Annotated in this window: 31 protein-coding genes (1 of these 31 running past the window's edge); 7 read left to right on the top strand and 24 right to left on the bottom strand. The window is 73.4% G+C overall.

Annotated elements, in window-relative coordinates; genetic code table 11:
• The 11 genes from Cco03nite_RS29725 to Cco03nite_RS29675 form a co-directional block, all read right to left on the bottom strand.
• Positions 1–199, bottom strand: partial view of a DUF742 domain-containing protein gene (locus tag Cco03nite_RS29725; RefSeq protein WP_203696056.1) — the start only. The gene continues 242 nt to the left of window position 1, outside the view; only the first 199 of its 441 coding nucleotides appear in the window; its start codon is at positions 197–199; its stop codon lies off the left edge, out of view.
• Positions 200–203: 4 nt separating this feature from the next.
• The gene (locus tag Cco03nite_RS29720) at positions 204–638 is read right to left on the bottom strand and encodes a roadblock/LC7 domain-containing protein (protein WP_203696054.1); all 435 of its coding nucleotides are present in this window, start codon (positions 636–638) and stop codon (positions 204–206) included.
• Complete coding sequence (locus Cco03nite_RS29715; protein WP_203696045.1) at positions 635–3,076, bottom strand: nitrate- and nitrite sensing domain-containing protein; 2,442 nt, start codon at positions 3,074–3,076, stop codon at positions 635–637. Before Cco03nite_RS29715 ends, Cco03nite_RS29720 begins: the two co-directional genes overlap by 4 nt.
• A complete protein-coding gene (locus Cco03nite_RS29710) occupies positions 3,066–4,238 on the bottom strand; it encodes a hypothetical protein (RefSeq protein WP_203696043.1) in 1,173 nt (390 codons plus the stop codon). Before Cco03nite_RS29710 ends, Cco03nite_RS29715 begins: the two co-directional genes overlap by 11 nt.
• On the bottom strand, positions 4,235–5,533 hold the full coding sequence (locus tag Cco03nite_RS29705) for an ammonium transporter (RefSeq protein ID WP_203696041.1): 1,299 nt from the start codon (positions 5,531–5,533) through the stop codon (positions 4,235–4,237). Before Cco03nite_RS29705 ends, Cco03nite_RS29710 begins: the two co-directional genes overlap by 4 nt.
• The gene (locus Cco03nite_RS29700) at positions 5,530–6,291 is read right to left on the bottom strand and encodes a sigma-70 family RNA polymerase sigma factor (protein ID WP_239167766.1); all 762 of its coding nucleotides are present in this window, start codon (positions 6,289–6,291) and stop codon (positions 5,530–5,532) included. The genes Cco03nite_RS29705 and Cco03nite_RS29700 overlap by 4 nt, the downstream gene beginning before the upstream one ends.
• Before the next feature lie 185 nt (positions 6,292–6,476).
• Positions 6,477–6,959, bottom strand: a complete 483-nt coding sequence (locus tag Cco03nite_RS29695) for a sigma-70 family RNA polymerase sigma factor (protein ID WP_239167765.1) — start codon at positions 6,957–6,959, stop codon at positions 6,477–6,479.
• Positions 6,960–7,199: 240 nt separating this feature from the next.
• Positions 7,200–8,111 (bottom strand): carbohydrate ABC transporter permease, encoded by a 912-nt coding sequence (locus tag Cco03nite_RS29690; protein WP_239167764.1) that lies wholly within the window; start codon positions 8,109–8,111, stop codon positions 7,200–7,202.
• On the bottom strand, positions 8,108–9,526 hold the full coding sequence (locus tag Cco03nite_RS29685) for an ABC transporter permease subunit (RefSeq protein WP_203696036.1): 1,419 nt from the start codon (positions 9,524–9,526) through the stop codon (positions 8,108–8,110). Before Cco03nite_RS29685 ends, Cco03nite_RS29690 begins: the two co-directional genes overlap by 4 nt.
• The gene (locus Cco03nite_RS29680) at positions 9,526–10,833 is read right to left on the bottom strand and encodes an ABC transporter substrate-binding protein (RefSeq protein WP_203696035.1); all 1,308 of its coding nucleotides are present in this window, start codon (positions 10,831–10,833) and stop codon (positions 9,526–9,528) included. The genes Cco03nite_RS29685 and Cco03nite_RS29680 overlap by 1 nt, the downstream gene beginning before the upstream one ends.
• 82 nt (positions 10,834–10,915) lie before the next feature.
• A complete protein-coding gene (locus Cco03nite_RS29675) occupies positions 10,916–12,103 on the bottom strand; it encodes an ABC transporter ATP-binding protein (RefSeq protein ID WP_203696032.1) in 1,188 nt (395 codons plus the stop codon).
• 371 nt (positions 12,104–12,474) lie between these two features.
• Here Cco03nite_RS29675 and Cco03nite_RS29670 point away from each other — a divergent pair, with 371 nt between their 5' ends.
• The 3 genes from Cco03nite_RS29670 (at position 12,475) to Cco03nite_RS29660 (ending at position 16,950) form a co-directional block, all read left to right on the top strand.
• Positions 12,475–13,665 carry a uroporphyrinogen-III synthase gene (locus Cco03nite_RS29670; protein WP_203696030.1) on the top strand — a complete coding sequence of 397 codons (1,191 nt, stop codon included), beginning with the start codon at positions 12,475–12,477 and terminating at the stop codon, positions 13,663–13,665.
• 98 nt (positions 13,666–13,763) lie between these two features.
• Positions 13,764–16,037, top strand: a complete 2,274-nt coding sequence (locus Cco03nite_RS29665) for a hypothetical protein (protein WP_203696028.1) — start codon at positions 13,764–13,766, stop codon at positions 16,035–16,037.
• A gap of 46 nt (positions 16,038–16,083) precedes the next feature.
• A complete protein-coding gene (locus tag Cco03nite_RS29660; RefSeq protein WP_203696026.1) occupies positions 16,084–16,950 on the top strand; it encodes a ricin-type beta-trefoil lectin domain protein in 867 nt (288 codons plus the stop codon).
• Between the two features lie 13 nt (positions 16,951–16,963).
• On the opposite strand, the gene Cco03nite_RS29655 is transcribed toward Cco03nite_RS29660, so the two are convergent.
• On the bottom strand, positions 16,964–19,756 hold the full coding sequence (locus Cco03nite_RS29655) for a helix-turn-helix transcriptional regulator (RefSeq protein ID WP_203696024.1): 2,793 nt from the start codon (positions 19,754–19,756) through the stop codon (positions 16,964–16,966).
• 151 nt (positions 19,757–19,907) lie between these two features.
• Here Cco03nite_RS29655 and Cco03nite_RS29650 point away from each other — a divergent pair, with 151 nt between their 5' ends.
• Complete coding sequence (locus Cco03nite_RS29650; RefSeq protein WP_203696022.1) at positions 19,908–20,627, top strand: response regulator transcription factor; 720 nt, start codon at positions 19,908–19,910, stop codon at positions 20,625–20,627.
• A gap of 66 nt (positions 20,628–20,693) precedes the next feature.
• Here the strand turns inward: Cco03nite_RS29650 and Cco03nite_RS29645 are convergent, their stop codons facing one another.
• The 9 genes from Cco03nite_RS29645 to eccD form a co-directional block, all read right to left on the bottom strand.
• Positions 20,694–31,226 carry a WXG100-like domain-containing protein gene (locus Cco03nite_RS29645; RefSeq protein ID WP_203696020.1) on the bottom strand — a complete coding sequence of 3,511 codons (10,533 nt, stop codon included), beginning with the start codon at positions 31,224–31,226 and terminating at the stop codon, positions 20,694–20,696.
• Positions 31,227–31,264: 38 nt separating this feature from the next.
• Complete coding sequence (locus tag Cco03nite_RS29640) at positions 31,265–31,555, bottom strand: hypothetical protein (RefSeq protein WP_203696018.1); 291 nt, start codon at positions 31,553–31,555, stop codon at positions 31,265–31,267.
• Positions 31,556–31,581: 26 nt separating this feature from the next.
• Positions 31,582–31,983 carry a YbaB/EbfC family nucleoid-associated protein gene (locus Cco03nite_RS29635; protein WP_203696016.1) on the bottom strand — a complete coding sequence of 134 codons (402 nt, stop codon included), beginning with the start codon at positions 31,981–31,983 and terminating at the stop codon, positions 31,582–31,584.
• Between the two features lie 18 nt (positions 31,984–32,001).
• Positions 32,002–33,522, bottom strand: coding sequence for a hypothetical protein (locus tag Cco03nite_RS29630; protein ID WP_203696014.1), 1,521 nt, complete (start codon positions 33,520–33,522; stop codon positions 32,002–32,004).
• A gap of 7 nt (positions 33,523–33,529) precedes the next feature.
• On the bottom strand, positions 33,530–33,850 hold the full coding sequence (locus Cco03nite_RS29625; RefSeq protein WP_203696012.1) for a WXG100 family type VII secretion target: 321 nt from the start codon (positions 33,848–33,850) through the stop codon (positions 33,530–33,532).
• A 518-nt stretch (positions 33,851–34,368) separates the two neighbouring features.
• A complete protein-coding gene (locus Cco03nite_RS29620; protein WP_203696010.1) occupies positions 34,369–34,653 on the bottom strand; it encodes a WXG100 family type VII secretion target in 285 nt (94 codons plus the stop codon).
• A 27-nt stretch (positions 34,654–34,680) separates the two neighbouring features.
• Entirely contained in the window at positions 34,681–34,962 is a 282-nt protein-coding gene (locus Cco03nite_RS29615; RefSeq protein ID WP_203696008.1) for a hypothetical protein, read from the bottom strand.
• Positions 34,963–35,065: 103 nt separating this feature from the next.
• A complete protein-coding gene (gene eccB, locus Cco03nite_RS29610; protein WP_203696006.1) occupies positions 35,066–36,475 on the bottom strand; it encodes a type VII secretion protein EccB in 1,410 nt (469 codons plus the stop codon).
• Between the two features lies 1 nt (position 36,476).
• A complete protein-coding gene (gene eccD / locus Cco03nite_RS29605; RefSeq protein WP_203696004.1) occupies positions 36,477–37,865 on the bottom strand; it encodes a type VII secretion integral membrane protein EccD in 1,389 nt (462 codons plus the stop codon).
• 147 nt (positions 37,866–38,012) lie between these two features.
• On the opposite strand from eccD, the gene eccCa reads away from it, so the two are divergent.
• Positions 38,013–42,050 (top strand): type VII secretion protein EccCa, encoded by a 4,038-nt coding sequence (eccCa, locus tag Cco03nite_RS29600; RefSeq protein WP_203696002.1) that lies wholly within the window; start codon positions 38,013–38,015, stop codon positions 42,048–42,050.
• 26 nt (positions 42,051–42,076) lie between these two features.
• Here eccCa and Cco03nite_RS29595 read toward each other — a convergent pair whose 3' ends face one another.
• Entirely contained in the window at positions 42,077–43,231 is a 1,155-nt protein-coding gene (locus tag Cco03nite_RS29595) for a S8 family serine peptidase (RefSeq protein WP_203696000.1), read from the bottom strand.
• A gap of 143 nt (positions 43,232–43,374) precedes the next feature.
• Between Cco03nite_RS29595 and Cco03nite_RS29590 the strand changes: the two genes are divergently transcribed.
• Together Cco03nite_RS29590 and Cco03nite_RS29585 are read left to right on the top strand one after the other, a co-directional pair.
• Positions 43,375–46,593, top strand: a complete 3,219-nt coding sequence (locus Cco03nite_RS29590; protein WP_203695999.1) for a right-handed parallel beta-helix repeat-containing protein — start codon at positions 43,375–43,377, stop codon at positions 46,591–46,593.
• Between the two features lie 205 nt (positions 46,594–46,798).
• Positions 46,799–47,485: a LuxR C-terminal-related transcriptional regulator gene (locus Cco03nite_RS29585; protein WP_203695997.1), complete on the top strand. Its 687-nt coding sequence runs from the start codon at positions 46,799–46,801 to the stop codon at positions 47,483–47,485.
• Here Cco03nite_RS29585 and Cco03nite_RS29580 read toward each other — a convergent pair.
• Both Cco03nite_RS29580 and Cco03nite_RS29575 read right to left on the bottom strand, forming a co-directional pair.
• Complete coding sequence (locus tag Cco03nite_RS29580) at positions 47,470–48,522, bottom strand: hypothetical protein (protein WP_203695995.1); 1,053 nt, start codon at positions 48,520–48,522, stop codon at positions 47,470–47,472. The two genes, Cco03nite_RS29585 and Cco03nite_RS29580, sit on opposite strands and share 16 nt — an antisense overlap.
• 14 nt (positions 48,523–48,536) lie before the next feature.
• A complete protein-coding gene (locus tag Cco03nite_RS29575; protein ID WP_203695993.1) occupies positions 48,537–57,620 on the bottom strand; it encodes a DUF8616 domain-containing protein in 9,084 nt (3,027 codons plus the stop codon).
• Between the last annotated feature and the right edge of the window lie 51 nt (positions 57,621–57,671).

Here is a 57,671-nt window from a genome sequence, read left to right as displayed (position 1 = left end):
CGGTGGTGGACACCTGCGCTTCCAGGCGCAGGCTGGTGTCGTTCGGCCGGGCTCGGCCCTGGGTGATCAGGTAAGGCCGTACGCCGGAGGTGGCCGAGGAGGCTGCGACGGGGTCGCGGTCGCCTGCGGGTCCGCCGATGTCGACGTACGGCCGTGGGCCGGCGCCTCCTTGCGCCGGCTCCCACCAGCTCGTGGTCACGCCGTCACTCCCCCACGACGGACTTGAGCTCGTTGATCAGGCCGGGCGTGAGCACTCCCGCGGTGCGGTTGGCGAAGACCGCCATCTCGTAGGCCAGGTCGCCCAGGTTGGCCTCCGACCGGGCGAGCACGCCCAGCGTGGAGCTGCCGCTGATCGCGCTGATCAGCAGGTAGCCGCGCTCCAGGTCGATGATCACCTTGCGGGACGCGCCGAGGTCGTACAGCCGGGAGGTGCCGTTGGCCAGGCTGTTGACCGCCGAGACGATCGCGGCGAGCCGGTCGGCCTCGCTGCGGGTCTGCTCGGCCGACATGGCCATCAGCAGGCCGTCGGCGGATACGGCGATCACCGCCGAGACGCCTGCCGTGTCGGCCGCGAAACGGGTCAGCAGCCAGTTGAACTGCTGCGCCTCGTTGCTGATCTGGTGCACGGGCGAGATCATGGGGTCCTCCGGTGGTGGGTGGTGTCGTGGCCGGTCGCCCTGGTTTCGCCGGCCAGGAAGGCGGTGAGCGCGTCCCGTTCGGCCTCGGGATCACGTGTCGGACGGGTCGGCACCGTGGCGCGCCCGCGGCTCGGGCCGGGCACCCGCACGGTGCCGAGTTCGGCCGCCAGGTGCGCGCCGGGCACTCTGCGCACCAGGCCGTGCCGTGATTCGGCGGCCGCCTGTGGGGGTGGTGATGATGGGAGCTCCTCGGCACGCTGCACGCCCTGCACGAACGCGGCCAGGCCGGCTCGTTCGTCCTCGGGCTCACGTGCGGCATGCCGCGGCGTGGACACGACGACCGGCGCCTCTTCGGCGCCGCGCCGGCGGCGCCGCAGCCCGCCGCGGACCTCGGGCTGCGCCTCCGGCACGATGGCCGGCGCGACGGGCGCACCGGTCGTGGCGACCGCCACGCGGCGGTCCTGTGGCGCGACCGCCGCCCTGGCCACGACGGTCGCCGCTGGGAAATCCCGTGGTGCGGTGAGCACCGGCGGCTCGAACCAGCCGCGTGCGGCGGCCTCGCTTTCCGCCTGGTGCCCGTCCCGCGGACGGGCCGCCGCGCGGGTCCGGTCCTCCGGCGCGGACGCCGGCTCGGCCAGGCTCACCAGGCGCGACGGCACGACGACCTCGGCCACCAGTCCGCGCGCGGAACCCTGGCGCAGCACCACTGACATGCCGTGGCGGCGCGCCAGCCGCCCCACCACGAACAGGCCCAGCATCGTGGTGGGCGCGACGTCCAGGCGCTCGGTGTCGACCAGCCGCCGGTTCTCCTCGGCGAGCCGCTGCTCGGACATGCCGATGCCCTCATCGGTGATCCTGATGCGGCAGGAGTCCCAGAAGTCGACCGACACCGTCACCGGGGCGTTGTCCGGGGAGAACGAGGTGGCGTTGTCGAGCAGTTCGGCCAGCAGCAGGGTGAGGTCGGGCACCAGGGCCGCGGCGACGGTCAGCGGGACGACCGCGGCCACCTTGACCTTCTGGTAGCCCTCGATCTCGGCCGTCGCCGATCTGATCACGTCCGACAGCGGCGCGGCCTCGCCCAGCCTGGCCTCGTCGCGGCTGCCGGAGATGACCAGCAGGCTGTCCGCGCTGCGGCGCAGGCGGGTCGCGATGTGGTCGAGCCGGTAGAGGGCGGCCAGCCGCGTCTCGTCGCGCTCGTCGCGCTCCAGCGCGTCGATCTGGGACAGCTGGCGTGCGGCCAGGCCGCGCGTGCGCCGGGCGATGTTGGCGAACATGATCGACACGTTCCGGCGCGAGTTGACCTGCTGCTGCATCATCAGCGCCGCGGTCGCCTGCACCCGGTTGAAAGCCGAGGCCAGTTCACCGAGCTCGTCGCGGGTACGCACGTTGACGGCTGCGAGCTCCGGCGGCGCGTCGTCGTTCGCGTCGGCGTCCGCGGCCCGCCGGAGTTCGCTGGTGGCGATGTCGGCCACGGCCGTGGCCGCCGCGGTCAGGCGGCCCAGCGGCCGCGACACGGACCGGCCCACCACGGTGCCCAGCCAGATCAGGGTCGCCAGCAGCGCCACGGTGAAACCGCCGCCGACGCCCGCGGCGACACCAGCCGCCCGGGCCTCCTGGTCGGCGCGATCCTGCAGGGCACGAGCGACGCGGTCCTGGAAGACCTGCCGCAGGGTCACATCGGTCTGGGTCGCGGCCAGCGCCGCCGCCGGGGCGACGCGGTCCGGGCCGGACCCGGTCAGCTGCTGCGCCAGCGCGGCGAAACCGAGCGACGACGGTCCCGACGAGATCACGTCGAGCAGCGCCACGTGATCCGGCTCGGCCCGGTTCCGGAAGGCCTCGATGTAGAAGGTCTGCATCGCCTGGGCGTCACGGGCCTGCCGCTGCGCGCTCAGCGGAGCCGCCGGCGCGGCGACCATCGCCGCGCCGAAGCGTGCGGCCTGCTCGTTGCCGCGCAGGAGCGCGTCCAGCGCGTCCAGCAGCCGCTGGCCGGCGGCGCCGGTCTCGGTCCGCCCGCCCAGTTGCAGCGCGTCGATCAGAGCGTCGATGAGGCCGCGGTGGAACGCCTGCACCCGGTCCACATCGGCCCGGCGCTCGAGCACGTCCACCCGCAACGTGCGCAGCAGCTCGAACTTGCTGCTCACCGTTTTGGCGACCGGCAGGTCGTCCAGGTCGTCGACGGCGGCGCCCGCCGCGATCAGGGTGGCCGGGTCGACGTTCGGCGTGGCGAGGTGGGCCAGCTGCAGCAGGCGTTCCTGCTGCAGCCGCTGGACGAGCGTGCCGACCGCGATCGCCTCCTGCGTCGCCGAGGCGACCTCCGCGGCGTCTCGAGCCTGGTCGACCCGCTCCACCACGAACGGGACACCGGTCAGCAGCACCGCCGCCACCGGAAGCGTCACCAGCAGACCGATCCGCTGGGTGATCGGAAGATCACCGAGCATCGTCGACCTGGCCCCGGTCGTAGGCGCGCACGGCCCGGCCGACGTGCTGCAGTTCTTCCACGGCCAGCAGGCGCTGCGGGTCGATCTGCGGCAGATCGCCGGCGACGCGGGCGATGTCCGGCAGGTCCCGGCCTTGCCTGGCGTCGTCGCGGGCACCGCCGCGCCGGCTGGCAGCCGGCACCGCCCACCACAGCAGCACCGCGCCGACCAGGACGCCGGACGCTGTCGCAAAGACCGCGGTCCGGCGGTCGTCGGCGTACCCCTCGATCCGGTTGACCAGCAGTGTGTCCAGTGCCACCAGGACCGCGTCGGACAGCGGGCGGAAGGCGGCGTTGACCAGGCCGGTGGCGTTTCGCAGCTCGGGAGCGTCGAGGTCGACGGCGCTCGGGCGCAGTGACGCGGGCGGGGTGACGGCGTCGATCGCGGCCCGGAACGGGTCGAGCGCGACCAGCACGCCGTCGCTCACCTCGGGGCCGGCTCCGCTGTTGGTGACCTTGTCGAGGTTCGCGCCCACCGCGTCGGCGGCGGTGGCGATCACGTAGCGGGCGGTGCTGATCCGGATGACGGCCAGTTCCCTGGCGCTGTCGCTCCTGGCGGCGCGCGCCTGCACGGCCTCGTCGGTGACGCGGGCGCTCTCCAGCAGCACGGCAGGCAGCTTGGTCAGCGCTACGTCGACCAGGTAGTAGCTGCCCAGCTCGGGGTCGAGGATCAGCTTGGAGCCGTCGCCGACGAAGTCCATCAGGTCCACGGTCAGGGTGACGAGCTCGGTGTAGCGCTGGTACGCGGCGCGGCCGCCGCCCGCCGCCGCGAGCACCGCGTCGGAGCGTTCGCGCAGGCGCTGCCAGCGTTCGGCGGAACCGAGGTCGGCGCCCCACCGGTCCTCGGCGGCGGCCATCTCGTCGAGGGCGGCCCGCACCCCGGCGCCCTCGGGGCCCGCCCCCAGGGTCGCGGTCCGGGCCTCGACGAGGGCGGCCAGCAGCCGGTTGAGTGGCCGGAGGTAGCCGACGCCGGCACGTTCGGCCGTCGCGAACCGGTTGCCCTCGTCGGTCAGGTCCCACAGCCGCGACAGCACGAACCCGAAACTGCCGATCGTCGCCGCGAGCAGGCCGACGGCGAGCAGCATCGCTCCGCCGCGTCGGCTCCTGGTGTGTCGCGGGCTCATCTGGTGATGCCTCCAGTGGTGGTGCGGGCGGGTTCGGCGTCGGCGGGAACGGCGTGCCGGGCGGTGGGCCCGTCGAAGACGTACGCGGTCTCGCCGTGCTGGGAGAGGTCGAGGCCGATCGTCTCGTCGCGTGCGGTCAGGCGGTTGCCGAACAGCCGGTCGGTGAAGCGGCAGATGACGAAGGTGGCCAGCAGCGACCAGGCGATCACCGCGAACGTCGCGGCGCTCTGCGCGCCGAGCAGGCCGTACCCGCCGCCGAGGAACAGCCCGTCGCCGATCGCCGGGTTGACGGCGTGGCTGGCGAACAGGCCCACCGACAGCGCGCCGACCACGCCGCCGACCAGGTGCACGGCGGCGACGTCCAGGGAGTCGTCCAGCCGGAGCAGGTTCTTGAGGCCGACGGCGAGCTGGCACGCCAGGCCGCCGAGCAGTCCGATGACGAGCGCGCTGAGCGGTGAGACGTAACCGGCCGCCGGGGTGATGGCGACCAGGCCGGACACGGCCCCGGAGGCGATGCCCAGGGTGGTCGGCTTGCCTACCCGGAGCCGCTCCATGCCGCCCCAGCCGAGCACACCGGCGGCGGCGGCCAGCTGCGTGTTGAGCACCGCGGTGGCGGCGACGGCGTCGGAGTGCAGCGCGGAACCGCCGTTGAAGCCGAACCAGCCGAACCACAGCAGCATGCCGCCGAGCAGCATCAGCGGCAGGTTGTGCGGTTTGGACTGGGCGCGGCGGCCGCCGAGCACCCAGGCACAGGCCAGCGCGGCCGCCCCGGCGTTGGCGTGCACGACCGCGCCGCCGGCATAGTCGAATGCGCCCAGTTCGGCCGCCCACCCGTGCGGCGAGAAGATCCAGTGCGCGACCGGGGCGTACACCAGCACGGACCACAGCAGGGTGAACCCGACGAAGGCGGAGAAGCGCCAGCGCTCCGCGGTGGCTCCGGTGATCAGCACCGGGGTGACCACCGCGAACATCATCTGGAAGAACACGAACGCGGGCAGCGGCACACCGGCCAGCTCGATGCCGGGCACCCGGGTGGCCGGGTCGGACCAGCCGGCGAGGCTGAGATCGCCGAACAGCGGGTTGCCCTCGCTGAACACCACGGAGAACCCCAGCAGGACCCACGTCACCGAGCCGACCGCCAGCGCGGCGACGCTCTGCGCGATGGTGCCGAGCACGTTTCCGGCGCGCACCATGCCGCCGTAGAAGAACGCGACGCCAGGGACCATGAGCATGGTCAGCGCTCCCGCCACCAGCAGCCATCCTGTGTTGGCCCCGTTCCATACCGTGTCGTTCACGGGATCCGGTTCTCCCCTCGTCGTCCGCGCGATCTGCTCGGACTGTCTCGTAGCGTGTCGGAGCCCGACGGGGCCTCCACGAGGCGCGCGCCGTCGCCGGGCGAGCGCCTGGCCACCGGCGGCGCCGGCCGGCAGGGCCGCGTCGGCGCGGGTTCGCCGGGCTGGTCGGCCTGCTCCAGCGAGCCGACGGCGGCGCTCAGTGCTCGCAGCGCGTAGTAGGTGCGGGACTTCACGGTTCCTTCCGGGATACCGAGGCGTTCGGCGGTCTCCTGGACGGTGTAGTCGCCGAAGTACAGCGCGCGCAGCACGGCACGGTGATCCGGGCTGAGCTTGTCCAGGGCCTGGTGCACCGTGTGCGCGACGAGCACGCTCTCGGCGGTGTCGGCCGCGGCGGGCAGCCACGAGTCGTCGCCCAGGGCCACCTCGCCGGGGCGGGACTGCCGGGCGCGGAGCGCGTCGATGGACAGCCGCCGGGCGACGGTGTAGAGCCACGGCCGCGCCTGTTCGGGATCGGCGGGCAGGGCGTCGATGTTGCGCCAGGCGCGGACCATGGTCTCCTGTAGCAGGTCCTCGGCCGCCTGGCGCTGGCCGTACGTCAGCCGCAGCAGGAACCGCAGCAGCGGTCCGGCGTGGGTGTCGTGGATGTCGCGCATGCGCGCGGAGCGGACCAGGGCATCGCCGGGCCCGACCCGGGTGTCGGCCAGTGGCGGATCATGGGCAACCATGTTGCCGTCGACGGCGTCATAGACCGCGTCCACCTGCACCCTCCTCGCTCGCTCATCGATACATCGGGCAAAAGCTATCAATACGTCCCGAAGCTATGATGCGAACGCTATTGGGCAGTACAGCGGGCGTCCATGCCCAAAGATCCCGGCGCGAGGTCCCACGGGAATCCGGTGCGGACTGGGTCCCCGATCCGGACTGCCCTGGGTCCCCCGCCAGGTCAGTCGGCGCGGCCGACCACCGCGCCCAGGGCCCGCAGCGCGTAGTAGGCGCGGGACTTCACGGTGCCGGTCGCGATGCCCAGCCGGGCCGCCGCCTCGGCGGCCGACCGCTGGCGGAAGTACAGTTCCACGAGGACTTCGCGGTGTTCGGGCGTGAGCTGCGCGAGACCGTCGCGGATGACGTGGGCCGACACCACCTGGTCGGACAGGTCGCCGGCCACCGGCTCGACGTCGGTGTCGCTGAGCGCGATCTCGGCCGGCCGGATCTGGCGGGCCCGTGCCGCGTCGATCGCGACCCGCCGGGCGACGGTGTACAGCCAGGGACCCAGCGTCTCGACCTCGCCCGGGAGCTGGTCGATGTGGCGCCAGGCGCGCAGCAGCGTCTCCTGCAGCAGGTCCTCGGCAGTGTGCGGGCGGCCCTGGCTCAGCCGCATCAGGAACTTCAACAGCGGCTCCGCATAGGTCTGGCAGATCAGCTGCATCCGCGCCTCCGCCGGACTCGGGGCGGTTCTCCCGGCCCCTGCGCCGCTGTCATTCGTGCTCGCCGGGCCCGCCGCGGCACGGAACATGCTTACCCCTCCTGAACATCGGTGCGGCCGCCGCGGTCCCCCTCGCGCCTTCCGGCCGGTCGTCCTGACGGTGCGTCGCGGCGGCGGTGTGCCGCCGCGACGCCCACTGCCGCGGCACCGCCGGCGCGTGGGCCGGCGGGTGCGGCGTCCGGTCTACTTGACCGAACCGGCGAGCACCCCCTGGACGAAGTAGCGCTGGAAGGCGAAGAAGACCACCAGCGGCACGAGCATGGACAGGAAGGCGCCGGGGCCGATCACGTCCACGTTGGAGGAGAAGGCGCGCATCTGCTCCCGCAGCGTGTAGGTGATCGGCGCGTTGTCGGAGGTCGCGAAGACCAGCGCCACCAGCAGGTCGTTCCAGACCCACAGGAACTGGAAGATCGTCAGCGAGGCGATGGCGGGCCACCCGATGGGCAGCACGACCCGGCGGAAGATGGTGAAGTCCCGCCCGCCGTCCATCCGGGCCGCCTCCAGCAGGTCACGCGGGATGGCCAGGAAGAAGTTGCGCAGCAGGAAGATGGCGAACGGCAGCCCGAACGCCACGTGGAACGCGACCACGGCGGCGATGCTGCCGTAGATCCCCAGCGAGCCGAACAGCTTCGCGTCGGGGATGATCGCGACCTGCACGGGCACCACGATCAGCGCGACGATCAGGACGAACAGCCAGTCCCGGCCCGGGAACTCGATCCAGGCCAGGGCGTAGGCGGCCAGCGAGCCGAGCACCACCACCAGCACCGTGGACGGCACGGTGATGAGCACGGTGTTCCACAGCGAGTTGAGCACTCCCTCGTTGCGCAGCAGCGCGCCGTAGTTGTCCAGCGTCAGCCGGCCCGGGTCGGTCAGCGCCGTCCACCAGCCGGTGGCGCTGTTGTCCGCGGTCGAGCGCAGGCTCGCCACCGCCAGGCCGACCACCGGCGTCAGCCAGAACACGCCCAGCAGGACGATCGCGCCGGTGGCCAGGAATCCGCCGAGCCGTCCGACGACCCGCGAGACGAGGCTGCGCCGGGGCGGCCCGGTCACGGTCATTCCGGCCGGTACGAGGTCGGGAACCTCCGTCGTGCTCACCGCTGCTCCTTCCGCATACGCCGAACGTTGAACAACATCGCCGGCAGGACCAGCAGGAACAGCAGCACGCCGAGGGCGCTGCCGAGGCCGAAGTCCAGCCCGCCGCCGAACGAGACGCGGTACATCTGCAGCGCGATCACGTTGGCGTCGTCCTGTGAGGACTCAGGCGCCAGCACCAGGACCAGGTCGAAGATCTTGAGGACGTTGATGGTGAGGGTGACGATCACGACCACCAGCACCGGCCGCACCAGCGGCACGGTCACCCGCCGGAACACCTGCCACTCCGTCGCGCCGTCGACCCGGGCCGCCTCCAGGGCGTCCCGCGGGATGGCCGACAGCCCCGCCGTGATCAGGACCATGGCGAACCCGGCCCAGATCCAGATGTACGCCAGGATGATCGACGGTGTGACCAGCGACGGCCCCAGCCAGGTGACCCCGTTGAACGGCGGGGTGAAGTTCTCCTCGGCCAGCCGCACCGTGTACGCCCCGGACGCGAGCTCGCCGAACGAGAAGCTTCCGTCCGCGCCGGTGCGGGTCTCGGCCACCACCGTGCCGTCGCGCACGGCCTGCACCAGCACGGACGGCAGGCCGCGTTCGGCGGCGTCCACCGCGCCGGTGGTCCCGCCTCCACCGGGGGTGAAGTCGAGCCAGACCACCCCGGACAGGCCGGTCGCGGTCGGCGTCTGCGCGGCCGTCGCCTCGGCCGGGATCCGGTCCTGCGGCAGGCCGACCAGCGGCAGCAGCACCGGGGCGCCCGTGTTCGCGGCGATCTCGACCGCGCCCGCGACCTCGGTGGGCGCGGTGCCCTCGCGCGGCCGGGCGCCGTAGTACGCCGACGGCGGGCTGAAGGCGTCGTGCACGGCCACCACCGCGGCGTTGAGCACGCCCCGGTCGGGGCTCTCGTCGTACACCATGCGGAAGGTGACGCCGGCGGCCAGGAACGAGATCGCCATCGGCATGAAGACCACCGCCTTGAAGACCGTGGACAGCCGCACCCGTTCGATCAGCACGGCGAGGACCAGGCCGATCGCGGTGACCAGGGTCGGCGCGACCGCCACCCAGACGACGTTGTTGACGATCGCCTGCCGGGTCTCCGGCGCGGTGAACATGCGCACGTAGTTGTCCAGGCCCACGAAGGTGGACCCGTCGGAGGCGTGCAGGCTCAGCCACACCGTGTACACGATGGGATAGGCGACCAGGGTCAGCAGGACGAGGACGGCCGGACCGACGAACCACACGCTGGTCAGCCGCTCGAGCCAGGCCGGCCGGGCCCGGCGGGTGTCTCCCGCGCCGGGCGCGCCCGGCCGGCCGGCGACACCCGCCGCCGTCAGGTTCAGGCCGTCGACCGGGGTCCGCGGATCACGCGCAGCCGTCGCTGCGACGGTCACGCCGGCCGGCTCGGACGCGCGTCTCATCACTTACCTCCGAAGTCCTTCTTGGCGGCCTCCTCGAGCTTGGCCGCGGTCGCGGCCGGGTCGGCCGGGTTGGCCAGGAAGTCCTGCAGCAGGCGCCACATCGACGCGCCGGTGCCGCCGCCGAAGGTCTGCGGCGTCAGGTCGGACAGGTCGAAGCGCAGCAGGTCGGCACGGACCACCGACTCGGCGAGCTGGACCATGGTCGGGTCCGGGTAGACCTTGGTGTCGAGGTTCTTGTTGGCCGACATGAAGCCGCCCTTGGCCGCCATGATCTTGGCGGCGTCCGGCGAGGCCAGGAACGCGATCAGCTGCTTGGCGGCCTCGGTGTCCTTGAACGCCACGGCCTGGTCGCCGGCGGTCACCACGGCCGGCTTGGAGCCGTTGACCGACGGCCAGTCGAAGAAGCGCGCGCCCTCGCCGACCTTGACCTTGCCCAGCTTGTTGATCTCAGCGGCGACGAAGTCGCCCTCGAACAGCATCGCCGACTGCGGCTTCTCGCCGAAGACGTCGGCGATCGACTGCGTGAACTTCAGCTGCACCGCGCCCTTGTTGCCGCCCTGGATCGACTTGGCGTCGCCCCAGTACTCGGCCAGCAGCCGCAGGGTCTCGACCACCGTCGGGTCGGTCCACGGCAGCTCGTGACGCGACAGCTTGTCGTAGTTCTCCGAGCCGCCGACGCGCAGGTAGATGTTCTCGAACCAGTCGGTCAGCGTCCAGCCGTCGCCGCCGGGCACCGCCATCGGGGACACGCCGGAGTCGGCCAGGGTCTTGGTGACCTTGACGAACTCCTCCCAGGTGGTCGGGGCCTGCACGCCCGCCTCGGTGAACTTGTCGGTGCGGTACCACACCACCGACTTGTTGGCGACCTTGAAGTAGACGCCGTAGAGCTTGCCGTCGACCTGGCCGAGCTGCTGCCAGGCCGGGGAGTAGTTGGCCGCGACGGCCTCGGCGGCCGCGCCGGTCAGCTCCTTGATCGCGCCCTTGCGGACGAACTCGTTGACCACGCCGGGCTGCGGGATGAGCGCCACGTCCGGCGGGGATCCGCCGGCCAGCCGGCTGTTGATCAGCGCGGCGAGGTCGTCGCCGCCGGAGGTGTACTTGACCGTCGCGCCGGTCTTGGTCGCGAACGCGTCGAGCACCGCCTGGAAGTTGGCCTGTTCGGTGCCCGACCAGGTGCCGGCCACCTCGACCGACTGGCCCGCCAGCGAACCGGAGCCGGTCGTGGTGGGGTCCTCACCGCCGGAGCACCCGGCGGCGGCCAGGACGGCGGCCACGGCCACCGCGCCTGCGCGCAGACTGATTCTCATCTAACATTCCTCTCTGGAGGGAAAAAGCGGTACCTCTGTCCGACTGCTTCCGGGGTGGCAGCCCCGGCAGCCGGAAGTCGATTCAGCGGATGCTGCGGCCGGAGTCGCGGTCGAACACGTGCAGTCGCGCGGTGTCGACCGCGACGGCGATCCGGTCACCGGCCCGAGCGGCCGAGCGCGGGCTGAACCGGGCCACCAGCATGGTCCGGTCGGCCCGTTCGCGCGGCGAGTCCGCGCCGGCGTCGCGCGCCAGCTCCTTCACGTCCTCGGTGACCACCGCCGGCACGGGCAGGCTGAAGTGCACGTACAGGTCCGAGCCCAGCGCCTCGGTCAGGTCGGCCTCGGAGTTCAGCACGGTCTGCGCACCGCGGTCGTCCATGGACGCGTCGCGCAGGTCCTCGGGCCGCACCCCCACCACGACCGGCTGGTCGAGACAGGCGCGCAGGCCCGGCTTCGCCGCCGCCAGCGCGGGGTCCACCCGCAGCGTCTGGTCGCCCAGCCGCAGCGACAGCTCCCCGTCCTGCTCGGTGAACACGCCCTCGACGAGGTTCATCGGCGGCGAGCCGATGAACCCGCCGACGAACATGTTCACCGGGTTGTCGTACAGCTCCTGGGGCACCGCCACCTGCTGCAGCACGCCCTTGCGCATGACGGCGACCCGATCGCCGAGGGTCATCGCCTCGGTCTGGTCGTGCGTCACGTAGATCGTGGTCACGCCGGTGCGGCGGGTGATCCGGGCGATCTCGGCGCGCATCTGCACGCGCAGCTTCGCGTCGAGATTCGACAGCGGCTCGTCCATCAGGTAGACGGCGGGCTCACGCACCATGGCCCGGCCCATCGCGACGCGCTGGCGCTGGCCGCCCGACAGCGAACCCGGCCGGCGCCGCAGATGCTCGGTCAGCCCCAGGGTCGCGGCGACCCGGTTCACCCGCGACGCGATGTCGTCGCGGCGCATCCCCCGCAGCCGCAGCCCGAACCCGATGTTGTCGAACACGTCCAGGTGCGGGTACAGCGCGTAACTCTGGAACACCATCGCCACGTCCCGGTCCCGGGACGGGACACTGTTGACCACGCGGTCGCCGATGTGCAGCGTGCCCTCGCTGATGTCCTCCAGCCCGGCGATCATCCGCAGCGCCGTGCTCTTGCCGCAGCCGGACGGTCCGACCAGGACCAGGAACTCCCCGTCGGCGACCTGCAGGCTCAAACTCTCCACCGCCCGGGTGCCGTCCGCATACCGTTTGCCTATCTCGGCGAGCGCGACCTCAGCCACACACCTCTCCCGACTCGCTCGGCGCATGACCCCCTTCGCGGGCCGGAGCCGGCGGCGGGAGTCGTTGTCGGAGTCAGTGTTGGGACGGCGGCACGGTTACGGAACAACCACACGCCAGATGAAATCGAACCGCCTTATTGCTCACCGGCGTGCTCGTCGTATCGATGCTCACGCTGCGGAATGTCCTTAATGCACAAGCAAGACAGGACTTTTCATCCCACTGATGGCCGCACTGTGGCGCTGATCGGTGAGCGGCCCGAAACATGCCGGAAACATGCGTGATCCCGGCCGAAAAAAATGGCTCCGACACAGATCCGGCGCGCCACGCGACACGTAGTAGGAGGTGTCGTCCACACCGCCGGAAGGTCGCCGTGCTGCCGCAGCCGAGAAAGAACGCGCCGGATCCGCCGCCCGTCGGCGCCCTGGCCGGTTTCGTGGTGGCCGTGCTCAGCGAGCTGCGCCGCCATCCGATGGCCGCGACGTTCACCGCGGACGGCGCGCGAGTGGTCAGCGGGCAGCCGGTGCGCACGATCGCCCAGCCGGTGGAGCAGACCTTGCACGAGGCGACCATGACCTGCCTCACCCGCCCGATCGGCCACCTGGTGGTCACCGCGTCGGTCGAGTTCAACTACTGGATGGCGGTCGTCCGCAGCTGGCGGCTGGACGTGCCACTGCTGGCCCGGTTCGCCCACGCCAGGCTGCTGGCCAGCAACCCCCGCTGCGCCGACGCCCTGCGTTCGCTGGGCTTCACCGACATCTCCTCGGCCGTCGACAACACCACCGAGGGCCTGGTCATGCACCTGCGTCACCGGCTGCCGCCGGGGCAGACCATCGCGCTTCAGCTCAAGACCCCGGCGATGCACGACCTCGCGCACTCGCTCCGCGAGGCGGGCCACGAGGTCGTGGCCGTGCCGACCTTCCAGGTCCTGCCGTCCAACAGCCCGGACCTGATGCGCCGGCTGGTCGGGCAGGTGGTGCGCCGGCAGGTCGACGCCATCGCCCTGACCAGCGCCGAGGTCGCCCGCAGCCTGCTGTGGTACGCGCGCACCGGCGACCAGTTCGACGAGCTGTGCCAGGCCCTGGCCACCGGCGTGACCGCGGTGTGCCTGGGCCCGCTGACCGCTGCCCCGCTGCGCGAGCTGGACATCCCCGTGCGCGTCGCCGACGCGCCCTACACCGATCAGCTCGCCCAGGCGGTGCGGGCGGTGCTGCGCGAGCGGGTCCACCGCATCGAGACCGGCCCCCACACGATCGAGATCCGTGGCGAGGCGGTGCTGCTCGACGGCCGCCTGATCGCGCTGCAGCAGGGGCCCCTCGCCCTGCTGCGCCTGCTGGCCGACCACCCCGACCGGGTGCTGTCGCCCGCGGACGTACGCCGCAAGCTGCCGTTCTGGGCCGGCGCCGACGACCACGCGATCGAGATGGCGGTGTCCCGGCTGCGGCGGTCGCTGCCCGGCGTGGACCTTGTCCAGACCGTCATGAAACGCGGCTACCGGCTGGCGGAGCACCGTCGGCTGCCCGTCGCCGACGACCCGGTCGCGGCCGAGCCGGACCGGCGCTGACACCCCCGGACCACTGGGTCCACCCCCGATATGGGCCCGGCATGGGCCTCCCGGCGGGCGGCCGCGCAGCGCAGGATCATGACGGAGGTGCACCCGCGATGTCTGAGCCGAAAGCCCGCTGGTATGGCCACACACTGGTGATCGGCGTAGATGACCAGCTGCCGCGTCACCTGGTCGAGGCGCTGCCCGCCGAGCGCGAGCGCCGCACGGTGCTGCTGGTCGGCGACACGCGGCACGACCCCGAGGCCGTCGCGCGCGTCGTCGCCGACGAGGTCACCGAGTTGCGGTCGATCCGTCTCGCCTGCTCCGCGGCCGGTTCGGGCAGCCTGGCGCAATGGCTGGCCGACCGGCTCGCGATCGAGGTCGTGGCGCCGGTCGGGCCGGCCGTGCTGGTCCCCGCCGGCGCACTGTTCGCCATGGCCCCGCCGCGCACCGCGGCATGGCGCATCCACCGGCCCGGCACCAGGCCCAAGGACGTCGTCACGCCCCGCCATCCCGCACCGCGCTGGCAGGTCGCGCCGCCCCGGCGACTGCCCTGGCTGCCCGGTGGCCTCGTCGCGCACGATCTGCCGGCCGGGTTCTGGCTGCGCCGTCCACGGCGGCCGAACCCGCCCGGCGACGATCCGGCGTACGCGATCGAGACGGACGCGGACCACGTCGTGGTCCTGGTCGGGCAGCCCGACACCCGGCCGCCGTCGCCGCGGCAGGTGTACCGCTGGCTCGCCCGGCTGCCGCAGGTCGCGCTCGAACGGCTGGTCCTGATGCCGTACGGGCCATGGGGCGAGCAGCTCGACACGGTCGCCGCCCGGCTCAGCACCGAACTGAACCTGACCGTGCGGCGCACCTCCGGCCTGCCCCTGTGGCGGCACGGCGAGAAGTCCTACGCCCCGGTCGACGGCGCGGGCCGCACCGGGGCCCGCCTGCCCGCGCAGACCATCGCCTACGTCGCCGGCGAGCCGGTGCCTCGGGTCGAGACCTGGATCAGCCCGCTGTCCGGCCGGGTCGAGGCGGGACGGGCCGTGCTGGAGACCGGCGACGGATGGCTGCTCGAAGTGGTCCGCGGCGGCTATTGGCTGCGCGCCGCCGACGCTCCCGCGCCCGACGAGGTGCGGCGGCGGCCCGCCGACGGCGGCAACGTCTTCTACCTCGACGCGCCCGGCGAGCCGACCCGTGACCTCGTCCGCGACCTGCTCGCGGGCCTGCCCGCCGACATGCGGGCGAGTCTGCGCCACGAGCAGTCGGAACTGGCGTCCGCCGAGCCGGCCCGGCCTGTCGCGCCTGTGCTGCCCGACCCGGACGCGTCGCCTGCCGCACCGGCCGTGCCGGCCACCGTCACCGCCCAGGGCCGTGTCGCGGTGGCGGCCACGTGGCCCGCGGCCGGCCCCGCGCTGGACGTGCCGGAGGTGCTGTCGGTCCCGTCGGCGCTGTCGGCCTCCGCCGTGGCGAAGGCGCTGGCCGCCGGGACCCCGGTGACCGTGGCGGCAACCACCACTCCGCAGCCGGCCGTGGGAGCCGTGGCGGCGTCGTTCGGCCGGGCCGCGACGGCGTTCGAGCCCACCGTGCTGTCGCAGCCCACCGTACTGTCGCAGCCTGCCGTGCCGTCACAGCCTGCCGGGCCGATCGCACCGGCGGCCCAGCGGCGCGGACCGGCCGAGCCCGCCCGTCCCGCGGCCGCCGCTCCGGAGGACACCGCCCGCCGTCGCGAGCCCGCGACGGCGCCTGAACAGCCGGCGCAGCCGCCCCTGCTGCGCCGGCCCGCGGACGCGCCCGCCCCGGCCCTGGGCCGCAGCACCCCCGCCGAGCAGCAGCGGGTGCGCGAACATCTGGGCGGGCAGTACGACGTGCACGCGCGTGACGTCACCCGCCTGCTGCTGCAGATGCCCGGCATCCGCCCGGCCGCCGGCGAGACCGCCGACGCCGTCATGGCCGACCTGGTCGCGGTGACGGCCGCGCTGCGGTCCGAGCGCGCCGGGGTGGCCCGAGCGCTGCGCGCGTGCCTGGCCAGCGGCCTGAACCGGTTGCCGACCACGATCGGCCCGGTGCTGGCCCGCACGGCCGCCGACCCGGTCCCCTACCGGCCCGGCGACCTGCTGACCGCGCCGATCCTGCTGCGAGCCGGCTGGGCCTGGCCCGGCGGCGAGGCGTACGACGTCGTCGCCTTCTACTCCCTCACCGGCCGCCGGCCCGGCCCGCTGTCGGATCGCGACGAGGTGCTCTTCGCCCCGAACACCGAGTTCCGGGTGCTGGACACGGCCGATCTCGACGGCGTGCGCCACATGCTGCTGTGCGAGGTGGCCGAACCCGGCACCGACGGCCCCAGCGACGAGCAGGCCCTGGAGAGCCTGCGCGCAGCCCTGTCCCGACGGCCGTGAACACCCGAACCGTCCGGCCGACCCGCCCATCCCCCGAGGACGACCAGTGACCCACCCGCAGCCCGACGACGAGTACGACGAGTACGACGACGTTCCTCTCCGCGACGACGTCCTGCCCGACGACGATGCGCCCCGCCCCTACCTGCTCGCCACGCTGGGCGCGGACGACGCCGGCGTGCCGGAACGCCGCCGCGGCTCCCGCAGCCCGAAGCTGGCCCTCGCGGCAGGCTTGGGACTGGTCGTCATCGCCGCTTCCGTGGTGGTCGCCGCGGCCGGGTCCGGTGACGCGACGCCCGGCGACGCCCTCCCGGTGTCGCAGCCCACCAGCCCGCCGCAGCCCGGCGTCGAGCTGCCCGCGTCCGTTGACCCGTCGGCGCTGCCGACCTCTTCGCCCGCGACACCGGATCCGGATCCCACCGCACCCACGGCCGCTCCGTCGGACGCCCCGACGCCGGGCCCGTCCACCGCGGTTCCCCGGCCGACCGCCGGGCCGGCCAAACCTGCCACGACGAAGCCGTCGCCGGCCGCGCCCGCCGCCACCGGCCGTCCGATCGTCGGCAAGGAGTCGGGCAAGTGCCTGCAGGCCGAAGCCCGCGACGGCGCCCGGGTGCAGCTGTGGACCTGCAACGGCTCGGCCGCGCAGCGGTGGACGGTCATGGCTGACCGCACCGTGCGCCTCGGCGGCTTCTGCCTGGACGCGGCCGGGGCGGGCACCGCCGACGGCACCGTCATCCAGGTGGCCCGCTGCAGCGGCAACCCCGCCCAGCGGTTCCACCTCAACTCCGCCCACGACCTCGTCGGGCTGCAGGCCACCAAGTGCGTGGACGCCCGCGGCCACGGCACCGCCAACGGCACCGCCACCCAGCTGTGGACCTGCACCGGTGCGCCGAACCAGAAGTGGACGCTGAGCTGACCCGGACTGCGGGTCAGCTCTCGACCTGCTCGATGGTGTCGGCCTGCTGGACCAGCTCGATCCGCGAGCGCATCTGCAGCTTGCTCAGCACGCGCGACACGTGGGTCTGCACGGTGTTGCGCGACACGAACAGCTCGGCGGCGATGTCCGGGTTGGACAGCCCCTTGGCGACCAGCCGGGCGACGTGGCGCTCGCTGGGCGTCAGCGCCTCCCAGCCGTGGGTGGCGCGCCGGCGGACGGTGCGCGGGCCGCGCCGGACGCCGGACGGGCGCAGCCTGGCCTCGACCCGCCGGGCGTCCCACGCCGCGCCCAGGTCGAGCCACGCGTTCAGCGCGTCGGCGAACACCGCCCGGGCGTCGTCCAGGTCTCCGCGCGCGGCCAGCAGCACCGCCGCCTCCTCCAGCGCGCGGGCCCGGTAACGCGGCCAGTCCCACCGCCCGTAGTCCGCCGCCACCTCGATCAGCTCGGCCGGATCCCGGGCGACCATGGCCTGGCAGCAGCGGATGACCAGCGCGCGCAGCGGTGACGGGTCCGGGTCGGCGGTCACCGCCGCGACGGCCGCGTCGGCGGTGGCCAGGTCGCCCTGGGCCAGGGCGACGCGCACGAGCTCGGCCGCCTCCACGCACCGGCTCGACCGGGCGGTGCCCGGCGGCAGTTCCAGGTACCTCGCCCACACCGCCAGGCTGCCGGCCGGGTCGCCGCGCAGCTCGGCAAGCATCGCCAGCGCCTCGGCCACCGGGCCGGAGGCGCTGATCCAGCGGTCGCGGTCGGCCGGGACAAGGAAGCCCCCGGTGTTCAGCCGCGCCTCGGCGGTCGCGCGGTCGTCGCGGTGCATCGCGACCAGGGCCACGACCGCGTGCACGTACGCGATGGTGGGGTTGGTCAGCAGTTCCTGGTCGGGGCGGTCGGCGTAGGCGACGGCGTCGTCCCACCTGCCGCACATGTAGGACGCGTAGGCGGCCTCGGCGAACACCACTCCCGCGCGCATGCTGCCCGCCGTCTCCGCGCACCGCAGCGCGAGCGTCAGCGCCTTGTCGTACTCCTCACGCGGCCCGTTGAGCAGCACGCAGAACAGGCGGTTGGCGGTGAGCAGCTGTTTCAGGTCGGCCGACTCCACGTCCTGGTCGAGTGACGCCAGCGCGGCGTCGATGTGGTGGAGCTGGTCCGGCTCGGCGGCGACGAACGCGAGCGCGTTGTGGGCGTAACTGACGCCGAGGGGGTCCGCGCACGACTCCGACTCCGCGAGCGCCTGGTGTGCCTGCGCCGAGCCCTCGTCGAACCGGCCCAGGCTCAGCAGGATCAGCGCCCGCCAGGAGCGCAGCCGGGCCTGCCACCGCAGCGGCAGGTCCGGTGAGCTGGGCTCGGCCAGCTGCAGCGCGTCGGTGAAGCGGCGGGACCGGCCCGCGGCCCGCACGGCGAGGATGCGCAGGCGGGTCTCGAACTCCTGGTCGGTGGTGCGGCGCAAAACCTCGACGGCGACCTCGCAGGCCCGCTCGTCGCGGCCGAGCCAGAACAGCGTCAGCGCGTACCGCGCCAGCAGCGCCTCGTAGACCGGCTCGGGCAGGCCCGACTGGGCGGTCGCGCGTGCCAGCAGGTCCGCCGACACCTCGGCCGCCGCCTGCAGCCGGCACTCGGGCAGGCCGGCCAGCCAGGTCAGGGCCCAGGCGTCGAGCGGGCCCGCGGTCGCCGCCAGGTGGGGCGAGACCTCGTCCAGGCCGGCGTCCGCGTCGGCGAGCATGCGGGCCGCGTGGCGGTGCAGGCCGGCCCGGACCGCCTCGGGCAGCTGGTCGGCCAGTGCCTGGCGCAGCACGTCGTGCCGGAAGGTCAGCCGCTCCCCGGTGTCGGCGAGCACCCCGGCGGTGATCGCCTCCTGCGTGGCCGCGGCCAGTTCCGTCACCGGGCGGCCGCTCACCTCCGCCCAGTGCGCCAGGTCGAACTCCCGGCGCAGCAGCGCCGCCAGCCGCAGCACGACCACCGTCGGCTCGCTGAGCGCGTCCAGCCGGCGGCCGATCGCGGCCAGCAGCGACGGCGGCACGGTGTCGGCGTCCACCCGCAGCTCGTACACGTCGCCGGTGCGCTCCAGCGCGCCGTCGCGCAGCATGGCCTCCAGCATCTCGCGCAGGTAGAGCGGGTTGCCGCCGGCCCGGTCCAGCTCCTCGACCAGCCGCGGGCCGGGTGCGCCCTCGACCAGGCCGGTGGCCAGGGCAAGCGTCGCCGCCGGGCTCAGCGGGCCGAGGTCGAGGTGCACGCCGGGCCGCTCGCGCAGCAGCGCGCGCAGCCGCGCCACCGTCGTGCGCGCGGCGGGCGGGCGGCTGGTGAACACCATCAGCAGCGGGATCTGGTCGACCGCCCGCGCCATCCGGTGGCACAGCAGCAGGCTCGGCTCGTCGGCCCAGTGCAGATCCTCCAGCACCAGCAGCACCGGCTGCCGCGCGGTGGCCCGGTCGACCAGGTCCAGCACCCGCTCGCCGGCGGCCAGCACCGGGTCGAAGGCGACGCCGTCGACCAGCTCGCCGCGCAGCAGCCGGGCGATCTCGGCACGAGCGGTGTCGGCGGACCGGGCGGAGACGTCGAAGGCGTCGGCGATCATCCGGAGCGGGAACGAGCGCATGAGCTCGTCGCCGCTGCCCCGCAGCACCTGGCAGCCGGCCCTGGCCGCTGCCCGGGTCAGCTCGTCGGCCATCGCGGACTTGCCGATGCCCGGCTCACCCTCGATCCAGGCGATGCCGCCGCGCCCGCTCACCAGCTTGCTCAGGGACACGCCCAGCTGCGCCGTCTCCGCGTCCCTACCGACCAATATTGTCACGATTTGTCGCACTCCTAGTCGACCGCGATCCTGCGACATCGCTGATCGAATCGTATCTCCCGCACCAGATGTCACTGAGGTCAACGATGTCTTGAGCACGCGACGGCGACAAAGGTATGAAGCTCCGATAACGAGCGAGAGAGGCCCCACCGTGACGCTGTACTCGGTCCCGAAGGCACCGGACCCGCCTCGGGAGGAGCGCGGCCCGTTGCGGGTGCGGACCCACATCGCCGAGGGCAACCTGGTCATGCGGCGCGGACTGCGCGGCCTCCTGGAAGCCAACGCGCGGATCTCGATCGTCGGCGAGACCGGCGCCGACGCCGACGCCCTGCGCAACGCCGGCCGGCTCAGCCCTGACGTGATCGTGCTCGGCCTCGACAGCCGCCACCGCCCGCTGGAGCAGGTCCCACCCGCCCCGGAAGGCCCCGCGGTCCTGGTGCTGGCCGACACCGACGACTCATACCAAGTGCACCACGCGCTGCGCCTCGGCGTGACCAGTTACCTCGTACACGGGCAGTTCGACGCCGACGACCTGGTGGACGCGGTCCTGTCGACCGCGCGCCGGCAGCCCTGGCTGTCCCCCAGCGTGCTCGCGGGCATCGTGGAGAGCTTCCAGACGGGGGCCCGGCCCGCGCCGGCGCCGAGCGCCCCGCGGGCCGACCACCGGCTCTCGCGCCGCGAGACCGAGCTGATGGAGCTCATCGTGCTCGGGCGCACCAACCGCGAAATCGCCCAGACGCTGTACATCAGCGAGAAAACCGTCAAGAACCACGTCAACCACATCTACACCAAACTCTCCGCCCGCAACCGGGCCGAGGTCATCGCGCTGTGGCTGGGACTGCGCTCGGGCCCGGACCGCTTCGCCGCCTGACCGGGACCCGCCCACCACCCACCTGCCCCGGCACGCCCGCCCCCGCGTGCCGGGGCCGCCTCGTCACTACCGCCGACCACGGAAGATCTCCTCCCAGATCCGGTCCTCGCGCACCGGCCGCGCCGACGACGGGTCCACCGCCTGGTAGTGGTTGCCGCCCTCGTAGTGCAGGTAACCGCCCGGCCCGGTGTCGGGCCCCAGGCTCGTCGGCCCGTCCGGCCCGAGCACGGTCAGGTTCAGCCCGAAGATCCGGGCAGCCAGATCGGCGAACCTGTCACCGGCATGGTCGTTCCACCGCCCCGGCGTCCGGACCGTTTCCAGGATCTCGCGCCTGGCCGCAGCCCGCGAGACACCCGGCCGGGCCAACGCGAACGCGGTCCAGTAGGACGGCTCCCCCCGATCGTCCTTCGCGATGTCCGCCCGGAGCGCGTCCGCGATCCTGTGCCGCAGCTGTTCCGGGTTCAGCGGGACACCAGGCAGCTTCGCTGCCAGCTGTGACCTGAACACGAGGATCAGCGCGTGGAAGAAGCAGTCGCCGTCGCGCTCGACGTCGATGAGTTTGAGGTGCTGGGCCGTGCGCCACGCCTGGTAATCGGCGGTGCGCCGCTGCTGGACCGCGGCGCGGTCCGCCGCCACGAACTGTCTCGCGGTGTGCACCCGCTGCGCCAGATGCAGCGCGATCGCCGCGCGCTCCCGCAACGGGGCGCTGCGCAACCGGTCGGTCAGCGTGCGGAGCGACGCGTCGAGCGACGCGGCCTGTACACGGTCGGCCGACTCGGACAGGCGCTCCGGCTGGAGGCCTCCCGACACCTCTCTGGCATGGCCGGTCGCTTCTCGCATGAGGGCGCCGCCGTCCCGCCAGAACATGCCCTCCGCGTCCGCGCGGCGGAACTGACCCGCCACCTGCGCCTCCACGGCCGACAGCGCCTTGGCGGCGGCTGCGGCGGCGGACGGCGGGAGGCTGACCGCATGGGCGAGCCGGCGCCCCAAAGCCTGGACGTCGGTCGCGAGCGCCGAGACGCCGGTGCTCTGGTGGCCGTCGGATGGCAGGTCCGCCAGCGCGCCCAGCTCTTCCAACAACGCCGTGACGCCCGCCTCCCGCACGTGCGTGACGGCGTTCGCGTTCAGGGAATCGCTCTCGAACCGGAAGGCGTTGCCCTGCAGGTAAGCGACCCACGGCTCGCGATCGCCCTGCGCGATGGCCCGGAGAAGTCCGTTCGAGCCCACGGACCACGGCTCGCGTGCCGCAAGGATGATCTGGTCAGGTCGCTCCCTGGAGACGGCTTGGAGCTCCGCCACCAGCTCCGGCTGTGGGCCGGCTGCCACCGCCACCACCCGCTCCGTCGCCGGGATCTGCCTGACCGCGGCCGCCACCACCGACGGGTCCGTCGCGGGATCGGCGAGCAGCACCACCGTCCCCGGCGGCACCGTCATCTCCGCCGCATCGCCGGCCAGCTCCGCAGAGACATCCGTCCGGGAACGGCCGTGCGAGATCACGCTCACCGACGGCTTGTCCAGCCAACTCCAGACGTGCACGGTGTTGCCGTGGGCGTCGGGCTGGGGCAGCCTGCGCGGGAGGCCGGACGGCGGCCCGACCAGCCTGCTCGCCGGACCGTCAGCCGACGCGCCGGCCGCCGAGGCACCGCTTGCGCCACGCCGCGTCGGCGCGCCCGGAACAGCGGCATCGTCCAGCAGTTCGGTCGGGATCAGCGGCTGCGTGGCGCTACCGGTGGACACGTCGGCGGGCGACGCCGGAGACACCAGCGCCGGCATCGTGCCGACTGCGCTCGGCGTCGCCGACGGAAGTGTGGCGAGCTGGCTCTCCAGCTTGATGGTCGCCCCCAGCAATGTCTTGAGGGCCCCGGAAGGCACGTAGTCGGGCGAGGCCGGAGCCGGAGCCGGGCCGGCGTCCTCGGTGGACGTGCTCGCCGCTGGCACCGCGGCGACCGGTCCCTGCGGCGCGGCATCGGTGGCCGGGCCCTCTGCAGCGGACTCCTGCACCGACCGGGTCCTCCGCAGCTCGGCGAGATGCTCGGAGACGGCCTGCTCGAAGGTCTGCCCGCGGGTCCAGGAACGCCGGTAGAGGTATCGGATCACCTCGACTTCCACCGGGTACCGCGCCAGCTCGTCGCGCAGCTGTTCGGGCAGCCTGCGGACCGCCGCCTCGGCCGACTCCGGACGGCCGCGGCCGTCGGCGTGGAAGACGCGGCCGTCCCGATCGATACGGTATCGGGCGGTGCCGTCGACGCCGGCGTGCTTCACCAGCACGTCGCGGCCGAGTTCGCGGGCGATACGCCGGCCCAGGTGCACGGGATTCGGGTGCGACCACCTGGCCGCCACGGTGGGCGGCAACTCCAGCGGTCCGGGCTGCACCGGCCGCTCGCCGCGGGGATCGACCGCGTTCCCGGACACGGGCGCGGATGCCTGTTCCGTCAACCATTTGATCAGCTCTACCGACCGGTCACTCCACTGCGTCGTCTCCCGCTCACCCGGCAGGATCTCCCCGATCCTCGCGGCCTCCCTGAACCACCCTCCGTACAGTGCGAGTTTGGCCTCCAGCAGGCCGATCGACGGGTCTGTCGGGTCGCTCTCGCGACGCCTGCCACTCTCGTCGTCGAGCCATTTGCCGAGTTCGGCCCGCTCGGCCCAGGCCATCACCTCGCGGTAGACAAGGTACTGCTGGACGGACTCGCTGGTCTCCAGCACGAACGGGGGCAGTCCGCGTCTGGTGGCGACATGTTTCGGACCCCGGCCCAGCTCCGCACGCACCGAGTCGACGACAGCGGCCTCGACCCGTGCCGCATCGGCCGCGGACGCCGCCGCCAGGTGCTGGTCCAGGTTCACCCGAGGGGCGTGCCGGGAGACGGGCCCCACCATCTCCGGCGGGCGAGCGTCGCGATACTGCTCCACGGACTGGCGCTGCCACTCGCGCACCTCGTCGGCGAACATCTCGGCGTAGACGTCTCCGGTCACCGGGTCGCTGTAGAGGCGGTCCGACCCCGCGACCTCCACGATGGTGCCGTCGGTGTCCTGGTGCACCGTCTTGGCGACGAACTCGGCCCGCACCTTCATCCGTACCAGGTAGACCGGGCCCTGCTGCTTGAGGTGCTGCTCGCGCCGGTAGTTGTTGGTCTCCGCGGCGCCCTGATGCTGCGGTGACAGGCGGTTCCCGCCGGTGCTCTCCGAGAACGAGTCCTTCGCCCACGACTCGTTGGCGTGCCCGGGATCGTGAACGCCGATGACGTCGCCCTGGTTGGCGCCGACGTCGACCGAACCCGCCAGCATGTCGGTGTTGCTGCTCGCGGTGGTGCCGGTCTGGTGCTTGATGTACCGGCCGACACCGGTGGCGTTGACGACCTCCCCCACCACGTGCACGTCGAACACCTCGGCGGTCATGTCCAGCGTCATCTGCTCGGGCGACGCGCCGGGCAGGAACAGGCTGTCGGCGACCCGGTAGCCTTCGGGCCGCAGTGCCTCGGGCAGGTGGTTGGCCAGATGCGTACGCGTCAGCAGCGCCGGCACCGCGATGGCGCCCCGGATGTCGGTCCGGGCGGCAGCCGGGCCCAGGGCGCGGCCGGCCAGCTCCTCGACGGCGGACAGCGTCTCGTCCAGCAACGCCGCGGTCAGGACGGCATCCCCCGGCAGCTTCGGCATCGTCGTCAGGTGCGGAAGGGACTCCGGTCGGACCGGCGGTGCCGGGAGCTTCGCCTCGGCCAGGCCACGTGGGATCTTCAGCTCGACCGTGCCGGTCCCGACCCGCAGCACCGGCCGGCGCCGCCGCACCAGGAACCGGTACACCTGCATCATCTTCCGGTTGAGCGGCCGCCGGGCCATGTCGCTGCGGCTCACCTCGACCTCGACCTGCTGGCCGAGGCCCACCCGGTAGTGGCCGGTCCAGTCGTAGACGGTCTGCTCCGTCGTGCCCACGACAGCCCGCGTGGTGGACCGGCTCTTGCCGTGCGCGAGGCCGAACGCCGGTCCCCCGCTGGTGCCGGACTCGCCCGACCCCCCGTACATGTAGTCCAACGAGCGTGAGCTGTCGCGGCCGGAACTGGTGACGTGCCGGACGTAACCGTGGCCGTAGTTCTCGATGCCGGAGTCGCCGATCAGCGCGCGCACCTCAGGATCGCCGGTGAGCTTCATGCGGATGTTGATCGTCACCACGTCGGCGTTGCCCCAGCCGACGGGATTGGTCAGCTCGATCTTGATGCCGCGGCGGTGCAGGAGCTCCTCGATGAGCGCGTGGTCACGGCCGCTGGCGAACATGCCCTGCAGGGCGTCCAGGGCGCCCTGCACGCGGCCGATCGTGCCCTGGGTGTTGTCCCACAGGTCCGGACGGCGGCCGAGCAGACCCGGCGCCGCCTGCTCCACGGCCTCGTGGACCATCGTGTACAGATCGGTCGACTTCTTGGCCTCGTCCACGAGAGTGGTCGAGTGGACAGCGGAGTGGCCGAGCGCCCGGTCGCCGTCCTTGGTCAGGTACTCTGGCAGCCGGACGTTCGCGAACGCGTTGACGGGATCAGCCAGGGTCACCGGGAACGCCTCGGCGAACCGGCGCCGCACGTCCTTGTTCATAATCGGGTTGTTCAGGTCGGCGTGCCGCTTCGCCAGGGTCCTGGCAAGCTCCGCCAGGCGCTGCCTGCTCGCCGCGGCCGAGCTGTCGGACGCCCCCGCCGTGGCGAGCTCCTTCCGCCATCGCAGCAGCACCTCGGCCACCACGTCACCGGGCAGCAGCAGCGGCTTCTCCGCCTCGTCCGCGGCCTTGCCGTCCGTCTCCCCAGCCGGCGGCTCCGCCTTCTGCTCGGCCTTCTCGCCCACCTGCCAGCGGGTCAAGGCGTCCTCGAGCTGCTCGTTCGACAAGGGCACCGCGCCCTCGCCGTAGCGGGCCAGCGCCTCCGGCTCGGCCAGCAGGTAGATCATGTTGCGCTCACCCAGCTGCCTGGCCGCACTGCGCCGCCGGTGGCTGAGCAGCCAGATCTTCTTGCCCTTGAACATGACCATCTTTCCGCGGCGCTCGTACTGAGACCGCAGCGTGAGGTCGACCGGCGCCCGGAACGCGTACGCGCGGTGGAAGTCGAGGTCGAGGAACTCCTTGCCGCCCGTTCGCCCGCTCGTCTCCGACGTGCTCTGGCCCCAGTGCAGTTGCGCGGACTTCTCCTGGCCGACGTTGGTGAGCCGGGAGTCCGGATTGCCGCCCAGGCCGACGGTGGCCGGCGACACGCTGAAGCCGCGAACCTTCGATCTGGCCTGTGACGCCTCCACCAGCTGCAACTTGATCAGGCCGAGCACGTACTTGTCGTTGGTGGCCCCGACGAAGGAGCTGTCGCCCAGGCTGCCGCCGATCGACACCGCGCCGTGCCGGCTGGCCCGCATCCCGGCCCTGAAGAGGGTGTCCGTGGCGTACCGATCCTGCAGGATCTCCTTGAGGTGCGCCGCCACCATCACGGTGCCGCCGAAGTTCGACACCTCCTCGTCGTTCGCCTTCCCCGGCCCGGTGAGCTGCGGCACCATGTCGCGCAGGGCAGGGACGACACCGGTGGTGTCGAAGTAGTAGATCGCCGCCTGGTCGAGCACCGATGGGTCGTGCCTGGTGGACGTGGAGCCCGCCGGCTGCCCACTCTGCGCCGCAGGTGTCGCCGGGCGCCCGGGCCGCGTTCCGCGGGATCGCCAGTCGCGCCACCATCGGCGACGAGGTTGAGCGGCCGGCTCGGGCCGTGCCGTCGCGTCACTGGCCGCGTCGTCGTCAGGAGCCACGGCCTCGGTCGACGCGACACTCGCCACGTCCTCATGGACCGGAGGCAGCACGACCCGACCACCGTGCGCGTCGTCCCCGAGTTCCGCCGCCGGAACAGCGGGCGTGTCCGCCGGCGGGTCGGCCGCCGGAGCGGGAGAGGGGTTGAACGCGGGGATCAGATGAGTGGTCGCGACGTAGTCGTCCGAGAACGACGTGGGCGCGGTCCCGTCGTCGTACTCGACCCTCACCCCGAACTCGCTCAGCAGCCGGTACTCGTCCACCTTGCCCGGGTATTCCAGCAGTTCCGGCCGATTGGTCAGGAAGCCGACGTTCTGCCGGGTGTTGCTGCCGAGCGCGTACTCCGCGCCGGCGCGGAAGTATCCGGCGAACGGCATGTTCTGCGAGCCCGCCTTGGCCTTGGCGCCGGCCACCCACTCCCGCCCGCCGCCCGCCCCGTACCCGAAGTTGTCCATGCCCATGGCGAGGTTGACGGTGTGGTACTCGCCCGTGCGCCGTTCGGACACGGTGCCGGCGTCGAACTTCTTCTTCGCGAAGAGGGTGACCCGGGCGCTGCGGACCTGGCCCAGCTCTCCCCTGTCGTGCACGGTGAACGGCAGGCCGTCCTGGTGGAGGGCGTTGTAGTGGGAGTTGAGCCCCGCTTCCGACACCATCTGCTGGATCAGGCCGAGGTTGTCGAGCCAGCTGTCGAGCCGCGTCTCGCTGTTCAGATCCAGCGGGACGCCCGGCATCCAGAACGGGCGGTCCAGGTCGGGCGGCACGAAGCCCTTCTTCGACAGCTCGTCCAGCAGCATGCCGCGCAGGTCGCGGGCTGCGGCCTCGTCGACTCGCACCAGGCCCTGCCCGATGCCGTGGCCGTCGAGCACGTGCAGGGGCAGGGGAACGCCCACCGGATCACCCGGCGTCGAGCCGCTGTTGCGGAGCAGGTCCGGGTCGTACGGCACCGTGGGACTCGGCTCACCGGGCTTCTTGCCGTCAGGTGTCCGCGACACCGCATCGGCGTCGACGGAGAATCCGAACGCGAACGCGTCGGGCTCCGGAATGCGCAGCAGCGCACTGCCGCTGACCTCGGGTGTCTTCTGCGCGTCCTCCTTCGGCTTCTGAATCACGGAGACGGAGGCCGTGTACTTGAGCTTGAGGTCGTGCCCGCCGGTGAACCCGGTGTAGCGGGAGACGTGCACCCACAAGCCGGCCCGGCCGGCGTACATGCTGTCGAAGTTGTTCCAGTTCTTGCCGCCGTACACGGACCCGGTCACGCCCACCTCGGGTATCGGGACCAGGTTCGCGTCCACGCTCACCCGCGCGCTGGTGGTGTTCCTGATGCCGGTGTCGCCGCTGTTACCCGAGATCGCCGTGCCGACCCGCTCGATGTGCGCCTTGTCGCTCGTGCTGCCGACCCGCTCCGGCGCGTCCGCCAGCCGACTGGCCTTGACGTACACCTCCGCCACGACGCGGCCGTTCTCGTGCAGGGTGATCCGGTGGCCCTTGGGATCGTTGACCGCGGTGTTCAGCCCGGTGTCGAGGCTGGTCAGCTTCTGGTGGAGCTCCTTGCGCAGGTCACCGCCGATCGACACGTCGGCGCCGCCCTCACGGAGCAACGTGATGATCTCGTCGCCGAGCTTCGACAGACCGGTCAGGCCCGAGGCGAAGAAGGTGGGCGGGATACGCGCGGCGTTGTCCGCGAACTCCGCCTTCAGCTCTTCCTTCACCGGCGGTACGGCCCTCACCTGGGGACCTGTCTGCTGCAGGTTGTGGTCGGCGACGGCCAGGATCAGCCGGTCCGGGGATGTGCGCGTCACGTCGACCAACGGCGACTGCTCCCACGTGGCGGCGGGATCGGACCGGAGCCGGAAACGCCACTGCGAGTCGAACGCCAGCAGGGTCGAGTCGTCCCGGGTGTCCTCCACCCGGGCCACCTCGGCGTCCTTGATGTGTCCGGTGCCGCGGGTGATGACGTTGGCCTGACCGGACACGGAGGCACCGACCGAGACGCTGTTCAACAACCCCGGGGCAACCCCGAGGCCCGCGTTGCCGGAGGCCCGCAGCCGCAGCGCGCCGGCCTGCCCCGACTGACGCTGACCGTGGGCACCGGTCTTGAACGACCCGTTGGTCGCCTGATTGGCATGGTAACGACCGTCTTTCGTCTCCCTTCGGCCGGCCGTCTCGTCGGTCGACACCTCCGGCGCCGGCCGGTTGTAGGAACCGGCCGGGTTGTCCAGCCGGTATCCCTTCTCCCCGACGACGAGCTGGACGTTCACCTCGGTGCGGCCCAACGTCACCGGGTAGCCGTCAGCCACCAGGTACCGGTAGTTGGCCAGGAGCAACTGCGGCAGCGCGGTCCAGTCCGCCGCCGGCACGTGCCGCAGCTGTTCCTCGGTCATCTGCTGCCGCAGCGTTTGGATCAGTTCCGTCATCATCGGCAGCTCCCCTCGGGGGATGCCGACGCTGTTCGAACGCCGATCGACGTCCACCGCCCTGCCCACTCCCGGGCTGTCCGGATCGATCGGCGCGGATCCCGGCGTCCCCGGCAGCGCTTCCGGGTCCGTCGGCGGGACCGTTGACCCACCAGGTTCGGCCGGCCCACCGGGATCCTGGGGCGCGCCAGGGTCCATCCGCGGGGCCGGCGGCGCACCGGCGCCTTCGACGATGGTCGACGGGCCGGGCACCGGGCCCGGTGCACCACCGGAGCCGGCCGCCACCAGCGGAAGCTGCCCGGCCGCTACGGGACTCGGCTCCCGGAAAGCCTCCACGGCCGGCTTCCCCGGCAGGCCGAGCACTCTGCTCACGTCGACGCTCGCCAGCACGCCTGAGGACGTGGCGGGATTTCCGGACACAGCGGCGAGTGAGCCGTCGGCCGGAGCTACGCCGTGGTCGGCGGGCCGGGCGATCAGATGGGCGATCGGGTGGGCGAGGACCGTGGTGGGCACCAGCGCCGGAGCCACCGACACGTCCGTCAGGGCGGTGTCGGCGGCGGGCGCGAGGATCGTGCGCGGATCGAACTTCGCCACGTCGGGCTCGGTCGATTCGGTGGTCGCGCTGGCGGCGTCGTCGAACAGCGACGGCGCGGTGTCGGCGCTGCCGTCGCTGCCGTCGCTGTCGCTGTCGTAGCCGGAGGTCGCGATGGCATCGGCCGGCTCAGGCAGCGGGTGTGCGCCGGTCGGCGGCGCGTCGGACTCGGTCACTTCGGTGAGCACGGTGTACACGCTGGCCGTGTCGTCGAACGGCGACGGCGCGCTGTCGCGGTCGCTGTCGGCGTATCCGGGCCCGGTCGCGGCCCCGGATACGGCCCCGGTCGCGGGCCTGGTCACGAACTCGCCCGGCGACGGCCCGACCGGCGGCCCCGCGGCCGCGGTGGCGGAGGCCGTTTGCAGCGCCGTGTTCGCGGGCTGGACGACCCGCGGGGCGGAACCGGCCGCGGGCAGCGGATCAGCGGTCGTGATCGCCGCCACGCGCGGTGGGACCGCGCCGGCCGCGGTCGGCGCCGGTGTGAACGTGCCCGACAGGAAGAACTTCCGGTCGAAGTTCCCGGCGCCCTGCAGGGTGCCGTGGCCGTTCGGCTCGATCGCGCGGTTGGTGATGATCCCCTCGAAGCCGCCCTGGTAGCGGCCGTCGCCGGTGAACGTCCCGGTCATCGTCGACCCGTCCGGTCGGGCCAGCGTGCCGGTGATCGTGATCTTTCCGTCGAAGGTGTCGTCGGTGGAGAACCTCCCGGACAGCTGAAAATGGCTGGTTCCCAACAGTACGAAGCTGCCCTGGATGTTCGGCGTGGCCCTGCTGCCCGGACCGGCCGGGCCCCGGCCGGTGTCAGAGGGTGCTCCAGTGCCGCCTGCCGGCCCGTCACCTGGTTTCTGCTGGGATCCGCCGGCGGGCGGCAGCGCGCCGTCGAGGTTCTTGAGACCGAGATTGCCGACGTCGCCGTCCAGGCCCGCCGCCGCGCCGTTGCGGCGGCCGCGGATAAACCCGCCGAGCTTGTCGACACCGCCCTCGACCGCGCCGTCGATCGCTCCCGCGGTGACCGCCGCCCACGGGTGGTCCGACTGCATCGCCCGGCCGGTCAGGATCTGATCGGCCAGCTGCTCGGCCGAGAACTCCGTCAGCGCGCCGACGAACATCTGACCCGGGATCGACCCCATCGCCCGGTCACCGACATCCGGGCCACGCCGCCCACCGATCGTCTTGGTGATCACCTTGCTCAAGCCGGTGAACACCACCGGGCCGATGACCCCGCCCAGCAACCCCGCCAGCACCGCGCCGCCCGAACGCCTGCCGTCCCAGCGCCGGCGGGTGTTGGTGATGTACAACTGCGTGAACTGGATCGCCACATCCAGGCCCAGCTGCAGTCCGATACCGACCACGACCGACATGACCAGACGGCGGAAGAACGTCTGGGACATGTACCGTCCGAACGCGATCAAAGTCGCGATCCACCCCGATGCCGCCGCCGACGTCGGACCGAACGACACCCACGGCAGCAGCAGCACGATCTGCGCCGTGAGGATCGCCAGCTGACCGATGATCGACGCCTTCGCGTACTCCACATTCGTGCCCGCGTCATAGACGAACTGCGACACCTTGCCCGCCGCCTCGACCAGCGCGTGCAGATCACCGCTGTCGACCAGCTGTGACAGTTTCACCTGCACGGCCACGGCGGTGTCACCCTGCCAGTTCGCGCCGCCGATCGAGTGCTCGACGGCGACGACCTCCTCTTCCACCACGATCAGGACCGCCTCGAGCACGGCCCACAACCGGGCCAGCGCCCACAGCTCGTCCTCGTCCGCCTGCGGCCACGACTCGCCCGTCACGATCAGGAAGAACTGGCGCACCCAGCCGGGCACCTGCATGCCCATGGATCAGGCACCCCCGCCCGGCGTGGATGCGGCCATGCTCAGCTTTTCTCGACCGAGTCGAGCGACTGTCCCGAGGCCCGGATGTGGCGACCCATCTCCGTCAGGAACTCGGCGAGGTTCGCCGTGGCCTCCGTGACCTCGTTCTTGCTCACCAGATACGTCGCCTCGAAGGTGCGGGCGAACTCGTCGTCCTGGCCCCACGGCTCGCCCAGCGCGTCGCAGCCGCTGAGCAGGCTCTCCAGGGCATCGTCGACCTGGCCGCCGAGCGAGATCAGGCGCGCGGACACGTTGCCGACCACGCCGTCGTCGAATTCCAGCTGTCGCGCCATTGCGACCGTCCTCTCTACTGAGCGGCTCAGACCGTCCGGCCTGGCCGGTCGAAACCGGTGATGTCGATCTCCTCGGGCAGCACCTGGTCCCAGTCGACGCGGCCCTGCATCATGTCCTGCAGGCTCACCCCGGCGACAGTGGTGGTCGGGATCAAGCCCATGACCTGTTGAAGAGCGCTCTCCCGGGCACGTGTGATCGTGTCGAGCACGACCTGGGCGAGCTCGGCCGGCGGCATCTTGCGGTAGTCCTGGGAGTTGAAGGTCAGCGTGGTCAGCTCACCTTGATTGCCGACCGTCACCGTGACCAGTCCCTGCGACGAGGTGACGGTGGCGGTGATCTCGGCCATCCGCCGTGTCGACTCGACGACCGCGGCGCGGTGTCGGGCGAAGTCGGCCGCGATCTGTTCCATCGTGCGTTCTGACTGCATCGTTTTCTCCTTACCGGTTCAGCGTCCGTATCGACCGGTGGCACCGGTCGTGGCCTGATCGGGACGGGGTCGCCCCGGGGTGTACACCGGAACCTCAGCGGTCCCGCTCACATCGCCTTCCGCTTGCGCCGGATCGCCACCACGGATGATTCCGGGCGCCAGGTCGCCCGCGACGTTCCAGATGTCGCGGTCCTCCTGCAACCAGGTGGTGCGTTCGCGCTCGTTCTTGTCGTCCTTGCCGCCGCCGGCCGCGCCGCCGCCCATGGGCGGCATGAACGGCATGCCGCTGCCGCCCTGCCGCGAGCCGAGCGGTGCGTGCATCGCCTCGCTGACGAGCCCGCCACGGGGCACACCGCCGGCGCCGCCGAGCCCACCGGCGCCTGTCCCGGCCGGCCCAGACCCGGTGTACGGAAACCGCGATGCCACCGCCGGCGAGCTCGGCGCGCCCACGCCACCACCGGCGCCCGACCCGCCGGAGCCCGACCCGCCGGAGCCACTCCCACCGCCCGCATTCGAGCCGGTCGAACGAGGTGGGGCCGCGCCCGGCACGTACGGGGTGTTCCCAGGCCCGGCCGGTCCGCCAGGCCGGCCTGCGCCACCGCCCGGGCCGCCGACACCGCCACCGAGCGGCGGCACGTTCGCGCCGCCGGATGTCCCGCCCGGCGGAGGCGAACCCGCCGGGGACCGCTCCGGTCCGTCGCCGGCCGCCCCTGGCGTGGGCGCACCCTCAGGATTCGGAGCCGGTGGCGGACCGCTCAACTCCGGAGACGGTGTGGGCTCGGGCAACTCCGGAGACGGCGTCCGCGTATCCAGTTTCGGAGTGGGCGGCCCGTTCGTCTCCGGAGGCGGGGGGCCGCCATTCTTGAGATCGGGAGAGGGCGTCGGGTCGCCCAGATCCGGCGACGGCGGGCCGCCGCCCTGGGACGGCGGATCCTCGGCGAGGGCAGCGGCCGGGGGCAGCTCCGTGACCGGCTCGCGCATCTCCAGATCGTCCTTGGCCGCGCGGTACGCCCAGGCGAGGCCGGCGATGATGACCCGGGCCTGTCCGGTCATCCACTCGAAGATGTCCGGGTATGTTCGGGCGTTGTAGACGATCCGTCCGCCTTGGATGTTCCATGCCGGCACCGCGAACTGGCCCGCGGCCACCAGTTCGTCGTAGCGCGCTTTGGTAAGCCAGGCGCCCTGGTAGTCGAGGTTGTACATCGCGGTGGTCGACGTCTCTGTCACGGTGATCAGGTCGTCGATCACGGCAGGCCAGCCACGCCCCTGGCCGAGCCGGTCCAGGTTCGACCGGATCATGCGCACGATGCCACGGATCTTGACGTCGAAGGCGTCAGCGGCGCTGCCGGCCCAGTCGCCGTCGCCGATGAGGCGGCGGCGTTCAGCCAGCACGTCACCTTGAGTCGCGCCCAGCTCGCGGTGGAGTTCGGTCAGCCTGCCCCGCGCGGCGTGCAGCGCCTGCACATTGGTCCAGGCCCCGTCCTTGCCGATCACGGCGTCGCGGATCTGGTGGTAGTCCCACGCATCCCATTCCGGCATGGTGGTCCTACTTCCCGATCACGTCGATGTCGTCCAGCACGAATTCGTCGTTGGCGTCGTCGGCGTCGCGCAGCAGAGTCGCCGCACGACGCAACGCCCTGCCGGAGTCGTCGCAGGCATCGGACATCACCGTGAGGGCGAGCGACCAATCCTGGTAGCCGGCCTCGATGGTCTGCTTGAGCGTCGTCGCATCCTCGAACTGGCCGAGATACAGGATCGGAAGCACACCGAGGATCTCCCGCGCGCCGTCGAGCCGGTCCCTGGTCGCCAAGAAGGTGTCCGCCGCCCGCGTCATCGCGGCCGGGTTCACCCTGATGCCTTCGGGCATGGACGTGTTCCTTCCCGTAGCTGGGGCCTGGTCACATCTGCGACGCGCGGCGGTCGGCGTCCCCGAAACCCTCGGGCATGGACGACCTCCTCCGATGACGACGGGCTCACGAGTGTCGAGAGTGTCGGCCACGACGCCGGACTCTTTCGATCACGTGAACATGCTGCGAACGTAACGAGGCGGTAATAACCTTCACAGACCCAAACACGGCGCTGGGTCTGCAGGCCCATCCCGGGCGGCAGACCGGCTGCCGTCCGGCCTGGGGTCCCTGCGACCCAGCGCCGTGTTCTGATGTGGAAAACCGTGTCGCCGCCGGGCTTCGGCGGCCGCGGCCGGTGGATGTCGCCGCGGTGAATGGCGCCGGACTCGCGTCCTCGGCGACGTCGAGGATGACGCGCCGCCCCCGTGCGCCGTCTTGACGTTCTTCAGCTTGCGGTCTGATCGATGAACTCGGGCCGGCTCCGGACGGCCGGACGCCGGCCGCCCCGTCATAGGCCGCTCTCGACGGCGACCGGTGGTCAGATCTGCGACGCGCGGCGGTCGGCGTCCTGGTAACTGGACACCCGCTGCAGCAGCCGCTGGATGCTGGCCTCCATGTCGGCGTGCATCACCTCGGCCTGACGACGCCACGTCGACGCCACGCTCACATACGTGCCCTCGCTGGTCGCGCTCCAACCCGCGAACCGGTCCCGGGCCGTGGCCTCCATCCGATCCACCACATCGTTCAGACGCCCGTTCTCCGCACGCAGCCGATTGGCCGCGTCGAGCACCACGTCATAAGTGATCCCAAAACCATCAGGCATGAGCAACCTCCTCCGACTTCGACAGGATCAGGAATTCGACGCTTCCACGTCCTGCATGATCATGATCATGTTCTGGAACCAGCCCAGCAGCTGGTCCATCGGCTGGGCCACCATCGCCTGGTAGTCCGACAGCCAGTTGTCGATCTCCGCGTTGTACGTCGCGCGAGCCGGGCCGTACCAGTGGCTGCCGATCCCGCGCACCCCTTCGTCCACCGCCCGGCGGACCCGCTCCGCCTCCTGCTCCAGCTCGCGGAACTGCTGCAATGCCATCTGCAGCTCGGCCACCGGAATATCAAGCGTGTTGGCCACGTCTTCTCACCCTCCACATTCGACAGACAGACTCCGGACAACCTGACCGTAGACCCGGCCGCGGCGCTTCCACAGGCCCAAACCCGCTGCTGGGCCGGGGGGCCTAACCGGCCGCGGCCGCGGCCGGATCGAGCAGCGGACCCGCCGGCACCAGCGCCAGCAGCGTGGCGGGCATCGTCACCGGGGCGACCCCGCTGTAGCCGAGCGCGGCCACCGCCGCGTCGCTCATCGGGTACCGCACGCCGATGTCGGTGATGAGCCAGGTGGCGCTGCCCGGGGTGCCGGGCGCGGTCTCCGGCCGCACCAGCACCCCGCCCCCGGCGGCCACCGCCAGCCGGGTGGCCGAGCGCTGGTCCACGGCCGGCGGCGGCGCCGCGCTGACCCGCAGGTGGCCGACCCGCGCGGCCACCAGCTGCAGGCCGGAATCGGGTCCGAACGAGGCCCGGGCGCAGAGGACCCGGTCACCGAGTTCGGCCGGGTCCATGAGTTCCGGCGGGCGGACCGGCAGTCCGCGGTCGCCGATCGCGCCGGCCGAGGCGGGAGCCGCGACCACACCGGCCGTGCTGACCGGGATGGCCCGGGGCCCGCTGTCGTACGCGTCGCGGCTGCGCGGATCGGCCAGGATCAGCTCCGCCACCGTCGGCGTGAGCGAGGTGAGCCCGTCGGCGAGCACCAGCCGGAAGCTGGTGCCGTCGTCGGCGGCTCCGGACACCCGCAACACCTGCCCCACCCTGGTGGCGACCCCGTCGACGGACGGCCCCGGGGCGCCGCGGCCGGGCACGTCCGGCGGCGCCAGGTCCGGTCCGGGCGGGATGCTGTTCAGCCAGGTGTCGGCGACCGGCACCGGGCGGATCGCGTCCAGCCCCAGCGCGACCGCCGCCGCCGGGTCGGCCACCCGCATCCGGCGGTTGCCCCAGACCAGGTGCCAGATGTCGCCGGTGCTGGCGACCAGCGCCGCCCGGTCCACCGGCGTGCTCTCCAGCCCGGCGGAGTGTCCGGCGACCACCAGCACGTCCGGTCGGGACTGTCCGGTGACCTCGGTGCTGCTGGTGGCGCAGACGAGCCACGGCTCCCGGCTGAGCCGGGCGACCCCCGGCAGCGAGTCGGGCGCGCCGGAGATGCCGACGGGCAGGCCGTGCGGCACCCCGTCGAGCGAGGCGGTGGACACCGTGCGCACGGTCGCGTCCGCGCCGGCGAGCAGCCGCGCCGAGGCGTGGTTGCGCACCGGGCGCAGGAGCCCGGCGGTGCTGTCGTAGACGTACGCGGTGCCGGTCTCCTCCTCCACGATGATCGTGCCGGGCTCCTGCCAGGACGTGTTGCCGCCGGGGAAGAAGTAGCCGTAGGCGCCGCACCCGGCGGCGATGAGCGCGCCGATGAACAGCCCCGCGAAGGCGGCGACGCTGAACCGGCGGGTCGGTGTCTCCAGCGCGTCGGGCTCGCCGGTCAGCAGGGCCGACCGCAGCCGTCCCACCACGAAGTTGTGCGCCTGCAGCTGGTCGCGTTTGGTCTGCATCTCAGCCGGCCAGTCCCCGGGCGTACTCGTACACGCCGAGCACGGCCAGCAGCAGGGGGATCATCGCGAGCGCGAGCGTGGTCTCGGTGATCTCGGCCGCCCTGCCCCAGTAGGGCCGCGGCCGCCGGTTCTCCGGCATCCGCACCGCGGCAAGCAGGCCCACCCCGAGCGCCAGTGCCGTCAGCGGCAGGCCCAGCATCCCGAACCCGGGCCCGGTGGTGCGCAGCGCCAGCATGAGCAGGCCGAACCCGGCCGCGGCCGTCAGCACCCAGCGCGACCACAACCCCGTGATCAATCGGGTACGCAGCAGCAGCAGCGCGGTCATCACCCCGGCCAGCACCGGCGCCGCCCAGCCGCCGCCACCGCTGAGGAACCACAGCCCGGCCGCGGCGACGATCGCGACGGCGACGTGCCCGGCGGTGAGGTAGCGGTCCACCACGACCGCGCGTTCCTGCAGCGGCGCGTCGGGCACCGGCTCGACGTCACGGGTGATGTCCTCGGGCGTCGCGGGCAGGTCCGGCAGCCGGAACCCGGCCAGCCGGAACGCCAGCGACGGCAGCTGCGGGCTGAACAGCAGCGCCAGCACGGTCACCACACCCGCGGCGGGCACCGCGTCGAGCAGGCCGCTCGCGGTCAGCAGCGAGCCCAGGGTCACCGCGACACCGGCCGCGACCACCACGAACACCACGGGGCGCAGCCCGCCGACGGCTATCGCGACCGCGACCGTGGCCACCGCGGCCAGGGCCGTCGCGGCGGCCAGCCCCGCGGCGAGCACCGGCGGCTGCCCCGCCGCCGTGCCGACGAGCGCGGGCAGCAGGTAACCGGCCGCGGCGGCGTACAGCACCGCGGCCGCGCCGAGCACGAGCGCGGCCGCGCGGTCGCCGAGGGCGCGCGCGGCGAGCCCGGCGGCCAGCGCCAGCACGGCGGCCACGGCCCCGGCGACCACGGCGTGCCCGGTGCCCGCGACGGCGGACAGCGGCCCGGCCAGGCCCACGGCGAGCGCGGCTCCGGCGGCCGCCCGCAACGTGGCGCGGGCGCGCTCCGGCGTCCAGCGGCCGGGTCGTGTGCGCACCCCGGCGGCCACGCCCTCGACGAGGTCGTCGTGCGCGAAGGCCGGCATCGGATTGTCCCGGACGCTGAGGTAGACCACGTCGCCGTCGCGCAGCCCGAGCGTGGCCGCGGTCAGCTCGTCGTCCAGCGGTCTGCCGCCGAGCCGCTGCAGCACGACGCCGCGGCCGGCCACCTCACGGGTCGTCTCCTCGCCGAGCAGTTCCACAATGGCCGGTGTCACGTCGGCCAGCGACATCGTGGCCGGGACGGCGAGGTCGACGCTGCCGTGGGGCCCGACGACGGTCAGCCGGCAGCGGTCGGCGGAGGTGCTGAGGTTCACTGTCACCCTCTCCGTGCCACAGGCGTGGCGACCACAGCAGGCTAGCGGCGCTGACCGGGCCGAACATGGGCCCGCGGACCCAAGCCGCGGGCGGTCGCGGCACGCAGAATGAGCGGGTTCCGGCCCCTCTACCTTTCTGGGAGTGCCATGACCACGGTGGTGTTCCGGCGTCCGGTGCGCCAGCCCGGCCCTCCGCTCCCCCGGGGCGAGATGATGCTCCAGGAGCCGCCGACGCTGCCGGAGCTGAACGGCGTCGACATGTCCTCGATGCTCACCTACCTGCCGATGGCGCTGAGCACCGGCGCGATGGCGCTGATCTTCATGCAGCCCGGATCGTCGTCGCTGACCTACATGGCCGGCGGCATGATGGGCGTCTCCGGCATCGGCATGCTGGTCACCCAGCTCGGTCGCGGCGGCGGCGAGCGCAAGCAGCGGCTGCGCGGCGAGCGGCGCGACTACCTGCGCTACCTGGGCCAGATGCGCCGCCAGGTGCGCCAGCTGGCCGAGAAGCAGGCCACCTCGCTGTTCTGGAACCATCCCGACCCGCAGGTGCTGTGGTCGCTGGCCGGAAACCGGCGGATGTGGGAGCGGCGGCCCAGCGGCGGCGACTTCGCCGAGATCCGGATCGGACTGGGCAGCCAGCGGCTCACCGTGTCGCTGACCCCGCCGCAGACCAAGCCGGTCGAGGACCTCGAACCCCTGTCCGCGCAGGCGCTGCGCCGGTTCCTGCAGGCGCACTGGACGGTGCCGGGCACACCCATCGCCGTGCAGCTGCGCGGCTTCGCCCGGGTCCTGGTGCGGGCCGCCGACGACCCCGCCGACCCGGGGCAGGACGGCGCGGAGGCCGACGAGCACGGGCTGGGGCTGGTCCGGTCGATGCTCGGCCAGCTGGTCACCTTCCACAGCCCGGACGACCTGCGCGTGCTGGTGTGCGCCCCGGCCGAGCGGCAGCACCGCTGGGACTGGCTCAAGTGGCTGCCGCACGCGCAGCACCCGAACCAGCACGACGGCGCGGGCGCGGCCCGGCAGCTGGCCGAGTCGTTCGCGGACCTGGAACGGCTGCTCGGCCCGGCCTTCGCCGACCGCCCGCGCTTCGACGACCCCGCGCTGCCGGGCCGCGACGAGCCGTACACGGTGGTCGTGGTCGACGGCGTGCCCGTCCCGGCGACGTCGCGGTTCGCGATGAGCAGCGTGCGCAACTGCACGATGATCGACCTGACGGCTTCGCTGCGCTGGGCGGTGGACCCGCTGACGCTGCGGCTGCGGGTGCGGCCCGACGTGATCGAGATGGTCGGCGCCGACGCCCAGGGCCGCGACGACGCCACCGCGCTGAGCACCCCGGACCGGCTGAGCACCGCCCAGGCCCGGCGGTTGAGCCGCCGCCTGGCGCCGTACCGGCTCGGCTCCTCGGCCGAGGCCGTCGACTCCCTCACCACCGACCTGGACCTGACCGCCCTGCTCGGGCTCGGCGACCCGGAGACGTTCGACCCCGCCACGGCGCGCACCGGGCGCTCGCGGTGGGACCACATGCGGGTGCCGATCGGCGTCTCCGCCAACGGAACCCCGGTCGAGCTCGACCTCAAGGAGGCCGCGCAGGGCGGCATGGGCCCGCACGGGATGATCATCGGGGCCACCGGCTCGGGCAAGAGCGAGCTGCTGCGCACGCTGGTGCTCGCGCTGACCACCACCCACACCTCCGAGGTGCTCAACGTCATCCTGGTCGACTTCAAGGGCGGCGCCACGTTCCTGGGCCTGGAGACCCTGCCGCACACCTCGGCGCTGATCACCAACCTGGCCGACGAGCTGCCACTGGTGGACCGGATGCAGGAGGCGCTGCAGGGCGAGCTGGTACGCCGCCAGGAGATGCTGCGCACGGCCGGGCACAGCTCGCTGCGCGACTACGAGAAGGCCCGCGCCGGCGGCGCGCCGCTGGCCCCGATGCCGACCCTGCTCGTGGTGGTCGACGAGTTCAGCGAGCTGCTCGCGACCAAGCGGGAGTTCCTCGACACCTTCGTCATGATCGGACGGCTGGGCCGCAGCCTCGGAGTGCACCTGCTGCTGGCGTCGCAGCGCCTCGACGAGGGGCGCATCCACCAGCTGGAGTCGCACCTGTCCTACCGGATCGCGCTGCGCACCTTCTCCGCGGCGGAGAGCCGCACCGTGATCGGCGTGCCGGACGCGTACACGCTGCCGTCCGCGCCGGGCAACGGCTACCTGCGCATCGACACCGCCACGCTGGTGCGGTTCAAGGCCGCCTACGTGTCGGCGCCGCCGAAGAAGGCGCTGCGCCTGCAGCGCCAGGAGCAGGCGCGACTGGACCTCACCCCGTACGTCGTGGGGCCGGTGCCGATGCCTGAGCAGGCCGCGCCGGCCGCGGCGGTGGACGAGTCCGCCGAGGACGGCGCGCACAGCGGGCCGCGCCTGCTCGACGTGATCGCGGACCGGCTGCTCGGGCACGGGCCGCAGGCCCACCAGGTGTGGCTCCCGCCCCTGGACCAGCCGCCCACCCTCGACCAGCTGCTGCCGCCGGTGCGTATCACCACCGACCGCGGGCTGGGCGTCGTGCCGCCGGCCGGTGTGGACGGCCGGCTGTACGAGCCCGCCGATCGGCTGCGGGTGCCGGTCGGCGTCGTCGACCGGCCGACCGAGCAGCGCCGCGACCTGCTCGTCGCCGACCTGAACGGGGCCGGCGGCCACGTCGGCATCGGCGGGTCGCCGCAGAGCGGCAAGAGCACCCTGCTGCGTACGCTGATCACCGCGCTCGCGCTCACCCACACCCCGGCCGAGGTGCAGTTCTACTGCCTGGACTTCGGCGGCGGCAGCCTCGCCGGCCTGGCCGGGCTGCCGCACGTCGGCGGCGTCTGCGGCCGGCTCGACCGCGACCGGGTGGCCCGCACCGTCGGCGAGGTCACCGACCTGCTGGCGCACCGCGAGCAGCGCTTCGCCGCGCTGGGCATCGACAGCATCACCGAGTACCGCGCCCGCCGGGCGCAGGGCGCCCTGCCCGACGGGGCCGACGACGGCTACGGCGACGTGTTCCTCGTCGTGGACGGGTGGTCGACCATGCACCAGGACTTCGAGACGCTGGAGTCGGGCTTCTCCGAGCTGGCGACCCGGGGGCTCAACTACGGCATCCACCTCATCGTCACCGCGTCCCGGTGGTCGGAGGTCCGGCCCTGGCTGCGCGACCTGCTCGGCACCCGCTTCGAGCTGCACCTCAACGACCCGGTGGACTCCGAGGTCGGCATGCGGCAGGCGGCCAACGTCCCGGCGATCCCCGGCCGGGGCCTGTCCCGCGACGCGCTGCACTTCCTGGCCGCGCTGCCCCGCGTGGACGGGATCGCGCGCACCGACGACCTCAACGAGACCGCCCGCGACCTGGCCGAGCAGAGCGCCCGGGCCTGGTCCGGCCCGCACGCGCCGAAGGTGCGGCTGCTCCCGACGCTGCTGCCGGTGACGGCCCTGCCCAGACCGGCCTCCCCGCGCCGGGTCGCGCTGGGTCTGGACGAGGCGCGGCTGGAACCGGTCTGGCACGACTTCGACGCCCAGCCGCACCTGATGGTGTTCGGCGAATCGGAGTCGGGCAAGACGAACCTGCTGCGGCTGATCGCCCGCAGCATCGTGCGCAACAACACCGCCGCCGAGGCCCGCATCCTGCTGGCCGACACCCGCCGGCACCTGTACGACGCGGTGCCGCCCGACATCCAGGTGGGTTACGCCGTGTCCACCGCGGCGCTGACGGACCTGGTCAAGCAGGCCGTCGACGCGATCGCGCCGCGGCTGCCCGGGCCGAACATCACCCCGGAGCGGCTGGCCCGCCGCGACTGGTGGGCCGGCCCGCACCTGTTCGTCATCATCGACGACTACGACCTGCTCGCCGGCGGGTACGGCAGCCCGCTGGAACCGCTGCTGGACGCGCTGCCGCAGGGCGCCGCGGTGGGCCTGCACCTGGTGCTGGCCCGCAGCACCTCGGGGGCGTCCCGGGTGATGATGTCCGACCCGGCCCTGCGGCGGCTGTGGGACCTCGGCACCAGCGCGCTGCTGTTCTCCTACGACAAGTCCGAGGGCTCGTTCCTGGGCGAGGCCAAGCCGCGGCGGCTGCCGCCGGGCCGGGCCCAGCTCGTCAACCGCCGCCTCGCTCCGGCGCTGGTGCACACCGCGCTGCAGCCGGCCGGCTCGGACTGACCGTGCGCGACGTCAACCGAACGGGGTCAGCGCGGAAGTCCCTGCCTGCGCCGGATCCGCGGCACGGCCAGGGCCACGACCGTCGCCAGCAGAGCGAGCACACCGGCGACCGCCACGGCCACGGCGGCGGTCCGGAACGCCTGGTCGTCGGCCTGCCCGGGGCGGGCGACGACCGCGCGCGGCACCGGGGCGGCGGACAGGCCCGTCCCGTGCTCGCCCGGCAGCACCGCGGTGACGGCCGCGTACAGGTCGAGGCAGCCGTAGCCCAGCGCCGGGTCGGGCACCTGCCGGGGCACCCGGTCGCTGGTCGCCAGCAGGCGCTGCTTGACCTGTGCGGCGGTCAGCCGCGGGTGCCTGGCCCGGACCAGCGCGGCGGCGCCCGCCACGAACGCGGCCGCGTACCCGTTGCCCTCGGACAGCAGGTGACCGGGGCCGCGGGGGCCGACACTGACCAGGGCGGAACCGGGGGCGACCAGGTCCACCGGTGCGGCGGTGCCGGTCATGGCCGCGCCGTCCAGGCCGAATCCGCCGACGGACACGACCCGCTCGGCGACCCACGGGTCCACCGGCGCCGGGCTGTCCGCACCGGCCCAGGGCACCACGATCACCAGGGCGTCCCGGCTCTGCGCGACCGTGAGCGCCGCGCGCAGTTCCGCGCCGGCCCGCACGATCGGCGTGCCGACCAGGATCACCCGCGCGCCGCGCTCGGCGGCCGTACGGACGGCCGCCGCCGTCGCGGCCGCGGGCGGCAGCTCGTCGGTGTCGGTGGTGACCCGCAACGGCAGCACCCGGGCCTGCGGAGCCAGCCCGGCGAAGCCGACCCCCGGCTGTTCGGCCGCCGCCACGATGCCCGCGGCGAAGGTGCCGTGCCCGGAGCAGTCGGTGTCGGCGCGGCCGCCGCCGGCCAGCACGTCCAGCCCGGCCTCGACGCGGCCCCGCAGCTGGCGCACCTGCCCGTCCACTCCCGAGTCCACCACCGCGACGGTGACCCCGGCGCCCTGGGTCAGCGGCCAGATCCGCTGCGGCTGCAGCCACTGCTGGGCCCAGGGCAGCTCCGGCACCACGGTCCGGGCGGGCCCCACGCACTCGGCCGCCGCCGCGGGCGCCGTCACGGGCAGCGTTCCTGCGACGGCCAGCGCCACGACCACCGCCCACCGGCACCACCGTGTCATCCGTCCCATGAACCCTCCCGGCTGCTCCCGTCGCCCGCACCGGCACGTGGCGGCTGGCGGCACTCTACGAACCCGACAACGCCCCGGCATGGGTCCGCGGACCCTGCTCGGGCCCGTCTCCGGAAGTCGCCTCCGCATGGAAAGGTCCCCCGGTGGATCATCGAGTACTCACCGTCTCCGCTACCGCGCCCGACTCCTACCGCAGCATCTCCGCGGCGCTGCGGGCAGCGAAGCCGGGCTGGATCGTCAGCGTCCTGCCCGGCACCTATGCCGAGGCGCTGGCCCTCCACCAGCCCTGCACCATCACCAGCGAGGAGGGTCCCGGCACGGTCGTGATCTCCGCGCCAGCCGGCAGCGCGATCGTCATGGAGGCCGAGGAGGCGACGCTGAGCGGGCTCACGCTGGTCGCCGCCGACCCCGACCTCGCCGCGATCGACGTGCCCATGGGCCGGCTGAACCTGGTGGAGTGCGAGGTCCGCGGGCAGGCCGGGGCGGCGCTGTATGCCAGGGCCGGCGGTGAGCTGACCGTCTCGCGGTGCCACGTCGGCAACACCGGCGGCGCCGGGATCATCGCCGTCGACCGCGCGAGCGTGCTGGTCGAGGAGAGCACGCTCAGCCACGTGCGCACCTCGGCCGCGGTGGTGCGCGCCTCGGCGGCCATGGTGCTGCGCGACACCATCGTGGCCGACATCGGCGGCAACGGCGTGCTCGGCACCGAGCAATCCCGGCTCACCGTCGAGGGCTGCACGCTGTCGCGGGCGGCGGGTCCGGCCATCGCCGTCGAGGGCGACTGCGAGGCGGTGCTGCGGGCCACCGCCGTCACCGACACCCCGGAGGCGGGCCTGCTGGTGACCGGACGGGCCAAACCGCTGGTCGAGGAGTGCCGGTTCGCCGGCACGGGGGGCGCGGGCATCGTCGTCGACGGCGGAGCCGACCCCCGGGTGCTGGCCACCTCGATCGCCGCGGCCGCCAACCACGGGATCATCGTCACCGGCGGAGCGACCGGCACCTACGTCGATCTGGCCGTCGACGACTGCGGCGGCGGGCTGGCCGTGGTCGGCTCGGCCGATCCCGTGTTCCAGCGGCTGGCGGTGACCGGCACCCGGGGCCACGGGATCACCGTCTCCGGCGAGGGGCGCGGCCGGTGGGAGGACTGCACCGTGTCGGGCTCGCTCGGCACCGGCCTGTACACCGCCGAGGGCGGCGCGCCGCTGCTGCTGCGTACCAAGCTGACCGGTGCCGGCGAAGCCGGGGTGACCGCCGCCGGGAACGGCTCCGGGACGCTGCGGGAATGCCACATCGGCGAGTCCGGCACGCACGGCGTGCTCGTGCAGGGCGGCGGCCGGCTGACCCTCGACGAGTGCACCGTGGCCGGCAGCGGCGGCAACGGCGTGCTGGTCGAGAACGAGGGCACCGCGCAGCTCACCCGCTGCGACGTCTCCGGCAGCGCCGCCGACGGCATCCGCCTGGACGAGGTCCGGGACTCCTCGGTGAAGGCGTGCAAGCTGCACCACAACCGCGGCAGCGGCCTGCGCCGGTCGGCCGCCGAAGGCGAGGTCTCGCTGACCGATCTGGACAGCCACGACAACGGCATGCCCGACCAGACGACCGAGAAGACGCGGGCCGACGCGACGCCGGACCACACGGCCGACCGTTGGGCCGACCATGACGAGCGGCACCTGCCGACCGGCGAGTCCCGTCGCGCCGCGCCCCCCGCCGCGCTGGAGGCGCTGCTGACCGAACTGGACGCGCTGGTCGGCCTGGCCGGGGTGAAACAGGAGGTCAACATGCTCGTCGACCTCCAGCTGCTGGCCGGCCGCCGGACCGCGGTGGGGCTGCCGCCGCCGCCGATGAGCCGCCACCTGGTGTTCGCCGGTCCGCCCGGCACCGGCAAGACCACCATCGCCCGGCTCTACGGGCAGATCCTGCGGGCGCTGGGCACGCTGCGCAAGGGACACGTCGTCGAGGTGGCCCGCGCCGACCTGGTGGCCCAGATCATCGGCGGCACCGCGATCAAGACGACGGAGAAGTTCGAGTCGGCGCTCGGCGGGCTGCTGTTCATCGACGAGGCGTACGCGCTGACCGACGAGGGCTCGGGCTCCGGGCCCTCGTTCGGGCAGGAGGCGATCGACACGCTGGTCAAGCTGATGGAGGACCACCGCGAGGACATCGTCGTCGTGGCGGCCGGCTACTCGGCGCAGATGCGCTCGTTCCTGTCCTCGAACCCCGGCCTGGCGTCCCGCTTCACCCGGACCATCGAGTTCGAGAGCTACTCCGACGACGAGCTGGTCACCATCGTGGAGAACTTCTGCCGCCTGCACCGCTACACCCTCGACTACGGCACCAGCCAGGCCCTGCACCAGCTGTTCGCGCGCACCCCGCGCGACGCGAACTTCGGCAACGGCCGTACGGCCCGCAAGGTGTTCGAGGACGCCATCGGGCGGCAGGCGCAGCGGCTGTCGCGCACCGAGGTCGTCTCCGCCCCGGAGCTGACCCGGCTGCGTCCCGAGGACATCGGTCCCCCGCCGACCGGGGGCATCCGCCTGGGCGGCGACGCCGAGCGCCCCGACCTGGCCCAGCTCCGGGCCAGGCTGGACGCCATGGTCGGGCTGGAGGAGGTCAAACGGGAGGTCAACGACACCATCAACCTGCTGGCCACCTCGCGCAAACGGGCCGCGGCCGGGCTGCCGGTGCCGTCGCTGGGCCGCCACCTGATCTTCGCCGGTGCGCCGGGCACCGGCAAGACCACCGTCGCCCGCCTCTACGGGCAGGTGCTGGCCGCGCTGGGCCTGCTGGCCTCCGGGCAGCTGGTCGAGGTCGGCCGGGTCGACCTGGTGGCCGAGTACGTCGGCCAGACCGCGCAGCGGACCAGGGAGGTGTTCGAGCGGGCCCGCGGTGGGGTGCTGTTCATCGACGAGGCGCACACGCTCGCGCCGGTGGAGCGGTCCGGCGACTTCGGCCGGGAGGCCGTCGACATGCTGGTGAAGCTGATGGAGGACCACCGCGACGACGTCGTCGTCATCGCCGCGGGCTACGACGCGGAGATGGCCGCCTTCGTGCAGGCGTATCCCGGCCTCGGGTCGCGTTTCGCGCACACCGTGCACTTCGCCGATTACACGCCCACGCAGCTGGTCACGATCCTGGAGCAGCACGCCGCCGCGTCCGGGTACGAGCTGACGATGGACGCGCGCGCGGCGCTGCTGGAGCACTTCACGGGGATGCCGCGCGAGCACGGGTCCGGCAACGGACGGCTGGCCCGGCTGACGCTGGACCAGATGATCGTCCGGCAGTCCGGCCGGATCAGCAAGATCGCCGCACCCGCCAGGGAAGACCTGGTCACACTCCTGCCACAGGACATCGTGCCCCGCTGACCCCGCAGTCGCCTTCCCGGGCGCCCGGCCCGGGAAGGCACGGCCGGGCAGGTGGTGTTCACCTGCTTCACATCCACTGGTCGCGGCCGACGGTACGGCCGTTCATCCGGCGGCCACGCAAACTTCCCCGAAACCTCCTACGTTGCTGGCAGAACGGCGGCGGTGACAGCGAGTCACCCGCCGGCAGCGAAGGAGCTCCACCGGCATGCTCACCCAGGCCAGCCTCGGCGCGACACCCCGCATCCGGGCCCTCATCAGCGACGACAACCTGCTGGTGCGGCTCGGCATCCGCTCGGTGCTGGAGACCAGCGACCGGATCAGCGTGATCGGCGAGGCGGCCTGCCCGGCGGAGACCGCCGGCCGAGCCGTGAGCCTGGCCGCGGACGTCATCGTGACGAGCCGTGCCGTGCCGAGCGGCCACGACGCGCCCCGGCCTGTGCACCGCCCCGCCGTGCTGGTCGTGGCGCACAGCGCCGAGCAGCATCTGGTCGTGCAGGCGCTGCGCGACGGCGCGATCGGGTATCTCGTGCACGGCCAGTTCGCCGCCGCCGACCTGGTCAAAGCAGTCGTGGCCACGGCGGGAGGGCATCCGTACATGTCCCCGGGGGCCGTCGCGGCGGTGGTCGAGTCGCTGCGCACCCCGGCGTCCACGCCCGAACCGGAACCCGAACCCGAACCGGGGCCGCGCGGCCTGGTCTCGCGGCGCGAGGCCGAACTCATGGACAACATCGTGCGCGGGCGCACCAACCGGGAGATCGCCGGACGGCTGTACATCACCGAGAAGACGGTGAAGAACCACGTCAATCACATCTACCTGAAGCTCGGCGCCCGGACCCGGGCCGAGGCGATCGCGATCTGGCTGGGCCTGGCCGACGGTCAGCCGGCCGCCTGATTCGGCTCGGGCGCCGGAGTGAACAGCGCCATGGTCGCCCGGTGCACCGCGACACCGTCCACCGCGGGCGCGGTGAAACCGGCCGCCCTGATCCACGCCGCGAGGTCCGGGTCGGGCGCCAGCCGGTGCTGCGCCAGGTAGTAGGCGACCGCGTCCGGCCAGATCCAGCGGCCGTCGGTCCGGAACGTCATCGGCACGACCTCGCCCCGCTCCGGGGCGACCACGTCGGCCAGCAGTGAGCTCGTCGCCAGCAGCGGCGTGCCGGCGTCCAGGTAGGCCAGTGTCCGCTCCCGGTCGGCGTCGTCGGCCACGCGCGGGTGGAACAGGTCGAAGTACGGCCCGGTGACCGGGTCCGCGCCGTCGAAGACCCGGGCCAGCCTGATCGGCTCGGCTTCGCGCGCCGCCCAGAGCAGCGCGCCGAACGCGCGGGCGTGGCGGTGGAACACCGGCAGCCGGTCCGGGTCGGCGTAGCACTCCACCAGCGGGTCGGCCATGCCGGCCGCCGCCAGGGCCGTCTGGAGCCGCCCCGTCACCTCGGGCAGCCGGTCCGCGGCGTCCGCGCTCAGCTCCACGAGGTACATGCGCCGGGGCTCGGCCCAGGGGGTGTCCGCGGTCGGATACCGCCACACGCGCCAGACGCCGCACACCGCCGGCAGCCGCGCCGCCGCCTCGGCGACCGCGACGTCCGGCAGATCGGTGCGGTGGCGGTCGCCGGCCGGATCGGCCGGGACGGTCAGGTCGAGGCAGGACGGGATCTCGTCCCCGTGCTCGATGAGCGCCTCCGGGCCGACCGGGGCCAGCCCGTACGGCGGGATCGTCTCCTCGCCCCGGGCGGGTGGGGCGCCGACCAGGATCGCCTCGTCCGCGGGCAGGACCGGTGCCAGGGCGGCCAGCCAGCCGCCCACCCGCTCGGCGACCTCCACCAGGCGGCCCTCGGCGAGCAGCCCGCGTGCCTCGGCCAGCATGCCGTCGGGGATCCGTCCCGACAGCCGCAGCAGGACGTGGTGCCAGAGCACCGGGTCGGTGGGGGTGGACATGTCGACTCCTCGGTTCATTTCAGGAGCTCCGCCAGGGTGGCGGAGAACGTGTCGAGCGCGTGCCGCCAGGCGGCGAACGCGGCCCGCCGGTCGTGCTCACGGCGGACCCGTTCGGCCGCCAGGTCCGCGTCCACGGGCGGCGTCGACGGCCCCTCGGTCAGCGCCTGGTTCGCCGCGGCGAGCTCGTCCAGCGCGGTGGCCAGGGCCGCCCGGTCCAGGCCGCCGAGCAGTGTGGGCAGGTGCTCGGCGAGCGTGGCGGCGGCCTTGCCCAGCCGGATGAGCGCGCGGTTACGGTCGACGATCACCGACGGTTGCTGCTGTCCCGCCAAGGGCGACTGCCCCTTCACGGCACTGCGCAGTTCCGCCACCGCCTGACCGGCCGCCCCGAACGCGGCGTCCAGGTCGGCCAGCGCCGTCCGCGCCGTGTCCACTGCGACCGGCGCGGCGGTGACCGCGGCGTGCAGCCGCTGCCGTGCGCTGTCCCAGTCGGCCAGGGCTGCGCCGACCCGGTCGGCGGCCCGTCCCGGCGCGGTGTCCGCGGCCGGCCCCGCCCCGGCGGGACCGGCCTGCTCCCGGCGGCCGATGCTGAGGCCGCCGCTCGCGGAGTCGCTGCGGCCGGTGCGACGCAGGGTGTCCAGCTGCGACCGGGCATCGGTGAGGATCTCCCCCATCCGGTGGCCGGCGCTGCCCACGGTCGTGGTGTCCGCGGCGGCGAGCGCGGGGGCGGTGCCGGCCACGGCGTGGCGCGCCGCCTCGATCGCACCGGTCAACGCCCGCAGCTGCTCCGCCCGCTGCCGCTCGGCCCGTTCGGCCACCGCCGCGGTCGCGTCGAGCAGCGCCTGGTCGGCGTGCTGGAACGCCTCCGTCGTCGTGAGCAGTTCGGCGTGGGCGGCCAGCACCGGCGGCAGGGCGCTCGGCCGGCGGCGGGCGGCCCCTTCCAGCGGGCCCCCGTCGCCGGTCGGCGGCACGACCCGCACGCCGTCGGCCGTGTCGACGGGGATGCCGGTGAGCGCCGCCAGGGACACGGCCGCCGCGTGGTCGTGGCCGTCGGCACGGAGCACAGGTGGCGCCGAGCCCTGCGGCAGTCCCGCCAGGAACGCCTGGACCTGCGTATCCGTCACGCCGGAGGCGACGACGAGGGCCGCCGCGGAGTCGGACGGCAGGTCGGTGAGATCCCCGACCGGATCCCCGGCTCCCGGAACCAGGTGCAGCCGGCCGGCGCGGACCTCCAGGTGCGTGCCGGCGTCGACGGCGACTTCGGCCAGGTCGACCGGATCGCCCAGGCGTTCCCGCCAGCCGTACATGCCCAGCGCCCTGACGTCGCCCTCCCAGAACCGCACCAGGGCTCCCTTCTCGACCTGCACCGACCGGGGGCGCAGGGTCAGGCGCTCCTCGACGACGGGCAGGTGCTTGCCGTCCTGGCCGGGTTCGACGTAGAGGACGAGGTCGGCGCTGTACACACCGGACCAGCCCTTCTGTTTGATCTTCGGTCCGCCGCTGACGCCCTGGCCGGACATGGTGGTGTCCCGCCCGCCGGAGCTCATGCCGCCCTCGTAGTGCAGGTTGTTCGGCTGCCAGTCGAGCGCCTCACGGGGCGTGTCCGTCGCCGGCTGGCTGCCGATGGCCTGGCCGTGCTGCAGACCCGCGTTGCCGGCGTTGAAGTCGACACCGGACGAGCCGGACTCGCGCTCGACCTCACCCGTCTCCTGCTGCGCTTCCTGTTCGACCGTGCTGCTGGTGTGCACCAGCAGGGGCCGGCCGTGCAGGCGGGCGGTGACGGAGAACCCGCCGACCTTGACCCTCAGGCCGGAGTCGTCGAACAGGTCGCCGGTCCGCAGGCGCCCGTCGAGCATCGTGCGCACCCGTGCGGCCATCGTGGCCCCGCCGGTGATCCGGTCGAGGACCAGGTCGGTCGCGTAGTCGCGCAGCATCCGGGGCACGCTGCCGTCCTGCGTGAACGCCTCGGTGACGGCGTCGTGCAGCGCCGCGCCCGCGACCGCCCCCTCCAGCGAGTACGACGTGCCCGGCGGCAGGGCCCAGGGGCCGTGATCGACCGGCGCGTACACCCGATCCGGCGGGCTGTCGTCGCCCGGCTCGTGGCGGCGTACCTCGTGGTGGCCGATCCGGGCGAGCTTGTTGGCGAGGCCCGGTGCGCGGTTCACCGCGTCGACCGGCACGGCCAGGGTGACCGCGCGCTGCTGGCGCACCCAACTGCCCTGCCACACCGTCCGGCGTACGGCGTCCATGAAGTGCGTGACGACGCCGACCAGCAGCGCCTTGCCGAGCGCCGTGGACACCCGCTGCCGGGTCACGGTCACCTGGTAGCTGTGGTCGACGTCGATTCCGGTCAGCGGTCCGGACTTCTCGACGTAGCCGGAGGCGGTCTGGCTGGTCGTACGCTGCTGGACCTGGTTGCGCACCAGGCTGAGCGCCGCCGACGCCCCCGTGGGGACCGACTGCAGGCCGGTGCCGTCGCCGTCGCCGGTGGTGAGCCGGGTCATGCCGCTCCAGACCACCGGCACGCCCACCCCGAACACCCGCTGCCGCAGTTGCTGCCACTTCCGGCTGGTCGTCGCCGCCGTGAACAGGGAGGCGCGCAGTGGCGCGGGTGGCTGGTGCAGCGCCGCCTGGTGGTCGACCGCCATGGCGTTCACCTGCACCTTGACCTCGTCCCGGTAGAGCCATCCATCGACGGTGAACGTGTCGGGCAGGCCCCTGTCGTAGAGGCCGTCGATGGTGGGCTTGAGCCGGTGCAGTTCGAGCAGGTCGGCGGCCACCCGCGCGGCCCGGCCGCGGAGGAGGTCCGGCATGTCGGCAGGCAGCGAGCGGGCGAACCGGTCCTGCAGCGACCGCCACCCGCCGTCCTTCTCCGCCGGCGCGACGGCACGCGGGGACACGGCACCGTGCACCACGCCCAAGCCGACCATCTTGGTGAGGTACGGCGGCGGCAGGGCCATCACGACCCCCGCCGCGGGTGCGGGTTTGCCGAGCGGCACCGTCAGCCGGTCCGCCTCCGCCTCGGTGACCAGGAACAGGGCGGAGTCGGGCGCGACGACCCGCACGCTCAGCTCGGGGCTGCCGGGGGACGGGTTCATCCCCGGCGCGGACACCCCGCCGGTGAAGGTGATGTGCAGGTCGCCGAGCATCGCGGTGCCGGCCTCGTTCTCGACGACCTCCCGGCGGGCGACGGTGTGGGTGTTCTCGCCCTCCTCGCGCTTGCCGGTGCGCTTGCTGTAGCCGGCCTGCGGCGTCACGTTGAGCCGGTGCACGCTGCGCGGGTCGTCGGGGTCGGTGGGCACGACCTCGTTGTTGGTGTGGACACCGACGGTGAGGTCCTGACCCGACTCGGTGCGCCGGCCGGTGTCGGACTTCTCGGTGAACTCGGCCGAGTCGTAGATGTTGTAGCCGGTGTCCGCGCTCAGGGCACGGCGCGGGTTGACCAGCCGCACCGTCATGGTCAGGTCGCCGACGATGTCGGTGAAGGTGCCCCCGCGCATCACCTTGGCCGCGCCGCCGCCCCGCTGGTTCAGGTCGAGCGCCGACCGGATCGCGTCGGGGGTGATCCGGCCGCGGATGGCGGTCTCGGCCGGCGAGCCCGGTTCGGTGAGCGCGGTGGACTCGTACCGGTAGGTCCGGCCGCTGGTCGAGGGCACCGGGCCGGACTCCCGCCAGCTGGTCCAGAACATGCCCACCGGGCCCCGCACGGGCAGCGGCGGCACGGCCGGGCTCGGCACGCCGGCGGGCGGCTCGTCCACGGTGACCTCAGCGCCGAGGGCGATGTCAGCCGCCGTGAACAGCGCGTCGTCGGGCACGTGCACGTCGAGGAACTGGTGCGGCCCGGTGATGGACACGGCCTGCGGCGTCGCCGCGTGGACGCTGTCGACGAGCTCCACCCGGGGCCGGCCACCGCTCAGCGTGAGCGCATGCACCTGGTCGAACTCGGGCAGCCCGACGCGGAACGCGTCAGGGACCGTCAGCGGCGGCAGTCCGTCGCCGACGATGATGTGACGGTCACGGACCGGCCGCAGCGGCGCGTTGAGGGTCCGGGGTCGCTCGGCGTACTCGGCGTGCACGGTGAACGACAGCCCGGCCTGGTGCTCGTGCAGCCGGCGATCGACCTTGACCAGGTGGGCCGTGGCGGGGGCGTCGCCGCCGGACAGCGTCCGCTGGTGCTTCCAGAACATCATGGCGGAGAGCCGGACCAGGAAGGCGCGCAGCCTGGTCCGCTCCCGGCTCGGATGCCCGGTGCTCATGCCCAGCTGGGCCTGGGCTCCCGCCCGGCCGCCCAGGCTCACCGAGTGGCCCTCCGTGTGGCCGTGGGCGACGCGGGTCGTCTGCTCCAGCTGCGTCCCGTCGACGATCCCGTCGCGCCGGGTCAGCCGGTCGGTCAGTTTCGCCTTGATCACGACGGAGACGTGGCGAGAGCTGGTGACGGCGTCGTGTTCGGCGTTGTCGGGCCGTTCCAGCGACACCCGGATGCCGGATTCCAGCAGGGTACGCCAGTTGCCGCGCAGGTGGGACTGGGTCACCGCCTTCTGCAGCGCCTCCAGGTTGGACACCTGCCGCCGGGTGGGCACCGCCCCCTGCCGCGGCAGCAGGTCGGGTTCGCCGATCGCGTCGACGGTCCGCAGCACCCGGTCCCACAGCCGCTCGCCGTCGGCCGCGGTGGTGCCGATCTCGCGCACGTCCGGCAGCGCCATGGGCTGCCAGTCGCCGACGCGCGGGGGCAGCGGGGACGCGGGTATCGGTCCGTGCGGGGGGCGTGGCGCGGCGGCGCCGGGGTAGCCGAACCGTGCGGCGTCCAGCGGGGTGACCCACAGGTACACGTACGCGGGGCCGCTGCCGATCGGGCGGGTCTCGTGCGCGGTCGGCCCGACGTGCTCCTGGGCGGACAGCTCCAGCGGCACCCGGTAGAGCAGCATCTCTCCGGTCGCCTTGCTCTTGACCTCGGTCTGCGTGCCGGTCTCCGTCGAGCTGCTGCTGCCGGAGCCCCGCTCGACGGCGCCCACCGCGGAGACGTTGACCAGGCCGTGCTCCAGGCCGTCCTGCGGGTTCTCTCCGAACGCCACGCCGGCTCCCGCGCTGCCCTGCACCCGCGCCATGCTCTCGTGGCTGTGCGAGGTGCTGTCGGACGCCCCGGTGCGCAGTGCGGACTCGGTTCGTCCGGGCAGCGCCAGCGGGTTGAACATCAGCACCGGCGCGCCGACGGTCGCGGTGAGCGTGACGAAGCCCCGCCGGGTACGCGTGACCGGCCGTTTCCACCACGGCGTGGCCTCCCCACGCCGCGATGTGATCTTGCTGGTGGACAGGCCCTCGCCGACCAGTCTCGCGCGGTTGAGCCCGAGGTTGTCCGCGTCGACGAGGTCGGCCAGCTCGGCGCGGTGCGCGCTGCCGGGTTTGCGGAACCCGACCGGGAGCCGGCCGCCCAGCGCCAGGTCGTCGAACAGGTTCGCGGGCACGGACGCCGTCTCCAGGACCGCGCTGGGTGGCAGCCGCCACTCGCGCGCCGCCGGTCCCCGCCGCACGGCGGGCACATCGGACAGCGACGTCAGCGCGTTCAGCGCGGACACCGTGACCCGCACGCCGCCGGTCACCCGGGTGTCCGCGACACCGCGCCGGCTCACGGACACGGTGACCTGTGCCGTGGTGCGCCAGGCACGAGCCTGGGCCGGGTCGTCGCCCGCGACCGGCAGCGTGATCTCCTCGTTGGTACGCAGCCGCGTCTGCGCCGACTGGCCGCGCGCGGTGCTCGTGCCGGCCTGCACCGACACCGCGCCGAGCGGCGTCGCGGTGACGTACGGCGTCGCGGTGTCGAATCCGGCGAGCGCCGAGTAGCCGACCGCGATCGTGGCGCCTCCGGTGCTGTTCTCGCCCAGGGTGGTGTCCACGAAGGTGCGCTGCGGTGTGCGGCGGTCGGGGCTGCCGCCTGCCGACATCGGGTCGGCGGTGGCGGCCGAACCGTCGAACGACGCCGCCTGCGCCCGCTCGCCTGCGACGGCCCGCAGGCGCAGCTCGACGGCGTCACGGCCACTGCCGAGCGTCACCGCCCAGCCCGAGCCGTTGAACAGCGGCTTGTTGTTGTCGAGCAGGGCCGTGTCGGAGAGCTGCCGTTCGACCGCCGCGCTGATGGCCGCCTCGTCCCAGCCGTGCGGCGCCGCGGCCACGAGATGCCTGACGACTCGCGAACGCAGCGCGCCGCCCTCGTCGACGATCTCGTGAACCGGGACGTTCTGGCCGCCGATGACGCCCGGTTCGGACAGCATCGGCGGGGTCGGGCGCGCGGGCCCGTACGCGTCGGCGGCGGGCAGCCAGGGGTGCCACGCCGGGGTCACCGCCGCCGGCGAGCCGCCGGGTTCACCGTCCGCCCGGTGCGACGGGCGCCCCGCCGCCGCGCCGCTCGTGACGGCTGGGCGCGCGTCGAGGGTTCCGCCGAGCTCCACGGTCCGCACGCCGCCCGCTCCGTCCGGCAGGTGTGCCACGAAACGGCCGTCCGGGCTGCCGTCGGGGGCCAGCCTCGGGCGCATCCGGCCCGCCGGGTCGATCGACGCGGCCACCGCCCGGGTCCACGCGGGCATGCCGGGGCCGACGGCCGTCCACACCGGAGTGTCCGCGCCGATCACCGTACGGCCCAGCAGCACCGCCAGGTTCCCGGCCAGTGACCCGGCGGTCCCGGTGGCGTTGCAGCTGATCAGCTCCACCGTGCCGGCCGACAGCCCTTGCAGGAGCTGGGCGAACTGGGCGGCCGTCAACGTCCGGCCGCCCACCTGGACCAGGCCGTCCCGGGCGTGCACCAGGACCCGGACCGTGCCCGCGCCCGGCGGGATCCAGCGGGCCGCGGCCAGGTCGGCTGCCCGGTTCGGGCCGGGGAACAGGACCTTGCCGGGCGCGATGACGGCATCGGCGAGCAGCTCGTCGACGAGCGTCCGCGGCAGCACCCCGTCCATCGAGGCGACGGGTGCGGGACGCGCCGCGACGAGCGGACCGCGGCCGGCCCCGGGCGTGTTGTCGATGACGGACATGTCGCCTTCGGCACCGGCGCTGGTGAGGGTCGAGCCGAGTCGCCGGGTGTCCACGCCGCCGTCGCGGTGGGGAACGTGCAGCACGAAGTCCCCGTCGGGGGTGCCGTCAGGTCCGAGCCGCGGGCGCAGCCGGCCCGCCGCGTCGGTCGACGCGCCGGCCGCCCAGGACCAGCCCGGCATGCCCGGGCCAACGGCCGACCAGACCTGGGTGTCCGCGCCGATCACCGTACGGTCCAGCGCGGCGGCGACGGTCGCCGCCAGCGGGCCCGCGGTCCCGGCCGGGGCACGGTTGACCAGCTCCACGCGGTCGGCGAGCGCGCCGTCCGGCAGCGCCGCCAGCACCTGGGCGAACTGGCCCGCCGTCAGCACGCTGCCGGCCACCCGGACCAGGCCGTCGCGCACGTGCGCCACGACCCGGGTGGTGACCTGCCCCGGCGGCACCGGCGACAGCCGGTCGGCGGCGGGGTCCGGTCCCGCGAACACCACCCTGCCCTGCTCCACCACGGCATGGCCGACCAGCTCGGCGACGGACTCCGCCGACAGCTCGCCCTCGGCCGGCGTCGCGGTGGACTCCTGATCGCCGGCCCGGTGCCCGGGTCCGGCCGGGCCGCCGTCGGCGACGCCCACGCCGGCCTGGTCACCGCGCAGGGGCACGTGGGCCACGGTGCCGTCGCCGGCGAAGTAGAGGCCGAAGAGGTCCGCGCGGACCAGCGCCGCCGCCGCGCCCGCGGTCTCGGACAGGCCGGTCAACCCGCGGACCCACCGGCCGTCGGTGGTGATCAGGATGCGCTCGCCCGGATGGGCGAAGCCCTCCGACACGGCCCGCCAGCCGTGAGCCGGCGCCGCCCAGTCGCGAACCTGCACCGTGCTGCCGGACTGCGAGGCGGTCTGCGGCGGAACCGTCGCCGAGCCGTGGTCCGGTGGAACCGTCACCTGGGCCTGCGGACCCGGTGCCGCGGACAGTTGTGCCGCCACGGTCGGCACGGCCGTGGATCGCCGCGGCTCGGCACCCACCGGGGTGTCGGTGGCGGCGGTGGCCGTGGACTGTCGCGGCACGGCACCCGCCGGGGCGTCGGTGGCGGCCGGTCCGGTGGACGGCGCGGTCCTCGTGATGGCCACGTCCCGTTCGGCCACGATCGGACCCGTCGTGGCGTTCGCCTGAGGTGCGGGCCTGCCGCCGCCCCCCGCAGGTCCCGCTGCGACGGCGGGTCCCGCTCCCCCGGCAGGCGCGGCCGTGACCGGACCCGTGGCGGTGGGACGCGCTCCCGCCAACGGCGCACGCTCCGGAGTGGACCCGCCGCTCAGGCTCGGCCGCCTGCCGGAACCGCCGTCGTCGCGTACGTCGGCCGCCGTCGGCCCGTCGCCGTCACGAGAGCCCCGTCGGGCGTCGACACCTCCGCCCTCCGACCGGTTGACGCCGGTGAACACTCCCGTCCGACCCGCACCGTCACGCGGTGTCGGCGTGCCACCGACGCTCACTGCGCCGGTGGGCGGTCGCTCCGGAAGGTCCGCCGTCGCCGACAACACGACATGGGCCCGTACCACCTCGTGACCCTCGGGCCGGGCCTTCGGCCCGGCACCGTCGCCCGCCGTGTCGGGATCGGGGAGACCACCACCCGGCGGGCCGTCACCGGCCAAGCCGAGATCACCCACCCCACCGTCCAGACCCACGATCGCGCCACCACGAGGGCGGGTACGCTGCCCGATCCAGTCGACGGCGCCTTCCACCGCACCGGCCGACGCGGGCGCCCACGGATGATCGGACTGCTGGATCCGGCCGTTGAGGATCACATCGGCGAGCTGTTCGGCGGAGAACTCGGTCAGCGCCCCGGTGCCGGCGAGCCCCGGCAGCGACGTGACGATCCGCTCGCCGACGTCGTCGCCGAACCTCGGCCCCAGCGCCCGCGTGAACGCCCGGCTCAGCCCCTCGAACACCACCGGACCCACGACACCGCCGATGAGTCCCGACAGCGCCGCCCCACCCGTACGCCGCCCGTCCCAGCTGTGCCGCGTGCCGGTGATGTACAGCTGCGTGAACTGGATCGCCACGTCCAGGCCGACCTGCAGTCCGATGCCCACCACGACCGAGGTAACCAGGCGGCGGAAGAACGTCTGCGACATGTACCGCCC

The organism is Catellatospora coxensis, assembly GCF_016862635.1.
Classification (GTDB): Bacteria; Actinomycetota; Actinomycetes; order Mycobacteriales; family Micromonosporaceae; genus Catellatospora; species Catellatospora coxensis.
This window is presented reverse-complemented; position numbering and strand designations above follow the sequence as displayed.

What these genes read in the sequence shown, in the direction of transcription:
- Cco03nite_RS29625 (WP_203696012.1), bottom strand. Translation starts at nt 33,850, where the DNA reads ATGCCCGAAGGCATCAGGGTGAACCCGGCCGCGATGACGCGGGCGGCG.
- Cco03nite_RS29620 (WP_203696010.1), bottom strand. Translation starts at nt 34,653, where the DNA reads ATGCCTGATGGTTTTGGGATCACTTATGACGTGGTGCTCGACGCGGCC.
- Cco03nite_RS29645 (WP_203696020.1), bottom strand. Translation starts at nt 31,226, where the DNA reads ATGGGCATGCAGGTGCCCGGCTGGGTGCGCCAGTTCTTCCTGATCGTG.
- Cco03nite_RS29580 (WP_203695995.1), bottom strand. Translation starts at nt 48,522, where the DNA reads ATGTCCACCCCCACCGACCCGGTGCTCTGGCACCACGTCCTGCTGCGG.
- Cco03nite_RS29715 (WP_203696045.1), bottom strand. Translation starts at nt 3,076, where the DNA reads ATGCTCGGTGATCTTCCGATCACCCAGCGGATCGGTCTGCTGGTGACG.
- Cco03nite_RS29720 (WP_203696054.1), bottom strand. Translation starts at nt 638, where the DNA reads ATGATCTCGCCCGTGCACCAGATCAGCAACGAGGCGCAGCAGTTCAAC.
- Cco03nite_RS29710 (WP_203696043.1), bottom strand. Translation starts at nt 4,238, where the DNA reads ATGAGCCCGCGACACACCAGGAGCCGACGCGGCGGAGCGATGCTGCTC.
- Cco03nite_RS29685 (WP_203696036.1), bottom strand. Translation starts at nt 9,526, where the DNA reads ATGAGACGCGCGTCCGAGCCGGCCGGCGTGACCGTCGCAGCGACGGCT.
- Cco03nite_RS29695 (WP_239167765.1), bottom strand. Translation starts at nt 6,959, where the DNA reads ATGCAGCTGATCTGCCAGACCTATGCGGAGCCGCTGTTGAAGTTCCTG.
- eccCa (WP_203696002.1), top strand. Translation starts at nt 38,013, where the DNA reads ATGACCACGGTGGTGTTCCGGCGTCCGGTGCGCCAGCCCGGCCCTCCG.
- Cco03nite_RS29595 (WP_203696000.1), bottom strand. Translation starts at nt 43,231, where the DNA reads ATGGGACGGATGACACGGTGGTGCCGGTGGGCGGTGGTCGTGGCGCTG.
- Cco03nite_RS29640 (WP_203696018.1), bottom strand. Translation starts at nt 31,555, where the DNA reads ATGGCGCGACAGCTGGAATTCGACGACGGCGTGGTCGGCAACGTGTCC.
- Cco03nite_RS29680 (WP_203696035.1), bottom strand. Translation starts at nt 10,833, where the DNA reads ATGAGAATCAGTCTGCGCGCAGGCGCGGTGGCCGTGGCCGCCGTCCTG.
- Cco03nite_RS29635 (WP_203696016.1), bottom strand. Translation starts at nt 31,983, where the DNA reads ATGCAGTCAGAACGCACGATGGAACAGATCGCGGCCGACTTCGCCCGA.
- Cco03nite_RS29665 (WP_203696028.1), top strand. Translation starts at nt 13,764, where the DNA reads ATGTCTGAGCCGAAAGCCCGCTGGTATGGCCACACACTGGTGATCGGC.
- Cco03nite_RS29585 (WP_203695997.1), top strand. Translation starts at nt 46,799, where the DNA reads ATGCTCACCCAGGCCAGCCTCGGCGCGACACCCCGCATCCGGGCCCTC.
- eccB (WP_203696006.1), bottom strand. Translation starts at nt 36,475, where the DNA reads ATGCAGACCAAACGCGACCAGCTGCAGGCGCACAACTTCGTGGTGGGA.
- Cco03nite_RS29630 (WP_203696014.1), bottom strand. Translation starts at nt 33,522, where the DNA reads ATGCCGGAATGGGATGCGTGGGACTACCACCAGATCCGCGACGCCGTG.